The organism is Rhodococcus sp. NPDC059968, assembly GCF_042738615.1.
Taxonomy (GTDB): Bacteria; Actinomycetota; Actinomycetes; order Mycobacteriales; family Mycobacteriaceae; genus Rhodococcus_F.
This window is the reverse complement of sequence record NZ_JBHWUE010000050.1, coordinates 1-57,671: the sequence shown is the minus strand read 5'-3', so window position 1 is coordinate 57,671 and position 57,671 is coordinate 1. Positions and strand designations below refer to the sequence as shown.

40 protein-coding genes and 2 pseudogenes (1 of these 42 running past the window's edge) are annotated in these 57,671 nt (G+C 63.4%); 14 read left to right on the top strand and 28 right to left on the bottom strand.

From position 1 onward, the window contains the following. From ACFWAY_RS32245 to ACFWAY_RS32205, 9 genes and pseudogenes are all read left to right on the top strand, one after another. On the top strand, positions 1-3,404 hold the 3' portion of the coding sequence (locus ACFWAY_RS32245) for an indolepyruvate ferredoxin oxidoreductase family protein (RefSeq protein WP_378513416.1). The gene continues 91 nt to the left of window position 1, outside the view; only the last 3,404 of its 3,495 coding nucleotides appear in the window; its start codon lies off the left edge, out of view; the stop codon is at positions 3,402-3,404. After that, positions 3,394-3,981, top strand: a complete 588-nt coding sequence (locus ACFWAY_RS32240; RefSeq protein WP_378513405.1) for a hypothetical protein — start codon at positions 3,394-3,396, stop codon at positions 3,979-3,981. Before ACFWAY_RS32245 ends, ACFWAY_RS32240 begins: the two co-directional genes overlap by 11 nt. A 57-nt stretch (positions 3,982-4,038) precedes the next feature. After that, on the top strand, positions 4,039-4,617 hold the full coding sequence (locus ACFWAY_RS32235; RefSeq protein WP_378513404.1) for an adenylate kinase: 579 nt from the start codon (positions 4,039-4,041) through the stop codon (positions 4,615-4,617). 304 nt (positions 4,618-4,921) lie between these two features. Continuing rightward, complete coding sequence (locus ACFWAY_RS32230; protein WP_378513403.1) at positions 4,922-6,289, top strand: IS4 family transposase; 1,368 nt, start codon at positions 4,922-4,924, stop codon at positions 6,287-6,289. Positions 6,290-6,340: 51 nt separating this feature from the next. Further along, positions 6,341-7,843 (top strand): aldehyde dehydrogenase family protein, encoded by a 1,503-nt coding sequence (locus tag ACFWAY_RS32225; protein ID WP_378513402.1) that lies wholly within the window; start codon positions 6,341-6,343, stop codon positions 7,841-7,843. Positions 7,844-8,099: 256 nt separating this feature from the next. After that, positions 8,100-9,326 carry a CaiB/BaiF CoA transferase family protein gene (locus ACFWAY_RS32220; RefSeq protein ID WP_378513401.1) on the top strand — a complete coding sequence of 409 codons (1,227 nt, stop codon included), beginning with the start codon at positions 8,100-8,102 and terminating at the stop codon, positions 9,324-9,326. Between the two features lie 330 nt (positions 9,327-9,656). Continuing rightward, positions 9,657-10,004 (top strand): annotated as a pseudogene (locus tag ACFWAY_RS32215) (beta-eliminating lyase-related protein); the annotation flags it as partial. A 9-nt stretch (positions 10,005-10,013) separates the two neighbouring features. Then, positions 10,014-13,529, top strand: a complete 3,516-nt coding sequence (locus tag ACFWAY_RS32210) for a protein kinase (protein WP_378513400.1) — start codon at positions 10,014-10,016, stop codon at positions 13,527-13,529. 255 nt (positions 13,530-13,784) lie between these two features. Continuing rightward, positions 13,785-14,165, top strand: coding sequence for a YciI family protein (locus tag ACFWAY_RS32205; protein WP_378513399.1), 381 nt, complete (start codon positions 13,785-13,787; stop codon positions 14,163-14,165). 354 nt (positions 14,166-14,519) lie between these two features. On the opposite strand, the gene ACFWAY_RS32200 is transcribed toward ACFWAY_RS32205, so the two are convergent. Next, a complete protein-coding gene (locus tag ACFWAY_RS32200) occupies positions 14,520-15,611 on the bottom strand; it encodes a Gfo/Idh/MocA family protein (protein ID WP_378513398.1) in 1,092 nt (363 codons plus the stop codon). Positions 15,612-15,812: 201 nt separating this feature from the next. Between ACFWAY_RS32200 and ACFWAY_RS32195 the strand changes: the two genes are divergently transcribed. The 3 genes from ACFWAY_RS32195 (at position 15,813) to ACFWAY_RS32185 (ending at position 17,265) form a co-directional block, all read left to right on the top strand. Then, positions 15,813-15,995 carry a hypothetical protein gene (locus ACFWAY_RS32195; protein WP_378513397.1) on the top strand — a complete coding sequence of 61 codons (183 nt, stop codon included), beginning with the start codon at positions 15,813-15,815 and terminating at the stop codon, positions 15,993-15,995. Further along, on the top strand, positions 15,980-16,624 hold the full coding sequence (locus ACFWAY_RS32190; RefSeq protein ID WP_378513396.1) for a TetR/AcrR family transcriptional regulator: 645 nt from the start codon (positions 15,980-15,982) through the stop codon (positions 16,622-16,624). Before ACFWAY_RS32195 ends, ACFWAY_RS32190 begins: the two co-directional genes overlap by 16 nt. Positions 16,625-17,070: 446 nt before the next feature. Further along, positions 17,071-17,265, top strand: coding sequence for a hypothetical protein (locus ACFWAY_RS32185; RefSeq protein ID WP_378513395.1), 195 nt, complete (start codon positions 17,071-17,073; stop codon positions 17,263-17,265). A gap of 1,283 nt (positions 17,266-18,548) precedes the next feature. Here the strand turns inward: ACFWAY_RS32185 and ACFWAY_RS32180 are convergent. The 11 genes from ACFWAY_RS32180 to ACFWAY_RS32130 all read right to left on the bottom strand — a co-directional run bounded on the left by ACFWAY_RS32180 (position 18,549) and on the right by ACFWAY_RS32130 (position 30,038). Further along, positions 18,549-19,964 carry a CaiB/BaiF CoA transferase family protein gene (locus ACFWAY_RS32180; RefSeq protein WP_378513394.1) on the bottom strand — a complete coding sequence of 472 codons (1,416 nt, stop codon included), beginning with the start codon at positions 19,962-19,964 and terminating at the stop codon, positions 18,549-18,551. A 2-nt stretch (positions 19,965-19,966) separates the two neighbouring features. Further along, on the bottom strand, positions 19,967-21,610 hold the full coding sequence (locus tag ACFWAY_RS32175; protein ID WP_378513393.1) for a class I adenylate-forming enzyme family protein: 1,644 nt from the start codon (positions 21,608-21,610) through the stop codon (positions 19,967-19,969). Positions 21,611-22,082: 472 nt separating this feature from the next. Further along, a complete protein-coding gene (locus tag ACFWAY_RS32170) occupies positions 22,083-22,874 on the bottom strand; it encodes an enoyl-CoA hydratase/isomerase family protein (protein WP_378513392.1) in 792 nt (263 codons plus the stop codon). A gap of 211 nt (positions 22,875-23,085) precedes the next feature. Next, positions 23,086-23,904: an enoyl-CoA hydratase/isomerase family protein gene (locus ACFWAY_RS32165; RefSeq protein WP_378513391.1), complete on the bottom strand. Its 819-nt coding sequence runs from the start codon at positions 23,902-23,904 to the stop codon at positions 23,086-23,088. 15 nt (positions 23,905-23,919) lie between these two features. Then, positions 23,920-25,440 (bottom strand): 3-hydroxyacyl-CoA dehydrogenase NAD-binding domain-containing protein, encoded by a 1,521-nt coding sequence (locus ACFWAY_RS32160; RefSeq protein WP_378513390.1) that lies wholly within the window; start codon positions 25,438-25,440, stop codon positions 23,920-23,922. Continuing rightward, positions 25,437-26,621: a thiolase family protein gene (locus ACFWAY_RS32155; protein ID WP_378513389.1), complete on the bottom strand. Its 1,185-nt coding sequence runs from the start codon at positions 26,619-26,621 to the stop codon at positions 25,437-25,439. Before ACFWAY_RS32155 ends, ACFWAY_RS32160 begins: the two co-directional genes overlap by 4 nt. Beyond that, complete coding sequence (locus ACFWAY_RS32150; protein WP_378513388.1) at positions 26,614-26,790, bottom strand: hypothetical protein; 177 nt, start codon at positions 26,788-26,790, stop codon at positions 26,614-26,616. Before ACFWAY_RS32150 ends, ACFWAY_RS32155 begins: the two co-directional genes overlap by 8 nt. Positions 26,791-26,835: 45 nt before the next feature. After that, the gene (locus tag ACFWAY_RS32145) at positions 26,836-27,552 is read right to left on the bottom strand and encodes an enoyl-CoA hydratase/isomerase family protein (RefSeq protein WP_378513387.1); all 717 of its coding nucleotides are present in this window, start codon (positions 27,550-27,552) and stop codon (positions 26,836-26,838) included. After that, complete coding sequence (locus tag ACFWAY_RS32140) at positions 27,549-28,364, bottom strand: enoyl-CoA hydratase/isomerase family protein (protein WP_378513386.1); 816 nt, start codon at positions 28,362-28,364, stop codon at positions 27,549-27,551. Before ACFWAY_RS32140 ends, ACFWAY_RS32145 begins: the two co-directional genes overlap by 4 nt. 10 nt (positions 28,365-28,374) lie before the next feature. Then, positions 28,375-28,830, bottom strand: a complete 456-nt coding sequence (locus tag ACFWAY_RS32135; protein WP_378513385.1) for a hypothetical protein — start codon at positions 28,828-28,830, stop codon at positions 28,375-28,377. 77 nt (positions 28,831-28,907) lie between these two features. Next, entirely contained in the window at positions 28,908-30,038 is a 1,131-nt protein-coding gene (locus ACFWAY_RS32130; RefSeq protein WP_378513384.1) for a MaoC family dehydratase N-terminal domain-containing protein, read from the bottom strand. Positions 30,039-31,228: 1,190 nt separating this feature from the next. Between ACFWAY_RS32130 and ACFWAY_RS32125 the strand changes: the two genes are divergently transcribed. Beyond that, positions 31,229-31,510, top strand: a complete 282-nt coding sequence (locus ACFWAY_RS32125; RefSeq protein WP_378513383.1) for a hypothetical protein — start codon at positions 31,229-31,231, stop codon at positions 31,508-31,510. Positions 31,511-32,684: 1,174 nt separating this feature from the next. On the opposite strand, the gene ACFWAY_RS32120 is transcribed toward ACFWAY_RS32125, so the two are convergent. From ACFWAY_RS32120 to ACFWAY_RS32105, 4 genes are all read right to left on the bottom strand, one after another. Next, complete coding sequence (locus ACFWAY_RS32120) at positions 32,685-33,563, bottom strand: HpcH/HpaI aldolase/citrate lyase family protein (protein ID WP_378513382.1); 879 nt, start codon at positions 33,561-33,563, stop codon at positions 32,685-32,687. Between the two features lie 592 nt (positions 33,564-34,155). Then, positions 34,156-35,208 (bottom strand): mandelate racemase/muconate lactonizing enzyme family protein, encoded by a 1,053-nt coding sequence (locus tag ACFWAY_RS32115; protein WP_378513381.1) that lies wholly within the window; start codon positions 35,206-35,208, stop codon positions 34,156-34,158. A 219-nt stretch (positions 35,209-35,427) separates the two neighbouring features. Beyond that, positions 35,428-36,405, bottom strand: a complete 978-nt coding sequence (locus tag ACFWAY_RS32110; RefSeq protein ID WP_378513380.1) for a 2-hydroxyacid dehydrogenase — start codon at positions 36,403-36,405, stop codon at positions 35,428-35,430. A gap of 210 nt (positions 36,406-36,615) precedes the next feature. Further along, positions 36,616-37,752, bottom strand: coding sequence for a PucR family transcriptional regulator (locus ACFWAY_RS32105; RefSeq protein ID WP_378513379.1), 1,137 nt, complete (start codon positions 37,750-37,752; stop codon positions 36,616-36,618). A gap of 222 nt (positions 37,753-37,974) precedes the next feature. Here ACFWAY_RS32105 and ACFWAY_RS32100 point away from each other — a divergent pair, with 222 nt between their 5' ends. After that, entirely contained in the window at positions 37,975-41,454 is a 3,480-nt protein-coding gene (locus ACFWAY_RS32100) for an indolepyruvate ferredoxin oxidoreductase family protein (protein WP_378513378.1), read from the top strand. On the opposite strand, the pseudogene ACFWAY_RS32095 reads toward ACFWAY_RS32100, so the two are convergent. From ACFWAY_RS32095 to ACFWAY_RS32040, 12 genes and pseudogenes are all read right to left on the bottom strand, one after another. Beyond that, positions 41,443-41,723, bottom strand: a pseudogene (locus tag ACFWAY_RS32095) (IS630 family transposase); the annotation flags it as partial. The gene ACFWAY_RS32100 and the pseudogene ACFWAY_RS32095 sit on opposite strands and share 12 nt — an antisense overlap. A gap of 611 nt (positions 41,724-42,334) precedes the next feature. Continuing rightward, a complete protein-coding gene (locus ACFWAY_RS32090) occupies positions 42,335-43,060 on the bottom strand; it encodes an IclR family transcriptional regulator (protein WP_378513377.1) in 726 nt (241 codons plus the stop codon). A gap of 1,589 nt (positions 43,061-44,649) precedes the next feature. Continuing rightward, the gene (locus ACFWAY_RS32085) at positions 44,650-45,360 is read right to left on the bottom strand and encodes an ABC transporter ATP-binding protein (RefSeq protein ID WP_378513376.1); all 711 of its coding nucleotides are present in this window, start codon (positions 45,358-45,360) and stop codon (positions 44,650-44,652) included. Next, positions 45,357-46,091 (bottom strand): ABC transporter ATP-binding protein, encoded by a 735-nt coding sequence (locus tag ACFWAY_RS32080; protein WP_378513375.1) that lies wholly within the window; start codon positions 46,089-46,091, stop codon positions 45,357-45,359. The genes ACFWAY_RS32085 and ACFWAY_RS32080 overlap by 4 nt, the downstream gene beginning before the upstream one ends. 4 nt (positions 46,092-46,095) lie before the next feature. Then, positions 46,096-47,136, bottom strand: coding sequence for a branched-chain amino acid ABC transporter permease (locus ACFWAY_RS32075; RefSeq protein WP_378513374.1), 1,041 nt, complete (start codon positions 47,134-47,136; stop codon positions 46,096-46,098). Then, on the bottom strand, positions 47,133-48,005 hold the full coding sequence (locus ACFWAY_RS32070; protein ID WP_378513373.1) for a branched-chain amino acid ABC transporter permease: 873 nt from the start codon (positions 48,003-48,005) through the stop codon (positions 47,133-47,135). The genes ACFWAY_RS32075 and ACFWAY_RS32070 overlap by 4 nt, the downstream gene beginning before the upstream one ends. Positions 48,006-48,083: 78 nt before the next feature. Further along, the gene (locus tag ACFWAY_RS32065) at positions 48,084-49,301 is read right to left on the bottom strand and encodes an ABC transporter substrate-binding protein (protein WP_378513372.1); all 1,218 of its coding nucleotides are present in this window, start codon (positions 49,299-49,301) and stop codon (positions 48,084-48,086) included. Between the two features lie 845 nt (positions 49,302-50,146). Beyond that, a complete protein-coding gene (locus ACFWAY_RS32060) occupies positions 50,147-52,474 on the bottom strand; it encodes an ATP-binding protein (RefSeq protein ID WP_378513371.1) in 2,328 nt (775 codons plus the stop codon). Positions 52,475-52,914: 440 nt separating this feature from the next. Further along, positions 52,915-54,102 (bottom strand): epoxide hydrolase family protein, encoded by a 1,188-nt coding sequence (locus tag ACFWAY_RS32055; RefSeq protein ID WP_378513370.1) that lies wholly within the window; start codon positions 54,100-54,102, stop codon positions 52,915-52,917. A 220-nt stretch (positions 54,103-54,322) separates the two neighbouring features. Next, positions 54,323-54,973: a VOC family protein gene (locus tag ACFWAY_RS32050; RefSeq protein WP_378513369.1), complete on the bottom strand. Its 651-nt coding sequence runs from the start codon at positions 54,971-54,973 to the stop codon at positions 54,323-54,325. Positions 54,974-55,077: 104 nt separating this feature from the next. Continuing rightward, complete coding sequence (locus ACFWAY_RS32045; RefSeq protein ID WP_378513368.1) at positions 55,078-55,380, bottom strand: hypothetical protein; 303 nt, start codon at positions 55,378-55,380, stop codon at positions 55,078-55,080. Positions 55,381-55,694: 314 nt separating this feature from the next. Continuing rightward, positions 55,695-57,671: ATP-binding protein (locus tag ACFWAY_RS32040; protein ID WP_378513367.1), on the bottom strand; the 1,977-nt coding region annotated here is incomplete at its 5' end.

The following is a 57,671-nucleotide window of genomic DNA, read 5'->3' as shown; positions in this document are numbered from 1 at the left end:
TGCAGGCGATCGCGCGATTCCTGGTGGAGCAACATGTCCGCGACACCGCTCGTGGACAGGCGATCGGGACTTTTGTCTCCGGTTACCAGGGAAGTCCCCTAGGTGGTGTCGACCGCATGCTGGGCGGCATGCAGGATGTACTGGACGAGAACAGCATTCGATTCGTCCCTGGCTTGAACGAGGAGCTCGCTGCTACATCGGTATGGGGTAGTCAAGCAACCCTTGCGCCTGGTGCCGCCACCCACGACGGGGTAATCGGTGTTTGGTACGGCAAAGGCCCGGGAGTTGATCGCGCTACCGACACCATCCGTCACGCCAATATCTACGGTGCAAATCCGAAGGGGGGCATCGTTCTCATGGTGGGCGACGATCCCGCCTCGAAGTCGTCGACGGTACCTGCCGTCAGCGAGCGATCCCTTGCTGCCCTCGGAGTGCCGGTACTCTTTCCACGCAATGCCCGCGAAATCATCACCTTGGGTATGCACGCAGTAGCTCTGTCCCGCGCATCCGGGTGTGTGGTCGCCCTCAAGATCGTTGCCGACGTCGCCGACGGCGCCTGGAATGTATCGGCGGATGATTTCGCCGATCTGTCGATCACGGTTCCCACTGTTGAACACGGAGGACGTCCATTCGTATACACGCAACGACCGATGGCGGTCGCACCAACCAGTATCCTCGCCGCCGAGGCCGACCTCGTCGGTCCCCGGTGGAAGATCGTTCAAGCGTACGGTCCCGCCAACAAGCTCGATGTCATAGAGGTGAACCCGCCGGAGGCGAGGTTGGGCATCGCGGCCACAGGCACGACATTCGATTCGGTGCGGCAGGCGCTGATCGATCTCGGCGTCGAGGACCACCACCTCCATTCCGCAGGCATCCGCTTGCTGCGCGTCGGGATGACCTATCCACTCTCCGCTGACACGGTGAACCAGTTCGCTGCAGACCTCCACCACTTGCTCGTCGTGGAAGACAAAACCGCCTTCCTCGAATCCCAGTTCCGCGAGATCCTCTACGGAGCGACCAACGCTCCTCAGATCGCGGGCAAGAAGGACTTCGAAGGCCGAGACCTCGTGCCCGCGGGGGGCGAACTGACCTCCGGACGCCTCCTTGCCCCGCTCCGACGCATCCTGGACGGGCGCGTCGAAACAAGACGCCCTCTTCCTGCGCCGCTGAAGCTAGATGTTCTGCCGCACAACCGAACTGCCTATTTCTGTAGTGGCTGCCCACACAACCGATCGACAGCCATTCCGGACGGTTCCCTCGGCGGAGGTGGCATCGGCTGCCACATTCTGGTGACCATGTCCGGAAGAGAAGACAGCGCGGTCACTGGCCTGACGCAGATGGGTGGTGAAGGAAGCCAGTGGATTGGTCAGGCAGCGTTCACCCACGTCCCCCACATCTTCCAGAACATCGGAGACGGTACCTTCTTCCACTCAGGTCAACTGGCACTGCAGGCATGCGTTGCCGCCGGAGTGAACATCACCTACAAGCTGCTCTACAACGATGTGGTAGCCATGACCGGCGCCCAAGATGCCGAAGGCGCACTCTCGGTCGCGCAATTGACCCACAAGCTCATCACCGAGGGTGTCAAGCAGATCATCGTCTGTGCCGACGAACCTCACCGGCACAACAAGCGGAAGCTCGCCAAAGGCACAAAGCTATGGCACCGAGATCGCCTCGATGACGCGCAGAGGGAGTTGCGCGAAATCAAGGGAGTAACCGTCCTGATCTACGACCAGCACTGTGCCGCTGACGCCCGCCGACAGCGTAAGCGCGGAACACTACCCACCCGTAACACTCGGGTGATCATCAACGAGGCCGTGTGTGAAGGATGCGGCGACTGCGGCGTCAAGTCGAACTGCCTGTCGGTACAACCTGTCGACACCGAATTTGGACGCAAGACCCGCATCGACCAAACATCCTGCAACACCGACTACACCTGCCTCGACGGAGACTGCCCGTCGTTTGTCACAGTAGAGCTGAACCCAGGGAAGAAGCCACCAAGAATCGCTCGCCCGACACCCCCCGCGTGCGCCGAGCCAGACCAAACAGTCGGGTCCACGACGCAGAACATTTTCCTGGCTGGAATCGGGGGCACCGGCATCGTGACGGTCAACCAGGTGTTGGCCACCGCGGCGCTGCGTGCGGGTCTCGAGGTCGAAAGTCTCGATCAGATCGGCTTGAGCCAGAAGGCCGGCCCGGTCGTCTCCCATCTCCGCTTCAGCGCCAGCGCTCTCGAACCATCCAATCGACTCACCCCCGGCAACGCCGACTGCATCCTCGCATTCGATCTACTGACCGCTACCGAGAACAAGAATCTCGCGTACGGACATGCACGCTCAACTATTTCGATCGCGTCCACGAGCGCCACGCCGACCGGTGACATGGTGTACGACAAATCCGTGCAATACCCGGACACAGAATTGTTGCTGGATAGATTGGCTGGTGCCTCGCAAACCGTGCACTCGTTCGACGCCCTCGCGGCGGCTCAGGAGTTGTTCGGTAACACCGCAGCGGCGAACTTTCTACTGATCGGCGCCGCCTACCAGGCGGGCGGCTTGCGTCTGCCCGCCGCGGCGATCGAAGAGGCCATCGGAATCAACGGCGTCGCAGTAGAAGCGAATATTTCAGCCTTTCGCTGGGGCCGTACCGCCATCGACCATCCGGCAGCCTTCAAGGAGGCCACAGCACCCGCCAACGTCAAAGATGAACCACTGGTGGCGCCGGCGCACCTCTTCGAGGACACCACCTTCGGCGGAGAAGTGCGCCGAATGGTCGAGTTGCGCGCCGCCCAACTCATCGAGTTCCAATCCACGGCTGTGGCACACGAGTACATCGAGCAGATTGAACTGGTGTGGGCGGCTGAGCGAGAGGTGAGCGAGCGAACCGACTTCAGCGAGGCAGTTGCTCGCGGGTTGTTCAAGTTCACGGCGTACAAGGACGAATACGAGGTCGCGCGGATGTTGGTCGATCCGGCATTTCTCAACGACGTCAAGGCTCAAGTGCCGGCAGGCGAGAAACTGACTTATAAGCTCCATCCGCCGATTCTGCGAGCGATGGGGCGCAAGAAGAAGATCGGGCTGGGACCGAGATCACACTTCGCCCTCAAAGTGTTGGCGAAGGGCAAGAGACTGCGAGGAACGAAGTTCGACCCGTTCGGATACGCCCACGTTCGCAGAGTCGAACGGGAACTACTTACTCAGTATCGACGCATGGTTACCGACCTCGCCGGCACTCTCGATCGGGTCGGATACGACAAAGCCGTTGAGATCGCCCAACTACCCGACATCGTTCGTGGGTACGAAGACATCAAGCTCCACAACGTCGAGTTGTATACCACTCGGCTACTTGAACTCGGGATGCACCAATACCTTCCACACCGCGACGGGGAGCGAAGTGATACCTAGCCTCGCAGCCGCGGAGACGCCGCGGAAGTATGGGATGCAGACATTTGGAACAGACCCTCAACTCGAGACATACTCAATTGAGTGCAGTGATACCGCCGACGTAATCCCGCGCCTGACAACGCTCTTCTGGCGACACAGTGTCGAGTTGCAGAACCTGTCGACGTGGAAATCGATACGGCCCGACGGTAGCCAAGGCATAGTCGTTACTTCTCGAAGACCCGCCACCCTGACTGACGAAGCATTGGTCAAGCGGATCAATCATCTAGTCGGTGTCGTCAGGGTTCGACGGGAGACGTTCGAGGAGAGTCTCAAGTTCAAGGACCTCACGATCGAAGTGTCCGCGACTGGATACTACGTCGATAAACTCGCAACCCTGGGATACGAGTTCAACGCGACTCCGCTGCGGTACTCGATGAAGTGCATCGTGATGCAGTTGTTCGACAGCGGGAAGCGGATCGACGAGTTCCTAACCCGATTGTCGAAGCACATCGACCCACGCATGACGGGAGAGGTCAGGGTCTCGTCCTCGCAACGGCCAGCGCTCGTGCTCCTGAGCCGAAAGGCCCTCGGTGGGTAGGCCGACACCAGACACAACAGCGCACGATTCACCTACTACATCTCGAAAGGCACCTCCGTGCGCATTGTTCTGACGGGCCCACCCGGCGCGGGTAAGGGCACCCAGGCACAGTTGCTCTCGCAGACACTCGGCCTCCCACACATCTCCACCGACGACCTGTTTCGCCACCACATTTCCGAAGGCACCGAGCTGGGAATGAGGGCGAAGTCTTACATCGATGCCGGTGAACTGGTTCCGGGCGATGTCACCATCAAGATGGTGCACAACCGGCTGATCGAACAGGACACGCGGTCCGGGTTCATCCTCGACGGCTTCCCCCGAACCGTTCAGCAAGCGATCGCGCTCGATGAAATCCTCAACGAACAACTGAACCAACTCCGGGCCGTACTCGAATTCGAAATTGCCGAAGAAGAGGCTCTCATCCGCATGCTCTCCCGCGGCCGCGGCGATGACACGCCGGATGTCGTCCGCCACAGATCGCGCCTCTACAATCTTGAAAAGCAAGCGCTCCGTGACTATTACGCGCCCATCCTCGTCACCGTGCGTGCCGAAGGCAAGGTCGAAGAGGTACGGGCACGCACCGTGCATGCCCTCAGTGAACAGATCCCGCTACTGCAGTACTCAGAGCCGAGGTAGTACCGAGGCTGACCGCGCACACTTGCAACCACCTGAGTCGTGCGGATGTTTTCTCTGTACGACTAGTCGCCTTCGTAGGTCTCGCCCGAACCTGTTCCGCATAGTTCCCTTCGTGCGTGAATCCCGATATTCCTCTGAACCCGCACGACCGTCGGCGGGACCACTAACCGCAATGCCGCGCAGTTAAAGGATTGGCCTGGCAGGTCAAGTGAAGCCGAGGAACTGGGCGTGTCGTGAGATAGGGCAACGGAACTCCTGGTAGGGAAGCTTTGTCCGCCAAAGACAAGCCTCTCCGGGAGTTCCGTTGCCTGTTCAGTCTGTCATCAAACAAGAGTCGTTGGTTGCTGCCGGACGGTTCGCGCCGGGGCATATAGGTGAGTTGACGCGGATCGTGCCGTTCGAGATGGTCGATGCCGCGCTCGAGTCGGCGAGGGCCACGCAGGCTCGACTGCGGGAGTTGCCGTCGCGGGTCGTGGTGTACCTGCTGCTGTCCGCGTGTCTGTTCCCTGATATCGGCTATACCCGGGTGTGGGCGAAGCTGACCGCGGGTCTCGAGGGCGCGGTGGCTACACCGGGTTCCTCGGCGTTGTCGCAGGCCCGTCTGCGGGTCGGCGCCGCACCGCTGCGGGAGTTGTTCGATCTGATCAAAGGCCCCGTCCCCGGTACCGCTCGGTGGCGGGGACTGTTGGTGTGCGCGATCGACGGCACCTCGATGTTCGTGCCCGACAGTGTGGCCAACCTCGGTGCCTACCATCGTCAAACCGGCGGTCCCAACGGCGACTCGGGTTACCCGATGGTGCGTATGCTCGCCGTGGTGGCGTGCGGTACCCGCACCATCGTCGATGCCGTGTTCGGAACCTATGGTGTATCCGAGATTGCCTATGCACCAAGGTTGTTGGGGTGTCTGCGCGATGGCATGTTGTTGTTGGCCGACCGCAACTTCGCCGTCGCCGCGTTGATCGAGCAGATCGCGGACACCAAGGCCGACCTGCTCATCCGCTGCAAGAGCAACCGCAAGCTTGCCTCCATCGAACGGCTCCCCGACGGGTCCTGGCTCGCCCCGATCGGCTCGGTCATCGTCCGGGTCATCGACGCCGAGATCGTCGTCACCCCGAAGGGCGGCACACCCCGCACCGTCAGATACCGGCTGGTCACCACCCTCAACGACCATCGCCGCTACCCGGCATCGGAACTGGTCCGGCTCTATCATCAGCGATGGGAGATCGAGACGACCTATCTCGAGCTGAAGTCGACCATCCTCGGCGATGCGATGCTGCGGGCCCGCACCCCGTCCGGGGTCACCCAGGAGGTCTACGCGTTGTTGACCACCTACCAAGCTCTGCGAATCGCGATCGCCGACGCAACGACCGGCGCAGATGCCCCACCGCTGCGCGCGAGTTTTACGATCGCCCTCACCACCGCCCGCGACCTGGTGGTACTCGCGTCAGGCGTGATCGCCGGCACGACCATCGATCTGGCCGGAAAGATCGGGCGCGCAGTCCTGGCCGAACTCAATCCCGAACGCCGAGCGCGTGATTGCCCCCGCGTGGTCAAACGAGCGATCTCCAAACACCGCGCCAAAGGCGCCATCGACCGCACCAACTATGCCACGGTCAACATTGCCATCAACGTTCTCAAACCGCCCGATTGGACAGACAGCTCAAACCCTTAACTGCGCGGCATTGCCACTAACCGTCCGCAGTGACACAAGGAGTCGTAGGCCATGACGTCCACACAGACCTCCCTCCAGGATCTCCAGATCCCTGACGCTCGCGATTGCCCCATGTTCGTCGACGGTGCGTGGGTCGAGGCGCTCGGAGGCGAGTGGAGTGGCGTGACGACACCGATTCTGCGTGAGCACGTCATCGGCCGGGTGCCCAGCTCCGAGGCCGCCGACGTGGATCGGGCGGTCCAGGCCGCGCGCCGCGCGTTCCCGAAGTGGCGGTCCCAGCATTTCACCGCACGCCAACGTGTTCTCGGGAAGATCGCCGGCGCGATCGAGAGCCGATCCGAGGAGCTCGCCCGGCTGACCGCCCTCGACACCGGGAACGCGCTGCGTACGCAGGCTCGCCCGGAGGTGCTCACCCTGGCGAATCTGTTCCGGTTCTTCTCCGGCGTCGCGGGCGAGATCAAGGGCACCGTGCTGCCTGCCGGCGACGACCAACTTCAGTACACCCGCCAGGAGCCGCTCGGCGTCGTCGGCTGCATCCTGCCCTGGAACTCGCCGCTGATGATCGCCGGATTCAAGCTCCCCGCCGCCCTCGCGGCCGGTAACACCGTCGTCGTCAAGGCCGCCGAAGCCGCACCGCTCAGCGTTCTGTTGCTCGCCGAGATCTGCGCCGAATTTCTGCCGGCCGGTGTGCTCAACGTCATCACCGGCAGCGGCGCGGTCGCCGGCGAAGCGCTGGTACAGCACCCGGGCGTCGACAAGGTCTCGTTCACCGGCTCCACCGAGGTGGGGCGCCGGGTGGCCCGCGAGGCCGGCGGTCGGCTCGCGCACGTCTCGCTCGAGCTCGGCGGGAAGAACCCGTCGATCGTGTTCCCCGACGTCAACATCGATGACGAGTTCATCAACCAGCTGCTGCTCTCGACCCGCGTGCACCGGCAGGGGCAGAGCTGCACCGCCGGGTCACGGCTGTTCCTGCACCAGGACGTCTACGACGAGGTACTCGGGCGTTTGGTTGACTCCCTCGCTGCTCTCGAGGTCGGCAACCCGTTGTCGGAGTCCACGGACATGGGCGCCATCATCAACGACAAGCAGTTTGCGTCGGTATGCGGATTCCTCGACGACGGCCTCAGCTCGTCCCAGGTCTCGGTGGTCCTCGACGGTTCGCCCACGAAGGTCGGCAACTTCGACGGTTACTACATGGGCCCGACCGTGTTCTCCGGCGCCGACAACTCCTGGCGCCTGTCTCGCGAGGAGATCTTCGGGCCCGCGCTCGTCGCGATCCCGTGGACCGAGCACTCCGATGTCATCGAGATGGCCAACGACTCGCACTACGGGCTCGCCGCCTACGTCTGGACCCACAACCTCGACCTGGCCCTCAACACCGCACACGCCCTCGAAACCGGGTGGGTGCAGGTCAACCAGGGCGGCGGACAGATGGTCGGCCAGTCCTACGGCGGCTACAAGCAGAGCGGGATCGGACGTGAAGTATCGGTCGAAGGCATGATCGCCGGATTCACCCAAACCAAGCAGGTGAACGTGCGCCTGCGTTCGATCTGACACTCGCCGAGCGCGGTGCCGCAGGTACGCCCGGCCGGTGGGGAGGGGTTCCGAAGATCGTGCCCACCGGCGGGTCCCACCTGATCGTCGATCGCCACCCCCGCACCGCGGGGTGGGGTGGGGGTGGCGGTGGTGAGCCCTTTCTCTCTACCCCGCGGCGAGCACAGCAAACACCGATATCGGAGTCGTTAACCGGCGACACCGTTGACGTCTCCTCAATTCCCGCCGCGCTTCTTCAACTAGGACGGATCAAGACATGAATGTGGGACCTCTCAAAGACATGCTCGTCCTCGATCTCTCGGGGGCACTCGCGGGACCCATCGCAGCGATGATGCTGGGAGATCTCGGCGCCCGGGTCATCAAGGTCGCAGCCCCCGGAACCGGCGACGATTCGCGTACGTGGGGGCCGCCTTTCGTCGGACCCGAGCACGATCCCCATTCGTCGTACTTCATGTCGGCCAACCGGAACAAAGAGTCGATCGTGCTCGACCTCAAGAGCGAGCACGGACGCGACGCCCTGCGCCGGCTGATCGAACGCGCCGATGTGCTGATCGAGAACCTGCGGCCGGGCGCATTCGACCGTCTGGGATTCTCGGCACCGGTCCTCGAGGATCTCAATCCGCGGCTGATCACGTTGTCCATCAACGGGTTCGGCCACGACGGTCCCGAGGGCTCGCGCGCCGGGTATGACCAGATCGCCCAGGGTGAGGCGGGTCTGATGTCGATCACCGGAGATCCGAAGGGGGAACCCACCCGCATCGGCGTGCCCATCGCCGACGTGCTCGCCGGCGTGCACGGCGCCACCGGCGTGTCCGCCGCCCTGGCCGGCCGAGAAAAGACCGGGAAGGGGATGGTGGTGCGCACATCTCTGCTCGCGGCCGCCATCAGTGCCCACACCTTCCAGGGCACAAAATGGACGGTCGGCGACCAGGTCGCCCAGCGATCCGGCAACCACCATCCGCAGATCGCCCCCTACGGCAGTTTCCGGTGCGCCGACGGTTACGTGCAGATCGCGGTCGGGAGCGAGACGATCTGGAAGAAGTTCGCGCCGGTCGCGAACCTGAACTCCGCCGACCCACGCTTCGCCGTGAACCTCGATCGGGTCGGCAATCGCGACGAGCTCATCGCCTCGATCGAAGCCGACTTCGCCGACCGCACCCGCACCGACGTGCTCGCTGTCCTCGAGACGGCCGGCGTTCCCGCGGGATCGATCCGCACGATCGACGAGGTCTACGAGTGGGAGCAGACCCGCAGCCAGGGTCTGGTGGTCGAGGTGGACCACTCCGTCGTCGGCCCCGTGCAGCTCCCCGGACCGTCCCTGCGGATGGAAACCGCGCACGGCCAGTCGCTGGTGCGATCCGATCACGCGGCGCCGCCCACCCTCGGCCAGCACACCGACGAGATCCTCGCCTGGATCGATGCCGGTTGCGATGGCGATCTGGCCTCTCACGAGAACGGGCACCTGGTCACCAGCCGTTCGTGAGTGTGCAGCCGAAGAGCCGTGTCGATGCGGGTGGATCTCGTGTCGGCGCCGCGTGGATGGCGCAGTGGGGAGTTTGCGCCCGCGGCGCCGTCCACGCATCCATCCAAACCTGACTCTTACTGGTGGAGGAACTGAAATGGCCCCGGACGCGGTACGCGGACGGTGGCTGGGCTCGACTACAGCGGTTGCGTTGGCCTCTGTGAACCTGCTCAGCACACCCCACGCAGCTGTCCGCTCGCCAAGCTAACCGCTTGAAACCTTCACAAAACCTCATTAGGACGCAAATAGGGGGTCTGTGCCGTCGCCGCGGATTGCGCTACCGACGATGTCCTCGACCACGAGCCCACGATGGCCGAATTCGAATGCCGGGTGGCAGACATGCTGGGCATGCCTGCCGCACTGTGGGTTCCGAGTGGGACGATGGGGAACATAATTGCGCTGATGCTTCACCTCGGCCGAGGTGATCGATTTCTTGCCCAGAGGTGGACTCCGCAATTTGATGGATGTTGGGAGCCTCGTGTCGCACATCGGCGATATTCTGGTGTGAACGGTATCAAGAGGTGGTTGCATTGGATGTGCCTTCGAGAGGTTTGTGTTCGGCTCCGTCTGCACGTACTCGTGTGGACCGAGCATCGAGCTGGAGGCGGCGTCGCCGCTGATAGCGCAGCGAGGGATTGAGGGCCGTCGATGGCCGATTTGGATCCACTGGCGACGCAGCGTGAGCTGATACCGGCGATCACAACGGAACTAGCGGTGGCCGGTTTCGAGAATGCGCAGGAGATCGGTCGCGGCGGGTTCGGTATCGTCTACCGATGCGAACAGCCCTCCCTCGATCGCATTGTCGCCATCAAAGTCCTCACCTCCGACCTCGATGCTGAAAACCTCGAGCGATTCCTGCGCGAGCAACGAGCAATGGGCAGACTGTCCGGCCACCCGAACATTGTCAATATTCATCAGGTCGGCACTTCGGAAAGCGGTCGACCGTACATCGTGATGCAGTACCACGCGCGTGGTTCGCTGGATGCACGGATCCACGGCTCCGGACCGCTCGGCTGGAAGGAGGCGGTCCGAGTTGGAGTGAAGCTGGCGGGCGCCCTCGAGACCGCGCATCGCGTCGGCACCCAGCATCGCGATGTGAAACCCGGCAACATCCTGCTGACCGATTACGGCGAACCTCAGTTGACCGATTTCGGTATCGCCCGGATCGCCGGCGGCTTCCAGACCTCCGCGGGAGCTGTCGCCGGCTCGCCGGCCTTCACTGCCCCGGAGGTGCTCAGTGGTGAACCACCCACCTCGAGAGCAGACATCTACGGCCTCGGCGCGACGCTCTTCTGCGCTGTCACCGGCCACGCTGCTTTCGAACGCCGCAAGGGGGAGCAAGTAGTCGCCCAATTCCTTCGGATCACCACGCAACCCATACCTGATCTGCGCGGGGAGGGCTTTCCCGACGACGTGTGCGCGGCCATCGAACGGGCAATGGCTGGCAAGGCAACTGACCGTCCCGTCACCGCAGCCGAGTTTGGGGACGAGCTTCGCGAGCTTCAGCGTCGACATGGCTGCAGTGTGGATGAGCTTGCGCTGGCGGCCGATCCAGGCACCGAACAGCAAATCGGCGAAGGTGTCTTCGAAGACTCGACCGGACCTGAGTCGGCCAGTCCTCGTCCACTCACGATGGACGCCCGAAAGCAGCCTGCATCGGTCCACGCGCCGCCGACACCGGCGACCAAGTTTCGACCACCGACTCCCACCCGATCGTTGGTTGCGCGGGATCGACTGATCGAAACCCTGCGTGCCGGCCAGGAGCGACGATTGATAGTGATTCACGCGCCGGCCGGGTTCGGCAAGAGCACGCTCGCCACCCAGTGGCGTGACGTTCTGAGCGAGGAGGGGACGGCGGTTGCGTGGCTGAGCGTAGACGACGATGACAACAACGTCGTGTGGTTTCTGACGCACCTGATCGAGGCGATCCGACGGGTCCGGCCCGCGGTGGCGAATGAGCTCGGCCAGATGCTCGAGGAACATGGTGATGAGGCTGAGCGGTTCGTTCTGACCTCGTTGATCGACGAGATCCACGACAGTGGTGAACGTGTGGCCGTTGTCATCGACGACTGGCACCGGGTAACGAATGCTGCGACTGTCGGGGCAATGGACTTTCTGCTCGACCACGGTTGCCACCACCTCCAGGTCGTTGTGACGAGCAGAACGCAGGCCGGTCTGCCTTTGAGCAGGATGCGGGTTCGTGATGAACTCGTCGAGATCGATTCCACCGCATTGCGGTTCAACGACGCGGAGTCGAGATCCTTCCTGGTCGACCTAGTGGGGCTGGCGCTGGAGAATGACGAAGTGGTCCATCTGAGGGAATCGACCGACGGATGGGTGGCTGCGCTGCAGTTGGTATCCCTGTCGCTGCGTGGGTGTGAGGATCCAGCCGAGTTGATCGAGCACATGTCGGGACGACATCACGCCATCGGTGAATACCTCGCCGAGAATGTACTCAACACCCTGGAACCGGAGACTCTCGACTTCATGCTGGCTACTTCGGTCACCGAACGGATCAGTGGTGACCTCGCATCGGCGCTGTCAGGGGTGCCTCGCGGACAGGCAATACTCGAGGAAGTCGAGGGCCGGGACCTCTTCCTGCGCAGGATGGATGAGGAGGGGGAGTGGTTCCGTTACCACCATCTCTTCGCAGAGTATCTGCGGCGCCGACTTGGGCGGGATCACCCCGACCGGGTCAACGAGCTGCATCGTACGGCCTCGCTGTGGTTCGCTGATCATGAACTCCTCAGCGAGGCCGTCGATTATGCGCTGGCCGCGGGAGACCAGCAGCGAGCGGTCGAGCTGGTCGAATTGGACGGAACGCGCCTGCTCGAGCACTCTCAGATGTCCACCCTGCTCGCGTTGGTCGCGAAACTGCCACCGCGACATGTGCTGTCGAGCCCACGACTGCAGCTCGCAGTGGCGTGGGCTCACGAGGTGCAGCATAGTGCGGCGGCGCAGGCGGCACTCGACCTTGTCTATTCGTTGCTCGAGAAAAGCGCGCTTCCCGCGTCCGAAGTTGCGGATCTACGGGTGGAGGCCGATGTGGTCCAAGGAGCTATCGCGATCTCCGCGGACCGGATCGACGGCGTGGACGAGTTGGTGTCGGAATGCCTTGCCAGACCGGAGACTCTGCGCCCGTGGGTCGTTTCCGCGGCAGCGGACGTCATTAGCTGGTTTGAGATCTACCGGTTCGACTTCGTAGCGGCGCGACGATGGCAGGACTGGGCAGCCCCCTATCATCAGCGGACGAGCGGGCCGTTCAGCGTGATGTACGGATACTGCTGTGCCGGGATCGCAGCGAGAGAACAACTCGATATCGCGGCAGCCGAGGAAAACTTTCAGAAAGCACTGCACCTCGCCAGGGAATACGGCGGCAGCCATTCGTACGCGGTGAGGTTGGCGGGTGCATTCCTCGGCGAGTTGTTGTACGAGCAAAACGACGTTACCGCCGCCGAGCGGCTGCTGGACGAAAGCTACCAACTCGGATCCGAGGGCGGCGTAGTCGATTTCATGCTCGCCACGTATGCAATTGGGGCGCGAATCAAGGCGCTACGCGGCGATCTCGAATCCGCGGTGCGACGTTTGCACGACGGAGCAAGGACGGCTGAAGTTCTCGCGCTCCCGCGGTTGGCCGCCAGAATCAGGAACGAGGAGATCAGGTGGGGACTGTCCGCAACATCCGAAACCGATGCGAACCCTCGAACCTCACAGGATGTGCGTGGTGCTGACGCTGAACTGCGCCGACAACGAGACGGCATTCTGGCGGTAACCGCCGAACTCCGCGAAGACTCGGCGATAAGGATACTTGTGGCGACAGACGAGCCCAACCGACTCGATCAGGCATGCGCACGAGCAGGGGCGCTGGTGAACTACCTCAAGGGCCAGGGCCGGCCGCGGGCGTTGCTACAGGCGCATCTTCTGCTTACAGAATGTCTTGCGGCGGCAAAGAGGATCGTTCAAGCCAAGAGAACGTTGGCCCCGATCGCGGCCCAGTGCGCCGATCTCGGCCTCGTCCGTCTCCTGTCCGATGAAGGTCCTCACATACTCTCCATCATCGCAGCCCTCCAAGACGATCAACGCGGCGGTAACTGGCCACCGGAGTGGTCACCAATCCCAGTCTCGTTTCTGGCAGAGGTTTTGAGCGCCGAGCACGGATCTTGAAACTAGTATTCTAGTAGCGCATCCCGTCGTGGGCATGGATGGTGCAGCAGGTGCCTGTAGGAGCGGCGAGCAGCGTAACCGTGGCAGCGAGTGACTATTGGGCAGACGCGCTGTATCCGGCATCGTCAACGACCCTATTGATTGGTGCGACGAGCGCGACCCGTCGTGCTCGTCGACCGCATCAAGAAAGTCACCACAGTGAGCATTGAGACGATGAAGGCGATCGATGCTCTCCGAACGGCATCGTCAACTTGAGTGATAGTCGCAGTGGTGCAGCCGGTGTGGCTTAATCGCGGACCGAAAAGTGTTAGCTGGGTGCGTTGTTCAGGCCGCGGTGGAGGTCGCGGTGATGTCGTTCCACACCGCGAAGCGTGCGGTCACGACAGTCAGGCACTTTCTTCGGAGGGCACGTTCGTCCGGTACGACGGTGAGGGGCGGCCGCCGGTGACCGATGGCCCGTTCGCGGAGACCAAGGACGTGATCGCCGGTTGGATGGTGATCGACGTCGACAGCTACGAGCGGGCCCTCGAGTTGGCCGGCGAGTTGTCGGCGGCTCCGGGTGCGGGTGGGAAGCCGATCCACGAGTGGCTCGAGTTGCGCCCGTTCCTGGGCGTATGTGCGACCGTGACGGAGTGACGCACGGTGGGTGCGGCCCTGCTGCGGACCCTCCCCCCATCGTGATCGGTGTCCTCGTCCGGCGCGGCGCTGGACGAGGACACCCTGATCGAGGCCGTGCGCGGGGTGCTGCGGATGATGGATGGTGTGGACGAGGTGACACCCGCGGAGCCGGGAAAGGGCTGCGGATTTCTTTGGGCGTCATCGCGGGTCTGTTGCTGGGGTTCGTCTGCTATGTGCCGGCGGTGACCTTGTGGCAGCACTACGGCGATGTCGTGCAGCCGCGGGTGTATCCGCAGGGGTCGTTCACCTCGTTCGGGTCGGATGCCGCTTGTCGAGTACTGGGTGAGTGCGGCGGCACCGGCGGCGGTGGTGCTACTCCACGCACGGGTGACTTGACGCGAACTCGCTTGGCTGGGACAGCCAGGAGCCGTCCCGACGGGAGCTTTCGTAGGCGGCAAATACCAAGCTCTGCGTCCTGAGACTGTCCCGCATCGATGATTGAGGAGACCTTCGTTCTTTCAGACTGCTCACGAAGTCTTGGTGGCTGTTCCTGAAGGCCTCGACGCGGGGCTCTTGGGGAAAACTGATACGCACGCTCTCGCCGTCTGCCGGGTGCCACTCCAGCCACTTGCCGGCCATGACGGTCAGCAGGCCCTTGCTTCCGCGGACCGCCACGGCCTCGGCGTCCAGGTTGTCGCGGACCTGGGGTCCGGGTCGGGAGACGTCGATGGCCATCTCCGCATCGAAACCCGGATAGCGCAGGGTGACGTTCACTGCGTCGTCGCCCGCAACCCCTGGGTGGGTTCGAGCCACGCTGGCCCGCAGGGCCGTGGGCTCACCGAACCAGAACCGCAACACGTCGAGAATGTGCGGCCCATAGTCGAGAAGAATCATCCTCGGCATGGGCTGGTAACGCCGGAAGAGTTCTTCGTAGACGTCGGGGTCCTCGTCCGCCACCCCTGGGAACGCGAACTCACCACGTCGAGGCAAGAGGAGGTTGCATTCGGCAGTGAACCTGACCCGCTCGATGTGCCCGAGCTCGCCGGCCGCGATCATCGCCCCCGCGCGAGCGTAGGCCGGGAGCCACTTCCACATTTCGTTGACCGCCCCTGTGACAGAGGCGAGTTCAGTGACCCGTGTGATTGCCAGCGAGTCCTCGAGCGTGTGTGCCATGGGCTTCTGGCACAGGACGTTGATGCCATGCGAGACCGCTTTCTCGACCACGATGCGGTGAGCCTCCGGTGGGACGGCCACATCGACGAAGTCGAGTTCGCCCGCCTTCTTCTCGAGGAGTTCGTCGATCGAGGCGAAAGTGTGGGCGATGCCATGCCGGGAGGCCAGCCGCTGTGCCTTCTTCAGGTCGAGGTCGCAGAGGGCGACCAGTTCTGCATCCGGCACCTCCGCCCAGGCCCGAACGTGCCTTGGGAAGATGTACCCGCAGCCAATCAGTGCGCCTTTCAGCATGACTCAACTCCCTACTCGTCTGGCCGGGTCTCGAGGTCGGATGAGCTCACAGCCGAGGATCCAAGCGGACCCTCCGGTCGGTGACGCCCGCGCTGCCAGCTTCTCCGTGTGCGTATATAAGTACAACTGGGTAATATACCGCATCCTTTGCTAGTGTGCGCTCAGTCAGGTTGAGGAAACGGTTACGTGAACGGATTCATCATGTTGGGTGTAGCGATTGGCCTCGGCGCTGTTGCCGCCCTGTCCATCCCGGCGATCACACCGGGCACGACCGCGAATCGGGATCGGGATCGGGATCGGGAGAGCATGCTGCGCCATCCGGAACTCGCGCTGGTCGCCGGCGTTGCGCTGGCGGGCTACAAATCCGAATGGGGTCCGACGTGAGCGATCAGGTAGGCGGCAAGGTATTGCGTCGCGACGCCGCGGAGAACCGGCAGCGGCTACTCGATGCGGCAGCGACCGTGTTCAGTGCGCGTGGCCTGGACGTGGGTGTCGACGAGATCGCCCGGGTCGCCGGCGTGGGCATCGGCACCCTCTACCGCCGGTTCCCCACCAAGGATGCACTGGTCAGTGAGCTCGTTCGGCAGGTGCTCGAGGACTTCGTGGCCCTGGCCGAGGAGGCCCTTTCCGTCCCGGATGGCGAGGGCCTGGAGCAGGTGCTCTACGGCACCGGTGCCATCCTGGCGTCGAACCGTGGATGTTTGTCTCGCATGTGGAACGACGACGAGACAACGATCTTGAGGGACGAGTATCGACGGATCCTGTTCGAGCTCTTGGCACGGGCCAAGCAGCATGGCCGCATCCGCGAGGATGCCACCGACGCCGACCTGGATCTCATCTTCTGGTCGGTGCGCGGCGTCGTCGGAACGACGCGCGGCGTTACCGATACCGGCTGGTGGAGAATCCTGGCCGTGATGATCGCGGGATTGCGGCCCGGCGCGGAGAGGCTCGATGCGCCACCGATGAGCACCGAGCAGGTCGCGCACATCATGGAACTATTGGAGGCTCGATGAGTGTGCGGCACGAGCCGCGCACTGCGGTACCACCGTGCCGCGTGGGCCGATGCCGGCGTCGTCACCGCGAGTCTCGACCACGCGATGTGATGGCACGACGACGGACGGATCGACGATTGGATCGCCCTGGTACAGGAATCCTCGGTCGCAGAAGCCGGATGGGCGTTGACGCGGACCTCGATCTTCGTCCGTGACGGTGCTTATTGGCGACCGTCGCTCAGGACGGACGGCAGTCCAAGGGGCCTCGCGATGTGGATCGAGACGAGGTCGCGATCGTCGCTGACGCCCAGTTCAATCTGATGGCGACGGCGAGTCTCGCCCACAGGCGATCTGGCAGTTCTGCGGGGCGGTGGTGTTCGCGGCCCACGATGGCAATGGGGCGACGGCGGGCCTGTCTGACGCTCAGCAGGATGCCCTGCTGACCGGTGCGGTGATTGCCCCGATGGTTGACCACTCACCGAGGCGCGAAACGCACGGTAGCGACGGACTTCCCCGGCCCCGAGGTCGACACGACGCCGGGCCAGCGCGCGCTCGAATTCGGCACCCATTACATCGAGGAATTGATCTGGGTCTACCTGATGCGCGATTGGGACAGCACCGATCGGCGGATGCTCGATCTGGTGAGGCTGGGTGGGTGTTGATGCGGTAAAACGTGTTTGGGCATCGCTGTGGGGCACGAGAACCTCCGGCTGGTTGTGGTTCTAGACAAGCCACATCGCAGCGGGCGGTTCTCGTCGCATCAAGCCAACCCGCCCGCAACGAACGCCCCGGCCGGGTGCATCTACTGCTCAGGTCTCGGCGCACGTTTTCCCATTTTGTGTTGGTGGGTTTGCCATGCGCGGAGGAGGTCGTTGTGGAGGCTTGCTTTGATGGCGCGCAGTCGGTGGAGGTCTGTTGGTCGTGGGGTCATCGCGGCGTGGAGCAGGTGCAGGAACTTCGTCCGTGGTACGCCGAATGTGATGAATAGTTCCTCGGGGTCGGCGCCGCCGTATGGGGCCCATCGGATGGCGAAGGCGAGCAGCGCACGGTCCGAGGGGCTCAGGGAATGCACGCTGGCGAGAAGGTCGCAGACACGCAGTGCGTGCCGTACCCAGTCGAGGTCCTGCGAGCGTGTTGGTGCGTCCGGGCGGTGATGGTATTGACGTGCGTCCCAGTTGCCGTTGCGAATGCGCCGGGGACGAGTTCGACAGGTAATGCTTGATGGTGCACCGGGTTCGGTGGGGACTGTCGAGAACGTGCCACGTAGTGCGAGGGTTTCGAGCATGGGGTGCCTCTGGTGTGTGAAGAATCGATCGGGTTCTTCAATGATCGGGGGTACGCACGGCTCGTGTACCGACCATTCGACGGGGTGGGGTGCCTGTTTCGCTATCCCACGAAACTTGCCTGACCGGTGAGCTCGCTGTCGACGGCACGGGCTGGCCGACGCCTGCGCGAAAGCCGAGAGTTGAACCCCTTTTCGGGTCGGATCGGTGTGTGGTCGGGTACAGGGCGGTGGTGGCATCGCATCAGGGCGCTGTGGTCATGCAGCGAGAGGGTGACGTGTCAGCGACCGCCGCGGCATGCTGTGGGTGAGATGTGCCGCACTGACCGCGTCGCCGCACGCGAGAGGGCGCTTCGCCGCATTGAGGCTGGCGACGGGCACGCGGCCGCCTTGCGCACCCTGTTCAACAAGTCCCTCGCCGCGTCACCACTGTTCGGTCCACTTGCCGACGCTACGACCTCGACGCCTTCCCTCTCATGGGGATTTCGGCCGCCGGCGCAGAGCGGACAACGAATTCCCCACTGAGACCGAGGATGTACGGGCATGTCCGTGCATGGCATCGATTTGCTGTGCAAAGCGTGCTGCGTCTGAACGACCGGTCCCGCCAGAACCTGGACTGGTGTACCGGCGCAGGGTTGCTTGACCCACTTACCGACGGTGTGGTCAGTGTGTATCGGCACGGTGATTGCTGAGTGGGCGCGATGCGCGGGTGGGCGATTCCGGGCAATTCTGCGGGGATGATGAGCCCGGTGATCGTGTGAGGGGCTGCTGTCGTGTCTGGCTGTGTGTGGTGTGCGTTCCCGGATCGGTGGATGCGTCGTGTACAGCGGGGCTGCGCTGTCCGCGGCGGAGGTCAGTTGTCCTCGGTGAGCCAGGAGCGCTCGCCGGCGGCGATGGCGCGTATCTCTGTGCGGTGCCGTCGAGCCGGGGTGGGGGCCGGCGCACTGTGACGGGGGTTGCGGAGAAGGTCAGGGGTGTGTTGATGACCGGGAGTGCGCCGATCCTCGGGTGTGCGATGTCGGTGATGTAGTCGTTGGCGCGCATCTGTTCGTGATTGGCGAGGTCGTCGATGGTGTTGATCGGGCCGGCGGGGACACCGATATCTGCGAGTGTGGCAAGCCAGTGGCCGGCGGTCTGTTTGGCGAACTCGGTGTGGAGGATCTGCGCGAGGGCTTGCCGGTGTTGGGTGCGGGCAGGGTTGGTGGCGTAGCGAGGATCCTGTGTAAGCGTTGTGAGGCCCAGGATCTCGGTGGTTTTCGCGAAGAAGGTGTCGTTTCCCGCGGCGAGGATGAAGTACGTGCCGTCGGAGCCGGTGAACGCCTGGTACGGGGCGAGTGTGTTGTGGGCACTGCCGAGCGGGTGAAACGGTGTTCCCATCGCGTGACTGGTGAGGTAAGAGGCCAGAAGGGCTGCCGAGGCGCCCAGTAGGGAGGTGCCGACGTGTTGACCCGATCCGGTCTGATCCCGATGGCGCAGGGCAGCGAGGATGCCGATCGTCGCGAACATACCCGAAGTCAGGTCGGCGATCGGGGCCCCGCACTTGACCGGCGGACGATCAGGGTCACCAGTGATGGACATGATCCCGCTGAACGCCTGTCCGACGATGTCATAGGCAACCGTATCTCGGAGTGGGCCACTCGCCCCGAATCCGGTGATGGAGCAGTACACGATGTCTGGGCGGATCGCGCGAACGTCGTCGTAGCCGAGCCTCATGCGCGCGGCGGCGCCGGGGCGGAAGTTCTCGACGAACACGTCGGCGTTCGGGGCGAGGGCGCGGACCGTGTTGCGACCTTCGGTTGTCCGGAGGTCCAGTGCGATCGACCGCTTGTTCTTGTTGAGTCCGAGGTAATAACCGCTGTCACCATCCTGGAGAGACCGGTCCATCTGGCGTGCTCCATCACCGGCCCCTGCCCGTTCGACCTTGATGACATCGGCGCCGAGGTCGGCGAGGAGCATGGTGGCGAACGGGCCGGAAGCGATGTGTGAGAGATCCAGTACCCGTGTTCCGGTGAGGGGACCGTGTCTGGGGGTGGGGGGTTCCTCGAACTCCGCGGCGTGCGGTTCATCGAGTGCGGTCATGACTACCGTTTGGGGACGTGCCCGGACTCGGCAACGGCGGGGGAGAGGGTGACCTCGTCGGCCTCTTCGACCAGCCATTCGGCAAGGAGTTGGCGCTTGAGAATCTTCCCCGAATCGTTGACAGGCAGGGGCTCGTGTCGGATCCACCACCGTGACGGGACGGAGAAGTGGGCGAGGCGGTGGGCGGCGAACTGCTCGAGCTCGGCGACCATCGGCTGGTCGGAGGGTGTGCATTGAATGACTGCCGCCACGATCTCCCCGAGGTCGGAATCGGGGAGTCCGATGACGGCGACCTCGCTGACCGCGTGATGCTCGCGCAGTACCGATTCGACGCGGGCGGCGGCGACGTTCTCGCCGCCCCGGATGATGACATCCTTCGCCCGTCCGGACACGTACAGGAATCGTTCGCTGTCGACGTGACCGAGATCTCCGGTTCGGATCCAGCCCTCGTGGTCGACGGTGTCGTCGCCGGCCAGTCCCCAGTAGCCGTCCATCCCGGATGGGGATCGAACCAGCAGTTCGCCGTTTCCGGAGGCGTCGGGGTGCTCGACTTTGATCTCGACGACCGGGGCGAGGCGTCCGGAGGAACCCGGGTGTTGTGCGATGTCGGATCCCACGCCGGTGCTGACGACTCCGCCGGCTTCGGTGAGTCCGTAGGTTTGCCCGACTCCTCGGCTGGTGGCCGGGAAGGCGCCACGAATTCGTGCGAGCAGGGCATCGTCGACGGGTGAGCCACCGAGAACCACGGTGCGGAGCGATGTCAGATCGTGGTGAGCGATGTTCTCGTGTGCCAGTAGTCGTTCCATCATGGTGGGCACGCCCGAGAACATGGTGACTGCGTGTGACTCGATCAGGGGCAACACAGTGCCGGCATCGAATCGGCCGTCGAGAAAGACGATCTCGCTTCCCGTCATCAGGGGGAACAGGATCAGTTGGATGGCGCCGATGTGGAACAGCGGCAGGCCCACCAGTGCGACGCTCGGGGGGTTGTCGTCGGGAATCTGGTGGGGCAGCTTGCGGGAAACGACGAGGAGGTTCTGGAGGTTGGCGACCAGGGCTCGGTGGGAGAGAAGTGCTCCCTTGGGGAAATCGGTCGTTCCTGCGGTGAAGAGGATGACGGCGGGCGCATTCTCGTCGGCCTGCTCCACTGCCTGACTCCGCAACGTCAGGTGCTCCAACGGCAGGTCGTCGTTGGCGTGGGGGAGTTGCAGGTGCCGGACGCCGGCGGGCACGCGGTCGGCGCGCTTCTCGTCGGTGATGACCAGGACGGGAGAGACTGTGCGGCATCCGTTTGCCATCTCTTCCGCGGACCACCAGCCATTGCAGGGTACGACAATGCCGCCGACTTCCAGGATCGCGAAGAACATCGCGACCCACTCGGGGCTGTTCGCGGCGAAGATTCCGACGCGATCGCCCGAGGTGACACCGGTGGCTCGCAGGAAGTGTGCGAACTGACGCACCATCCGCTCGTGTTCGGCGAAGCTCACTACTTTCGATCCGTGCCTGATGAAAGGTCGGTCGGCCCATCGCCGCGACTCGGTGAGCGCCGCGATGATGGATCTGGGTCGATCTTTGTAGACGAGACTTGGGTGGCCGCGCACAATGCCGCGCAGCACGGTCTCGCCCCAACGGACTGAGCTCGCCATCAATGCTCCTTAGGAGGGGTTCGGCGCGCGGAACGGCGACGACAGAAGCTGCGGTGAGCAGCGGTCACCGCCCGCGGGAACCGAACAGGTCGTGCGCATATAAGTATGCGTGTTCTTTATTATGGACAATAGGAGCGTTGCGGCGACTGTGTCAACCAGTGGTAGGTGCCGTACCGCCCCGGTGGGTGCGGACCGAAATCGGCGGGCACCAGCTCGATCTGGCCACGCCGTCCGGACTCCATGGATCGGGACCCAGTGGACGAGTGTGTACCGCGCCCAGAACCGACGGTCCGCGTTTCGCGGTTGTGTGCCCGGCGGCGGCGAGGCTCGACGTCTCGATCCCGTTGTGACAGTGGGAGCCCCGAGGTGGCCCCGGTGAGGGACACGTCTCGTCGGGGCCACCACGGGGCTCCCACCGCCCGGCCGTAACATCCGGCCAGTGACCGGGGGTGTCCCGGCGCGGCCGAAACGGTCATGTGCCTTGCCAGCGAGGAGCTCTCTTGTCGAGGAAGGCAGCCATGCCTTCTCGGCGATCGTCGGTGGCGAAAAGCTCTGCATTGAGCCGTGTTTCATGTTTGAGCGCTTCGTCGAACGGGTACCAGGCGGCGTCTTGTGTTTTCTTGATCATCCCGAGCGCGAGTGGCGCAAGTTCGGCGAGCGCGCCCGCCATTCGCGTCGCCGCGGCCAATGCCTGCCCCCGGGGGACCACTTCGGCTGCCAGGCCCAGATCGAACGCCCGTCGGCCGGTGATCGGCCGCCCCAGGAGCATCAGTTCCAGCGCCACGGAACGGCCGGCCAACCGGGGCAGCAACTGCGAGCCGCCGGCACCCGGGAAGAGTCCGATCCTCACCTCGGGCATCCCCAACCGGGCGTCCTCGGCTGCGACGCGAATGTCACACCACAGGGCAAGTTCCATGCCTCCCCCGAACGCGTATCCCTCGACAGCAGCGACGACGGGTTTGGGAATCCGGGCGAAAGCGCGGAGCCCTTCGAGGACTGTCGTGATACCCCTGCGCGCGGTGGCTTCATCGTTCCACTGGCTGACAGATCCGATGTCGGCTCCGGCGCAGAAGTTGTCGCCGGCTCCGGTAACAACGAGTGCTCGAACCTCCGGGTCGGCGGCCGCGATGTCCGCTGCGGTCGATAACCCCTGAACGACTTGGTCATTGAGCGCGTTCAAGTGTATTTGTCGATCGATCGTGATGGTGGCGACGGGGCCTACCCTGGCCATCCGCACGGAACCGTTGTCGAACGGAACGGTCACAACAGCTCTCCTTTGCATCTCATCCGCGTACGGCGCGGTCCGGTCATGTTCGGGTACGTGCACAACCACGGGGCACGGAGGAACAAAAATTTCCTCGCCCGGTTGTCGCCGGCGCGTGTGCTACGTCGTTCGGTGCCCGGATCGCGGCGTGAGACGGGCCCGGGCCAGCCAGGGATCAGCCTTGCGGGCACGGCCGAGAGCGCATCGCAGGTCAGGGCTTGTGAGCGGTTTCCTGCCGCCGGATTCGGTGGAGTGTGGATCGGACGCTGTCGAGGTGCTCAGGCGATCCGATCGTCGCGCGCTCGGACATCACCCCGACGTCCAGGGACGCTCCCATGGCGTTGATCGCATAGGCATTGAGTGTGCGTTTGGTGCCTTGAAGTGCGGTCTTGGACAGGCGCGCTATCCGCACGGCAAGATCGGTCGCCTCCGCTCGTAGCCGCTCGTGGGCGACAACCTTGTTGGCGATTCCTATCTCGACTGCCTGGGTCGCCGCGATTCGATCACCGGTGAAGAGGAATTCCTTGGCACGCAGCAAGCTGGTGTGCAGTGGCATCAAGGCGCCGGCACCGTCCCCGGGTACCAGTCCTATCGCGATATGCGGATCGGAGAAGTACGCCCGGTCGGAGGCAAGGATGATGTCGCAGCCCAGTGCCAGACTCATCCCGACCCCGACCGCAGGACCGTTGACCGCGGCGATGACCGGTAGCGGAAACGCCAGCATTTCGAGAACGGTGCGCCGGGCAACCTCGAGCTGGCGCCACGCCCACTCGTCTACCTCGCCGCGTGTCATGTCCTCCAGGGCAAGTTGGCCTTCCAGATCACCACCTGCGCTGAATCCGCGCCCTTCCCCGGTGAGCACGACGACCCGGGCACCGGGGTCGGCCGCGAGCTGCGCCCAGATTCGCTCGAGGGCGACGAGCATTTCGTCGTTGGTTGCGTTCAGCTGATCAGGTCGATTGAGGAGCACCGTCCGAATCGGCCCGTCCTCCACAACCTTCACGCTGTCGGGCAGGTCGTAGTTGTACATCGTGATGTCCTCTCCTCAGCGGATCGATGTCGGTGACAGCTTGGCCTGCGCCGGCCTCGACTCACCGGCACCCAGGCGCAGTAACCGCGCGACCGGACGGTAACGGGTATCGCCGAAGCCCTCTTGCATCGAGACGAGACTGGCCACGACCGCGGCTGCGCCGGTATCGGCCAGGTACTCGAACGCGCCGCGGGAATGATTCATCCCCAGCCTGAGTGCCAGGTCCACGTCGGATTCCTCGGCGACGCCCTCTTCCACCAGGGTGAGGGCCTCGTTGACCAGAATGTGCTGGAGTCGCTCGGCGATCAGGCCGGGCAGGGCCGGAACCCGAACCCAGTCGGCACCGACTGCCTCGAGCAGTGCGTGTGTCCCCATGGTGATCGGTACCGCGGCGAGCTCATCGTCCACGACCTCCACGAACACGGAGCTGTCGTCGACCTGCGCGTGGACCCAGCCGACGCCGGCGGGAAGATCGTGGAGCCATCGGCCGTCGGCGGAGTCGACCACGAGGTCGATGGGTGACGCGCTCAGCGAGCGCACGGCACGGACGTCGTCGTCCGTCGCCCGGCCGCCGCAGACGTAGACGACGAGATCGGCGATGTCCGGGTCTACCTGTACACCTCCGGTGCCGGCGTACCGGGCGCTCGCCGGACCCACCACTGCCAACGGACGCCGCGCCCCGACCGCGTGCTGCAGCAGTCGTTCCCGTGCGGCACGCGGTTGTTCCACGGCATAGTCGTAGAAGCCGCGGCCCGCCTGCTTGCCGGTGAATCCCGCGCGCACGAGCCGGCGAACGACCGGGATGGGCCGATAACGATCGCCCAGCTCCCGCTCGGCTGTCTCCGACGATCGCAGGTGCGTGTGCAATCCGCTGTGGTCGAGTGTTTCGAGCGGGCCGACCCGGTGGCCGAGGCAGCGCCTGGCGACGAGGTCGATGGCGCCCGGTTCGACGCCCTGGGTCAGCAGGAGCTGGGCCTCGTAGTAGAAGGGACGGCAGATCCGGTTCACGATGAAGTTCGTGGAGTCGGTGCACTGCACGGCTTGTTTGCCGGCCTGCTGTATCCAGGTGGTGACCGCGTCCAGTGTCTTCGCGGAGGTGTGGGGACCTCGAACCACCTCCACCAGAGGCATTCTGACCGGGGGGTTGAAGAAGTGCAGGCCGACAACCTGGCTCGGGTGCCCGTACGCCCGTCCCAGCTCGGCGATCGACAACGACGAGGTGTTGCTGGCCACCACCAGCGACGGCGTGCCGTGCGCACTGATCTGGGTCAGCAGCGCTTGTTTGGATTCCATGTTCTCGTCGATTGCCTCGATCACCAGATCCGCGTCGATCAACGCCTCCGCGAGACTTGCCCGAACGACGCGGGTTCGAAGACCGGACGCGTGCAGTTCGTGGAGTAACAAGTCCATGTTCGCGTCCATGTGTTCGACCACCGCGACATCGGCGTCGGCTTCGGCGAAGACTTGAGCGATTCCCCGCCCCATCGTGCCCAGCCCGACCACGACCACCTTGAGGTCACTCTTTCCGGCGGTCACGACGCGATACTCTCGACCACGGCAGCCACTCCCTGGCCGCCGCCGACACACAGGCTCGCGACACCGAGTCCACCACCACGCCGGCGCAGCGAGTGGAGCAGCGTCCCGGTGAGCCGGCAACCGCTCTGTCCCGTGGGATGTCCCAGCGCGATGCCGCCGCCGTTGATGTTGACGCGGTCTCCGTCCAGCTCGAGCGCGCGGAGGTTCTGGACTACCTGGCTGGCGAATGCTTCGTTGATCTCCAGGAGTTCAATGTCGTCGAGGCAGGCCCCGGCCTCCTTCATGGCACGGGGAATGGCCACGGTGGGGCCGATTCCCATCAGCGCCGGATCGACGCCCACTGCCGCGAAGGAGAGCAGGCGGCCCATCGGCTCGAGCCCGTACTGCTCGACTGCAGCGGCGGAGGCGATGATCAGTGCCGCGGCGCCATCGGCCATCTGACTGGCGTTGCCCGCGGTCACCGTGCCACCTGCTCCGGTAGCCGGGCGGATGGACGCGAGGGAATCGCCGCTGGCATCGAAGCGGATCGTCTCGTCGCGGCGCACGACACCGTGGGGCATTGTCACCGGACACACTTCCGCGTCGAAGACACCAGACTCCCATGCCGTTTTCGCGCGCCGATGGCTGGTGAGAGCCCACGCGTCCTGCTCCTGGCGGCTGATGGCGAACTCGGCTGCCACCCGTTCGGCGGTTTCGAGCATGCTGAGCCCGCACACCGGGTCGGTGGCGCTGTCCTTCCAGCTGTCCACCAACACGATGTCGCCGCGCCGCTGCCCCTGCCAGCGCAGCGAACTTGAGGCGAGGTAGGGCATCGAACTCATGTGCTCGGTTCCCACTACGAGGGCAACGTCCGTGCCACCCGCCTCGACGCTCAGTGCGGCTAGCTCAATCGCCTTCAGACCCGAGCCGCAGGCCATGTTGATGGTCTGCGCGGGAACCGCTTCCGGCAGCCCCGCCAGCAGGGTCACCTGCCGGGCCGGGTTGGGTCCGTTGCCCGCCTGCCTACAGTGCGACACGACTGCTTCGTCGACGAGGCCGGGCGCGAGGTGGGCACGCGTGAGTGCCTCTCGCGCGACCAGCACACCGAGGTCGACCGCCGACGACTCGCTCAGCGCGCCCCCGTAGCGGCCGTGCGGCGTGCGTACCGGTGCGCACAGGTACACGTTCTGAAAACTAGACATATTCGACCTCCGCCGATTCGAACTGGTCCTCGTCAGCCCGGGCGAGAGCTTCCCCGGGTTCGCCCGCCAGATGACCTGACAGCGCATCTCTGTGGTGGGGCAAATCGTGGGTAATCGTCGCGAGGTGTTCCCGCGGATTCCCGTCGTGGTCAGTGAGGAGTGTGTTCATGGACATTCCTTGCTCGCGTGTGTGTTTCAGGCATTTCGCGGGACGTCACGACACCACAGCACTTTCCGCCAGGTAGCTGCCGTAGCGGAAGGAGTCCTTGCGGGTGAGGTTGTGGGCGTCACGCACGGCGCGGAGCAGAACACCTGTCGCTGCAGGTGTGCGGCTCGCGATCTCGAGCGCCACCCCCCTGACCACGGCGTCGAGATGTCCGGCAGGGGCCAGGTCGCAGATCAATCCCAGCTCCCGGGCTCGCGCGGCCGTCATCTTCCGGTCCAGTATCAACATGGCCGCGCGCTCGGCGGGGGGAATGCTTCCGAGTAGGAAGGGGATCCCGTGGCCGACGACACCGGATGGCCACTGACCGGTCCCGAGGACCGCTTGGGGGTCGGCGATCGTGACTGTGGACGCGAGGGTGAGGGCAAGCCCGATTCCCAGGACGGGGCCTTTGACGGCGGTCACGGTCGGAACGTCGATCGTGTGCATCAGATCGACGAGGGGGTCTGTGACCGTGCGCAGCCAGGCGCCCAGCTCGCGTGCGGCTGCTTCACTACCGGCGCTCACGTCCAGGCCGTGGCTGTCCCCCTCGCACAGTGAGTCCCCTTCGCCGGCGAGGATGATGCAGCGAACTCCCCGTCTCGGTGCGCTGCGCAGGGCACCGCCGAGGTCGGAAGCCAGCTCCGGGGTGATTCGGTTCCCGTCCAGCGGCCGGTTCAGGGTGAGAGTCATGATGTCGTCATCGCACTGCACTACGAGTTCGCTCATGATGCTCCAGACTTGGTGGTAGGGAAGTGTGCCGGCCGCTTCTCCAGGACTGCGGCGATGCCTTCGTGAAGATCGGGCGTGTCGATCAGGCTTGCGAACGCCTGCCGTTCCGACGCCAGCCCGTCGGAGAGCGCCGCCTGTTCGGATAACCGCAGAAGTTGCTTGGCTTTGCGCTGCGCATTCAGGGAGACGCCGTCGAGTAGTTCGTTCGCGAGATCGACCGCGGCAGCGACCACTCGCCGCTCCGGAACAACGCGGTCGATCACTCCCATGCGGTGTGCTTCCCGGGCGTCGATTCTCACGCCGCCCAGAACCAACGGCGCCGCGTGGAAGCGCCCGGCGGCCCGGGGCCAGCGTTGACTGCCACCGGCGCCGGGGACTAATCCGATCCGCACCTCGGGCTGACCGAAGATGGTGCGGTCGCCGGCGACGATGGCATCGCACGTCAGGGCCAACTCGCACCCTCCTCCAAGGGCATAGCCCTGCACCGCGGCGACGATCAGATTCGGAAACTCGGCGATCTGATCCCACAGCTCCGCTCGACGCTGGGCCAGGTACGAGCCGGGGGTGGCGCCATCGAGCTCCCGCAGGTCCGCCCCGGAAGCGAAGGTCCCACGGGCTCCGCTGAGCACGACCGCAGGGACACCCTCGCGGGCGGCGGTGCCGAGCGCATCGACCACACTCTGGAGCATTCCGCGACTGAGCGCATTGCGGGATGCGGCATCATCGAGAGTGACGAGACGGATCCGGCCCTGGTCACGAACGGTCACCAGGTCGACAGATGCCCGTGACGGCGGCACCTCGATAGTCACCGGGGTGTCCTCACCGCGAGGTGACGCCATTGTCGGCTGCCTTTCTGAGCCTCGTGCGGTCGACCGTGCCGTTGGGGGTCTTCGGCAGGGAGGTCACCATTTCGAGAAGTCGTGGATACTCATGGGGACTCAGGGTGCTCCGTACTTGCTCCTGGAGCTGTACTTGCAAGCCTTCGGCGGCCTCCGACTGCAGAACGGCGACGTCGTTCCCCGCTGTGGAGGGCGTGAAGGTCGGGGAGCAGGACTGCAGGCCCGGCGAGAACACCCCGTCGTAGGGGGCCGACGTCGCTTCGGTCACTGCCGCTGCATCCCAAACGAACTCGTCGGCTGCAAGGAGGGTTGCCCCGCAATGGTCCATGCGTTCGCGCCGAGCGTCTGGCCCGAACAGGGGGTACAGCGGCTCCGCAACGGCACCGCGCTTGATCACGCCGAACATTGCCGTGTAGAACTGCCGTGACGGTTTCATCGCACGGATCCCAGAGTCAGGTCCATGAGAACCCCATGCCGGGGTCTTCCCCTGGATCAGGTCAGACGCTCCGTCGCTCACTGCTCGGTCACGCGATTCGGTAGCACCACCGTCGCTGTGCCGCGAGCCGACTCGAAACCGTCCTGGTTGATCGCATTCAGGACGATATCGATTTCGCCGGTAGCCGGATCGACACGTGAGACGGCGCCGTCGCACGTGACGAGCTCGCCGAGGACGTTGTGCCGGCGGACCTGGACGTCCAATGTCTTGAGGAAACCGTCATCGCCCATCCAGTCGGTGACCACCTGGCCCATCCACGAGACACGTTCCGGACCATAGTCATAGGCGCCGGGCACGCCAACTCGACGAGCGAGGTCGGCGTCCCAGTGAACACGCTCCGGCGGCTCGGGGACGCCCAACTCGTTCGGGATACCCAGGGCGGGGTGGCGTTCGAAGAGATCGAAAGCGTCTCCGTGCCCTCGTACGTACAGCCCGCCCCAGCCCAGGAGATACGCGATGGCGGTCGTTGCGGTGTAGGGCCCCTTGGTGATGGGCGGAAGCGACTCGCCGGCTTCCACATCCTCGACGTAGCGCGTCACTGCGCCTCGTCGGCGCGCCTCTTCGTCGCGATACCGCTGGGCGATCTCGGCGATCTGATCCTTGGTCCATTCGACCCGAATGTCCTCGTACTTCTTTCCCTCGCGGGCGTTGTCGCGTTCGATCCGGAAGCAGTAGGACTGGCCCGTGCACACCAGCTCGCCCTTCTCGTCGTGGAAGGGCACCTCGTAGATCTGCTGCCACGACCGGCCGGCGAACTTGCTGGGGCGCTCGATGAGCTCCTTGAGTACGGCCGAACCGGTGAGCCGGTCGCCGATAGCCGGCTTGCGCTCGAAGGAGAAGGACGTACCCGCGTACATGGCATGAATGCCGGGCAGACCCGTCACATAGCCGCTGAAAACCTTGTCCATGGCCAGCAGAGCGGTGGGAGGAACCCCGATGCGCCCCTCGGCTGCACGCTCCGGATCACTCCAGAGCGGGTTGCGGTCACCAATGCCGAACGCGTAGTGCCGTACCGCATCGACGGTCAACTCGGTGACATGTGGACGGTCGCTTCGGATCGGCTTGCCGATCATGGAGCGAAGCTCCGCCAGCTGATTGTCGGTCACGGAGGCGAACTCTCGCTCGCCCTGCATAACTACCTCGGTCATATGTCGCCCCTTGACTGCGATCGGCCATCGTATGGAATGTGCGTATATAAGTTCGCGCGTGCTTATACTGGCACTGTTGCAGAGTGTGCATCCAGTGTCAAGAGACGCGATGTGGCAGACCCTGCATCGGAGCGAACGCGACAGTGGGGGCCGCGGAAGCACGCGCTCCGCGCCACGCCGCTACCCCTGGGTGCGCGGAGACCGATACACCAAAGGTCGATGGAACCGACTGTCCGAGAGCCGAAACGAGTGCTACGGGGAGGTGTACCAGTGGCACGCGATCCCAGTGTCGGGGAGGTCGCACGGTTCGCTGGCGACGTACGAATCCGGGCCAACTAGACCGCTGGAATGTCGCATTCGAGGCGGAGTAAGTTGCAAGAGAGCGGACGACGCCCTGTGTGGTGTCAACAGTCGATCCGAGGGGATGTGCGCCGCCCGGCAGCCGCACGATCGCGTGCGGTCGGCGGGTGGTTCGGTATGAGCTCTGTGTGGCCGCAGCAGTGCCTTCCCGGTGGCAACCGTGCGAATGGGAGGCGTTGGGTGCGCGGTCTCGGTGCCGTCCTATCTGCATCTCGGCCCACCGCACGCGGCGAGTGCGTCGGATTTCAGGCGAGCGACACCCAAATATCTAGTGTGATCTGGCTCACATTCGCGGGTTTGGAGGCTGTGCCGATCTACCGTCTTCCTTGCCCCGGTTTCACACGCCAGTGCATGTGTCAGCGCACGACTTCTCCATTCAAATTCCCAGTGAATAGCGAGTTTTCGGCACATACGGCGCTGCCGCAGAAAGTGTTTCGCCGATGTGCAGGCGCCCGGTCGGGTGCATGCTCCTCTGCGCGCCGCAAACCGGGCGAGGCCTATCGATTGCATCGAGAAGAGTTGTCATGGCACGAATCCGCAAGAACCTGAAAGCCCCTCTCCTTCGTGCGCGGTCCGAAGGACTCACTGTCACAGTGGCGTACGCGGGAGCGGTAATAGGCGTGGTCGTCGTCGCCGTCGTGAGGTTCCCCGTTCCCGGGGCTGTGAGATGGGCAGGTATGACCGCGGTGGGCACTTGGGCATCACGAAGTGATTCGGTACGTCGATAACGGTTGTGAGGGATCGTTTCCACGATCGTGGGTCAGGTCCCCGGTGTTCATGTTCATGGTGGCGACGTGTGCGGTGGCCGTACTGGTGTGGGAGGAATCGATATGCCCCAGGCAGCTCTGCCTGTGATCGTGGCCATGCTGCTGGTGGCGTTGCTGGTGGTGATGACGTCGCTCGGTGTGGCGGTCCGGGCAGACGCGTTAGCCCGGCGCAGCCCGCAGGCGCGGGCCCGTGCCTCGGGGGAGGCGGGATCGGAGGCTCTTCCCCGAGATCTTGGGGGCCCGGAGTGGTCATGGCGCCGGGTCGCGACCTGGGCCTGGTTCATCTGTGCGGGTGCATCGGTGCTCGCGCTGGGCGTGGTCTGCGGGCTGGTCTGCTTCGGCTAACGGTTCACGAACACACTGACCGGGGTTGCTGATTTAGTGCGGCAGCCTCGTCGTCCTAGTTGATGATCGCCGCCGTCCGGGGCCGGCATGCTTTGGAAAACCTCGTGTGGAGCGGCAAGTAGGCCGCTGTCCTTTGAAGCCTGGGGCGGGTGCCGATCCGGCCGCGGATACATCGACGCCGTCAGGCATTACCGCAGGCAGTTCGAGGAAGCGCGATTGGTCGCTCACCGCCGCCAAGGTCCGCCCCGGCGTGGGACACCCGGGGAGCTGAGCGTGACCTGGCTACTGCCCACCGGATAATGGTTCTTGCCACGCGCGGAGAAGATCGCCGCAGAGGGTTGCTTTGATGACGCGCAGTCTCCCCGGTTCGATGGCCTCAGGGCATCGCGGCGTAGCGCAGATGCAGACCCACTGCGGCCGTATGCCGAATATGATGAGCAGTTCCTCGGGGTCGGTGCCGCCGTAGGGAGCCCATCGAATGGCGAAGGCAACTTGCGCCCGGTTCGAGTCACACGGTGACTGCACGCTGGGGAGAACGTCAGAGACAAGCAGTGCATGCCGTTCCCAGTCGAGGTCACACGACTGTGCCGGGACGGCTGGACAGGGGACACTACATGCGGGCGGCCCCGGTTCGGCTGCGAGAGGGGCGGGCTCAACAGGGGACGCCGGATGGTGCACCGGGTAGGTCGATGGGACAGACAGCGACGACGATGCGGAGAAGGTTCACGCGTGTGTGCCTGTGATGCGTGATGAACAATCGGGTGCTGCGCTGGGGTGGTGGCCGTGCCACACGGGCTGGGCCTGCCGGTCGATCCAGGCGATGGCATCGGCGTTCTGACCTGAGCCGGGCGACGGTGACATCTCCGAATCTCCAGAACCCTGCTCGGGCCCACTGCCTGCGCCCCAGCGTTAACGGCCGTGGTTCCATGGTGATCGCCGAGATGATGGCTGTGTCGTCGGCCACTGTGATTGGCCCGCAAAGAAACTCAACCCCGCGAGCGGGTCAATCCGTCCGGCAGCGGTCACCCCTGATCGCCGCCGGACGCATCGCCCTCCCTCCCCAAGTGACCCCGGGAATGCCGGAGCCACTGGCAGATCCATCCGCCCAGGTGGCATAGGGCAGGGCAGTGGACCCGGTGAGCAATTCACTCGGAGGAAGAAGCCTCAGTCAGGATTAATCGGCATCCGCATTGAGGGCTTCCCACCGCGCGAGAATAGTCTTGGCGCGACGGATGGACGCGAGGTCCACGAAGGTTCCGCCGGATACGCCGACCGCAGCCCCGCGAGAGAGTGAATCCTCGAGCGTCGCCAACAGCGCCCGCGACTTCTCGACCTCGAACTCTGTCGGCGCATAGAAGTTGTTGGCGACCTCTGCCTGATTCTCGTTTACCACAAATCGGCCGTCGAACCCCATGATTCGCCCGGTCATGCCATCCGCGAGGAAACCTTCGTCGTCGTCGACGGAGAGCCAGGCCCGGTCGATGGAGACGAGTCCGTACGCCTTGGCCGCGCAGGCAATGGCGCCACGGGCGTAGGCGACCTCCGCGCCGCCGACGGTGGCATTGACCCCAAGCTCACCGATGTAGTCTTCGGCCCCGAACAGCAGCGCGTGCAGGCGTTCCGAGGCGGCGCAGATCGAATCGACCCGGAGAACGGCCGCGGCTGTCTCGATCAGGATGACCAGCTTCGTTGTACCTACCGGAATTCCGGCAGCGGACTCCGCCTGGGCAATGTCCGCCTCGGCATCGACGAGGTCTTGTGCACACACGATCTTAGGAATCACAACATAGGCGGGCTTCGCCGGAATGATCTTCTCCAGATCATGCTTCCAGTGCTCGGTTGCTCGGGCGTTCAGGCGGATCATGTAAGCGCCCGTGAATTCTCCGGCAGCGAGCATCTCGACCACCAAATCCCTGGCACCCGCCTTTGCCTGCTCCGAAACGGTGTCCTCGAGGTCGCAAAAGACCGAGCCGGCATGACCTGCGAAACCTTCCAGCAGAGCAGCACGGTCGCTTGCCGCGACAACCATTAGCGACCCAATGGAACTGTCCATCGTGTTTATTCCTTTCTATGGGCCTCGCCGCAGCGACATCGCACCTCGGATGGTGCGGAGCAGGAGACCGGATGATCGTGCATATTACCGCACGAGTGATCGTATTGTAGCACGCGTTCTGGATGGAAGGACATGCTCACAGCTAGTTTCTAGCGCGTTCCAACAAAGCATTTCAGTCGAATCAGCGCCCGGGCGGCGACCCATCCTGATGTCGAGCAGGCTCCCGTCTGATGCGCGAGAGATCGACCCGGTAGCCCCAGCTCGGGCGGCTCACGCGGGTGGCAACAGGACTACCTGTCGTTGACGTCGGCTGAACGGTGACGGCGGCCGGGCCGCCCGGTTTTTCGGTGGAAGGCGTTGCAGCGGTCGAGGAAATGGGAGTTGGGTAACCGCCGACTCACGGGCGGCGTCGGAGACGCGCCCGGTCTGGGCAGTGATCGTCAATAGTGCGCTCCGCGGCCGGACTCGCGGCCTGGCGCGCTCGCAAAACTACAGCCGGTGCATAAGCTGCGAAACTCACAGTGACACGAATACAGCTGCACGCCAGGCGTGCACACGGGATATCCGTTCCTCCTGGGTGCTGCGGGGAGAATTACTGGGGAGCGGAACTGATGCGGGTAGGGAATTGTGAAAGAAAGGACTCGTCGAAGGTCAGACCGATGCCCGGCGTGCTGGAGGGGATGGTCCTGCCTTTCGTGATCGCCATCGGATTGGCAAGCATCGGCTGCCACCATGCCAGCCACTCACATACCAAGCCTGCTGGCTTTCCCGCTACCAAGTGCGATGCGAGTTCTGGGTACGTGTGAGGCGCAATTGGGACCCCTATTCCCTCGCAGATCGCCGCCAGTTTCTGACTGCCCGTGACACCGCCGATTCGCATCGGTTCGAAGATCAAGACGTCGACGGCACCCGAGTGTGCGAGCGAGCGGAGCTCGTTGATGTCGAAGCTATTTTCGCCCGTCGCGATGGGCGTGCGCAGCAATCTCCGCACTCGAAGGAGTAGTTCCGGCTCGTTCAACGGAACGGGGTCTTCGATCCAGCGCAGGCCCACCTCATCGATCCGTGACGCAAAGCGCGCGAATTGATCAAAATTCCAGCGATTGCCCACGTCGAGCATGAGATCGACGCTCGATCCGACCTCGGTGCGGACCGCTTCCAGTCGTCGAATGTCCCAGTCGGCAGACTCCATCGGATGCAGTCCGCCCGGCAACTTCAACGAGGTGAACCCCTCCGTGACCAATTCCTTTGCCTTACCGACCAGATCCTCTGTCGGAGAGTTCCAATAGTCCAGGAGGTCGTTGGAGTAGACGTCGACCTCCTCCTTGTGCGCTCCGAGTAGGCGAAATAGTGGCAGTCCCAGTGACTTGCACGCAGCGTCCCACAGGGCCATATCCAGAGCGGAGTGCGCAAAGGACACGATCCCGTTGCCCGGCAGTACCGTGCGGGCAGTTTTGATCGCCCACAGACGCTCATAGTCGAAGACGGACGCGCCGACTAGGGCGTCCGCGAAGCCGTGCACTGCCTCGGCCACGATGGCAGCTTCGTGGGGGAGTTCGATGGGGGCGTTGTCGGTTCCTGGCAGCCAGACGTACGAAGATCCCCGGATGCCGTCTGTCGTGTCCACGTGGACGACGACGTTGTACACGGTCCGAAATTTCAGATTTCCGCCCAGGGGAGTCAGGGGAGATTCGAGTGGTATGGGGACCAATTGAGTGGAAATCGCCGCTACCTTAGACACGTGCAGTCCTTTCATAAGTTACTGCCCCGCCGGACTTCCGGTCGTTCGCCTGGAGCGCGTGGACACGACCATCCGCTGCGAAACAAGGGATGCGAACTCGACGGCCATGACGCGGGTGAGGGTGCATCAAGACATCACAAGGTTGATGGGGCGAAAGCCCATACGGGACCGCTCGATGTTGATGGCAATGTCCTCGAGCCGCGCACTGTACGTCTCGTCAGTCAACGCCGCCGAATGTGGCGTCATCAGAATATTTGTCAGATCTTTGAAGGGATATGAGCTCGGCCGCCCAGATCCATCCTCAGGATATGAATACCAAACATCGACCGCGGCGCCCGCAATGGTGCCACTCTGCAATGCGTTGAATAGTGGTTCTTCCTGAATGAGTCCGGCTCGGCCCACATTGATGATGATGCCGTCTTCTCCGAGGAGGTCGAGCTGTTCGGCACCGATCAATCCATTCGTCTCTGCACTGAGGGGCGCCGAGACGACCACGAGGTCGGACTCATCGAAGAGCCGATCAATGTCTGACTGGGTTCCGAGCCATGTCAATGAGCTCACTCGGCCTTCGGCCGATTTTCCCGATCGCGAGACTGCACGGCCACCGCGGACGCCGATAGCCTCGAGAAGAGTCCACGTTGCGGCCCCGATATGTCCGTACCCGACGAAACCGACCTCTGCGGAGAGCAGTGTCCTGCCGTAGGCAACAGAGGGGTCGTAGGTCGCCGTGTCCCAAATGTCCTGGCGTAAATTACGATCCTGATCCTGGAATCTTCGCCGGAGCGCGATCGCCGCACCCAGCACATATTCGGCGACGGAGGATTCGTGTCGATACACGTTTGCGCACAGTGCGGAGGGCGGCAGCGCATCGATGGCGATGCCATCGGTACCGGCCCCGGGCACTTGAACCAGACGCAGACGGCGTGCGCGGTGAGCCATCTCGGGTGTGAATACCGGGCCGACGAATACGTCGAGATCTTCGAGTGCATCCCGCACGATGTCGTCCTCGCCGGTGTGCGCCCAGATGACTTCATCCGTGGGGAAGAGCGTTTGGATGCGCTCTCGATATCTACTCAGGTAGTCGCCGACAATACAAATTTTCACTGCACAGCCTTTGTGTGTGAGGAAGGGCGCGACGTCCGGCGCACTGCTGGGGGACCGCCGCAGAACTGCCGCTGTGCATATAACCGCACACGTGGTCACATTACAGAACGCTTTGACCTCCGTCAACGGTGTCTGGCGGCACCGGAAATGCTTCCGCGGCGCGCAGTGGAGCAGTGTTCGTGGGATCGTTCCGAAGTTGCCGGATCCGGCTCAGCCCAACGACTCTGACAAGAGCCTGTAGACGGAAACCGAGCGGGCTAACCCGCCGAACGTGCGTGGATTCCAGCCGGTCAGCTCAGCCCACCGCTCGAGTCGATAGGTCACCGTGTTGGCATGCAGATGCATGCTGCGTGCCGTTGCCGCAATCGACATCCCCATCTCGGAGTAGATCCACACCGTTTGTACAAGCTGCGGGTTCCCTCGGGCAATCGCGAGCGCATCCCTGACGATAGGCTCAATCAGGTCGATCCTGGAAAGCACGCACGCTTCGAACCAGACGTCCGAGAAAGCCGCCACGTCGTCTGGAGTTGCGACCGAAAGTGCCAATCGCGCCTCTGCGAGACTCGACGCCGCCCCGGAGAGCGAGGCCCGCGAAAGACCGACTCCGATCCGGCCATCGGGAAGATGCCGTCTGATGGCGGAAGTCAATCTCGGCAGATCGACAACCTGACCCACGAAGTGGACATCAACGTCCTGGTAGGCGAGAGCAAGAACCCTCGCATGTTGCTCCATCTCTCGTTGAGCCGCACCCGAGAGAAACTGCCGCTGCTCGTTCGAGCGCCAGACGACGGCGACGTACTCCTCCCCTGGGTCGAAGCCGATCGTCTCGGCGATTCGCCGAGCCTCGTCTGCGCCACCGGTGGTGTCGAGCAGTTCAAGTAGCCGCTGCGACAGGGTGATGCGGTGACTCTGCAATCCGCGGAGCTCGTCCGTATGGGCCTCGGCGATCACACTCGTGAGATCGTGCAGGGACTCGAGCATGAGCCCAGCCACCTCCGGCAGCAACGGAGCAGCGTCCTGGGCCTGGTCGCACAGAGAACGCCACAATTCCCGCTCCCCGATGTGGAACCCGGCCACCAGGATGTCGAGAGTCACGCCCTGGCGCGCTCGAAGTTTGGCCAGCTCCTCGACCAGCGACAGGTCTTCCGCGTCGAGCCGGCGATGCTGGGAGATGGCAACCACTCGCCGCCGCAATTGCTCGTTGACCACCGCCAGGTGATCACCGGGAGGCACTACTGCGTAGCCGGGGAGTTCCAGTCGAATCCGATCGAGGGAGCGTCGGCACAGCGCCTGGAATCGTGCATGCACGCGGTCGCAGAGCCTGACTACCGGAGTCCAGTCGTCCATAGGGCCTCCTTGGGGATTTTCACCAAATCAGTGACTCGATTGCCCTTAAAACTCCGGGAACATGCCGGAGACCTGGGGGAGTGCTCGGGATTATGGTGACTTCACCACGATGCTACGCACGGCTGAGGTTTGCCGAAAGCAGGTCCCCCGCGAATACGTGGCCAAGCGACCCGGGAGCGAGAACACTTTATGTCGTCCAGCACCACCTCCAGACCAGCGCCGGTGGACCTTGTCCTCGAACGGCGTCCGCCCCTTTCCGGAATCGGGGCTTTGATACGACTGCTCGTCGAGCAGCGACGCCTCGATAACGAGCAAGGCCGGAACACAGCGATGCTCATCTCCGGGTACGAGGGATCACCGCTGGCGGGCCTCGACCTCGAGCTGAGCAGGCAGAAGGAGTTCCTCGCCGAAACTGCGGTGGTGTTTCGTCCGGGCGTGAACGAGGAACTCGCGGTGAACGCCGTCCAGGGCTCACAGTTGGTATCGCTGATGGACGATGCGCTCTACGACGGTGTGGTGGGCATCTGGTACGGAAAGGCTCCTGGGCTGGACCGGGCAACGGACGCCTTTCGCCACGCCAACCTGGGTGGTTCATCCCCGTCCGGTGGAGTGCTGGCGCTCATCGGCGACGACTCGACAGCAAAATCGTCGTCGACCCCGAGCAGCTCCGAAATGGCACTCGCCGAAATGTGCATGCCGGTGCTCGCACCGTGTGATGCCGCAGAGATCCTCAAGTTCGGCCTGCACGGCATCGCGATGTCGAGATTCTGCGGGCTGTGGACGGGCATGAAGCTCGCTACCAACGTCGTGGACGGAGCCACGACGGATCGATCCGTCACACCTGTAGTGCCGATCATTCCCAGCAACATCGTTGCCGGCGTCCCATACGAGCACCGACCTTCCGCGACCTTCATGCAGCCGGCCATCACAGCGATGGAGGAGAGCATGGTGACGACAAGGCTCGAGCTTGCTCGGCGCTACGCAAAAGCGAATGCCCTCAACGTGGTCGAAGGCGGTTCTGATGCCAGAATCGGGATCATCACGGCCGGAAGCACATACCTCGATGTCCAGCAAGCGCTCAGAGAACTCGGGATCACCCCCCAGACGCTGTCGGACCACGGCATCCGGTTGCTGAAGTTGGGGATGGTCTTCCCTCTGGAGCCGACCGTGATCTCAGAGTTCACCGAAGGTCTCGACGAGGTCCTCGTCATCGAGGAGAAGCGCCCCTTCATCGAGACCGAGCTCAAAGCCATGCTCTACGGCACCGTCGACGCACCCGCGGTGTTCGGCAAGAAGAAGCCGGACGGCACACCCTTCCTGCGCCCGTTTTCCGATCTTCCGCCCGGTACCATCGCGCAGGCAGTTGCATCCCGGATTGCGCCGCGAGGGAAGAGTGCCGGACCCTCTCCGGCGGCGGGTGAAGCGAACGATGCCCTACCCATCAGGTTGTCACTGACTCCCGTGATGGATCGGACCCCCTATTTCTGTTCGGGGTGTCCTCACAATCGATCCACCGTGGTCCCCGAAGGTTCGCTCGTGGGCGGCGGAATCGGTTGCTCGGCTTTGGCGATGCTGATGCCGGAAAGTCGAGTCGGAGACATCACCGGTCTGAGTCAGATGGGCGGCGAGGGGGCGCCGTGGATCGGGATGGCGCCCTTCGTCCGCCGGCAGCACCTGATTCAGAACCTGGGAGACGGCACCTTTCATCACTCCGGCAGTCTTGCCATTCGTGCCTCGGTGGCAGCGGGCTCACACATCACGTACAAAATCTTGTACAACAACGCGGTGGCCATGACCGGGGGACAACAGCCGATCGGGAAGATGTCCGTGGTGGACGTGGTCTCATCGCTTCGTGCCGAGGGTGTCGCGAAGATCGTGGTCACGACCGACGACGTCAAGAAGTACCGGCGCGCGCGCCTACCGCGTGAGGTCCAAGTACGCCATCGCGACCGGCTGATCGAGACGCAAGAAGAACTCGCTCGGATAGAGGGAGTCACCGTCCTGATCCACGACCAGGAGTGCGCCACCGAACTCCGGCGTAAACGCAAGCGCGGCCTGGTGACCGAACCCACGGAACGGGTTCACATCAACGAGCGCGTCTGCGAGGGGTGTGGAGACTGTGGTGCGAAGTCCAACTGTCTTTCGGTCCAGCCGGTGGAGACGGAGTTCGGGAGAAAGACCCAGATCCACCAAGCGTCCTGCAACAAGGATCTCTCGTGCCTGGACGGGGACTGCCCGTCGTTCCTTACCGTGACTCCCGGGAAGGTCCCTGCGCCGCTCCGATCCACCGGAGGTCCGGTTACGGATCTCGGAGTGCCCGAGACCGCAACCATTGAAGGCGTGTTCAACATCCGCATGCTCGGGATCGGAGGCACGGGCATCTTGACCACGGCCAAGATCGTTGCAACCGCAGCTGACCTGTCGGGTATGCATGTCCGCGGCCTCGACCAGTTCGGCATGGCGCAGAAGGGCGGGGCTGTCATCTCGGACATCCGGATTTCGGCCACGCCGTTCCTCGAGGCAAACAAGATCGGCCCGGACGAATGCGATGTGTACTTGGGATGCGATCTGCTCGTGGCCGCGAACGCGACGAACCTCTCCGTTGCCAGCCGCGGTCGCACGCGTGCGATCGTCTCCACGTCCAAAGTGCCGACCGGATCCATGGTGACGGATCCGAACGTCAACTTTCCAGAGCTGGATACGCTGACCGCCGCGATCGAGAACACAACGAGATCTGAAGGATCCTGGTTTGTCGATGCTCGGGAGCTCTCTCAGGCCTTGCTCGGGAGCGACGACGGCTCAAACATTTTCATGCTGGGCGTCGCAGCGCAGTCCGGCGCGTTGCCCATCGCCGTCGAGCGCATCGAAGAGGCTATCGAACGGAACGGAGTCGCAGTCTCGGCGAACCTCCTGGCCTTCCGGGCCGGACGCCAACATGTGGCCGGCGGTCAGCAACCGGCTGCTGACCTGAAACCGCAGTCGCAGCCCACTCCGGAAACCTCTGCGGCCGCACAGGACATTGCAGCACTCGTCAAGTGTGAACCCAATTCGGAGCTCGCACAGCTCGTCCTGAGACGTGTGGATGAACTGATCAAATACCAGCGACCGGCATACGCTCGCAAATACGCGGGGCACGTCGAGGAGGTACGTGACTGGGAAATGACTCACGCAGCGTCCGAGGATGTTACAGAGTCATTCGCGCGTCACCTGCACAAGCTGATGGCGTACAAGGACGAGTACGAGGTCGCTCGCCTCAGTCTCGATCCGGCTCTCATCCGCGAGCTGAAACAGGCCTACGGCGACGACGTCACATACCGCTTCCGGTTGCACCCACCGCTACTGAGGGCTCTCGGGCTCAAACGAAAGCTGAGTCTCGGCCCGTCCTTCCGTATCGTGCTGACGCTGCTCTACATGATGCGGGGAATCCGGGGCACCGCCCTCGACCCGTTTGGCTATGCCAAGGTCAGAGTCATCGAACGGCGGCTCATCGATGAGTACGTCAGAGCGATGGAGGCCGCGATGGATGCGGTCACCGACACGAGTGGCATGGCGCTGGTGAACGAGATGGCTGCCCTGCCAGATCTGGTGAGGGGGTACGAGGACATCAAGCTCGCCAACGCGGAAATCTATCGCGATCGCCTCGCCGCACTCGTCGAGAAGCTGCCTCCGGTGATCGTGAACACTGAAGACTTAGTTTCCTGAGCCGTCAATTCGGTCGCAGTAATTCCCGATCGCGTCGAGGATCTTGCCGGCGGCCTTGACCCAGACGAATGGTCGGGGGTTGTCGTTTCACGTGTCGATCTATTCGCGGATGTCCTTCTTCAGGCCGCGAGCAGATCGACACGTGGAGCGCTGCAACTTCTTCGCCGTCCGTTCGGCAACACTGCTCGACGAGGTTCAGCCAGGACGCACTCGTTGGTGTGAAGTGGACCGTGAAGCGGGGGCGCCACTAGCCACCGCTCGACCGCCGGCACCTACTTGTGGAGGCCGTTGTCCATCTTCGGGTTGGCGACACAGTCACCAACCCCGACCGGGAGGAAGGGGACATGCCCACCCTCACGCCGTAGCCGTGGAACTCCTCGGCGGATACCGAGGAATCGATCTTTGCGCAGGCACTTCAGAAACTCGGTGGCGGCGAATTGCTCAGTGCGACCACTGAAGTCGCCAGGCAATGCTCATCTTCTCGAGGTGCTCGCCCATCGACCGTGTCGACCAGCGCGTGGTATCAGACCGGGGGCCACTTTCAAGGTTGCCGGGATCATCTCCTCGATCGAGAATCATCCACCGTCTGCGGGCGACCCGGACGCGGCTCGTCGAGCCGACCAAATCAGCGCAGTCCTAGAAAACGGGGTCCGATACCGCGTACCATCCGGCCAGTCCCAGCCGCACGCCGATTTTCGCGTTGGGTCCACCTCGGCGGCGGCCCACGATCCCCGATCGCTTCGCCAGGCTTGCCGCGCTCGTTCGGCGACGCGCCCACGAATCCAACTCGGCACGCCCGTCATTGGTTAGCACGAGCGCCACTACCTGCGTACCCCTCGAAGCCATGCCCGGCATTACCAACAAACTAGTGGGCAAGACACTAGCGGCGAGCGCCGTAGCGGCTGCCGATCTCCTGGGCCGTCTGACGAACCAATGCGGCAAATTCCTCGAGGCGAGGCAGCACCCGAGCCTCAGGCCCGGTAACACTGATTGCCGCGACCAGCTTGCCGTTCCTGTCTCGGATGCCATGGGCAACCCCGTACACCCCGACAACCGACTCACCTCGATTTTGTCCGATCCCAGTCCTTCTTACTTCCTCCAGTTCGGCTCGCAACGTGTCGGGATCGCCCGCGGATGCTTCGACCTCAACCGTGCGCCCGTTACGCGACGCGGACTCTGCAAGGAATACCTTGCCCATGCTCGTGTTAACCATCGGCCGGCGTTCGAAGAGCGTCGGCACGTACCGGATGGGCTCGTCGGAAGGGACTTGGTCGACGTACGTGACGCTGGTGCCGACTGCGGTCCCGAGGACGACAGTTTCACCGGTCTGAGCTGACAGCGATTCAAGGTGGCTTCGGGCCAGTTTGGTCAGCACGGAGAGATCCGGAGACCGAACGATTCCCTCCAGACCGGGGCCAATTATGTAACCGTTGGGTACCTCAGTGAGATACCCAACGGCCACCAAACCGTGGAGGAGGCCGTTGATCGAGCTCTTGGGGCTATCGAGCGCCCGCGCTAAGTCGGCCAGTTGCATTCCGTTTTTGCTTCTCGAGACGGTCTCCAGAATCGCGGCTATGCGATCCACTGTGCGGTGGTGCCGGATCATTCACTGCCTCCATGCTTGGATTCGCCCGCTAAAGGGTGTCAGTTCGAAGTGCACGGCAACTGTACAGCCGCTGGGTCAAGCGTGCGTATTTAGGAACACAAAGTCGCTGTATGTAGGCGTGTCGCACACGAGTCAAAACCGTCTACCGCAGGGCTCGTTTGTCGAGAAACCCGCTGCGCAGAGGCTTGTTCGGAGAGCTTTGAGGCCCAGTGCGGTGGCGTTGACACGTCTTGCTCGCGGCGCGGTGGCGGCGTGTAGTCTTCGGAAGACTCTTGTGTCTGGGGCACGGGAATCCCCCATCTGGGCACCTGGTGTCAACGACGGGATTTCGCCTGCCTCGTGGGGATGGGGTGCGGCAGCGCAGCTGCGGAGCCGCCCGGTCCACGCCGACCCGTCGCCACCCCAGGGCCGGGAACGGGTAGTCGTCGTCCGATCATGCCAATTCGCGCGCGGGGGCGGGGGCCTGGCACTGGCCATGAACCACGCGCATCTGGTGCACGGCCCCGTCCGCGTCGGCTGCAGGACCGGGGGTTACCTGAACCTGGCGGCTCGATCGGACGGCTACCGTCTGCCACCGCGACACTGGCCGGTGACCGCCAGCGTCGTCAAACACGACGGGCGTTTCGATGGCGCTTTGCCCACGCGATCCGGATAGACCGCAAAGGGGGTGGAGAAGCCATTCCACTGATGCTGGTGGCGCACCTTGTCCGCCGATCTCACCGTCGAACAAGCGAGCAACGACTGCATGAGTTCTGCTGGGTGCGGGGTGACATGGGCGCCTCCGTCCCACGCGCGGACCGGAAGGCGTCGGTGGAAACCGTAGCCACGAAAGAACAGTTGACGAAGCCGCCGGAGTTGGCATCCGCACAGTTCAAACGTCACCCGGGTGGTGCTCGGGTCGAAGGTGATCGAAACGTCACCGTTTCCAGATCACCGTCGCCCACCCGCTCGCAGACGACGGCCACCGCCACGGTGTGATGGTCTGCGATCAGGGCCATCTTTGTGCGCTCGAGTAGGCGGCTATCGGCCGCCAGGCCTACTAATTTCCCGCACCCACGAGAGGAACGAATTCGACCCGGGCCTGATGGGCCCGCAGCGGCGGACGCGTTGCGCCGCAGCACCTCTGCTATCGCCACATCATCACCAGGTCAGGCCGAACCGTCCTCGACTGCCGCCGGATCATCAGTGCTCGACCTCAGCGCGCCTACGAGCGGGTCGCCAGAGGAAGGAACACCCTCGCATGAGTATTACACCGGCAACCGATGCAATCCCGGGCGCCGACCACTGCCGGGGCGGCAAGCCTTGCCAACGCCTGCGCGAACACCCGACAATGCTCAAACTGCACGAGATGCCGGCGAAGCCCTATCGAGAATCTCAGGCTGCGCCCAGCAAGACAACCAGTCGAGGCGACCGAAGCCCGCCGGTTGGAGGGACGGTTCCGGTTCGCTTGTCTGCCGCCACCCCGGCTTGCAGCTCATCGGCTACACGGTCGCCGTCGACCTCAATCGTGACAAAATGTGGCCCAAGCTCTCAACGACGAACTGGACCTCCAGGATTCTCGGATGCCGCTTTCCCACGAACATGTGACATCAGAGCCCCAAGTATGCCTGGCGTACACTCGGATCCGAGGCGAGCTCAGCCGCCGTCCCCGCACTTACTATCTCTCCGTGGACCGCGACGTAGCCTCGGTCGGCGACACCAAGCGCCAGTCCCGCATTCTGCTCGACGATCAGCACGGTGACGCCGTCCTGTTTGAGCCTGCGAATGATTCCCGCGACATCTTCAACGATGTTCGGGGCGAGTCCGAGTGAAGGTTCGTCGAGCAGTAGGAGTCGGGGTTCAGCCATCAGTCCGCGGGCGATCGCGAGCATCTGCTGCTGGCCGCCGCTGAGTGAGCCCGCGGGCTTCCGGAGATGGTGACGCAACATGGGGAACTGGTCAAGGATGGAATCGAGATTTGTCGTGACGCTCTGGGAATTCCGCAAGTAGCCACCCATGCGCAGGTTCTCCAACACACTGAGCCCGGGGAAGACCATTCGGCCTTCCGGGACGTGCACGAGTCCCGACCTGACAATACTCGCGGACGAGGCGCCCGTGATGGACTCGCCGTTGAACTCGATTGTTCCGCTTTGGGGCCGATGTAGGCCGGACAAGGTGCGTAGTGTCGTCGATTTCCCTACGCCGTTCGAGCCGAGGATCGTGACGACCTCTCCCGCTTCGACTTCAAAGGACATGTTCCGCAAGACTGATGCGTTGCCACGTCGTACACACAGGGCAACGACCTTCAGCAGCACACTCATTTGTTTCCCCCCAGGTATGCACGGATGACGGCGTCGTTCTGCGAAATCTCCGCCGGCGTTCCCTCGGCCAGGAGTTCGCCGGCGTCGAGGACGACCAATCGGTCCGAGACAGACATGACCAAGCCCATGTTGTGCTCGACCAGGCAAACCGAGATCCCCAGCGCCCCACGTAAGTGCTCCAGGTCGCTGCGCAGCTGGCGGACCTCCGCGCCGTTCAGACCAGCTGCAGGCTCGTCGAGGAGCAGGACTGTCGGTCGCGTACAGGCTGCGGTGACAACGCCAAGCCGTTTGAGTTGTCCATAGGAGAGGTCGCCCGCACGGACGTCGCGGAAAGCGAGGAGGCCGAATTGGTCAAGATGCTCGTCGATGCGACTGGCCTCGTCTTCTCCACCTGGTTGTTCACGTCTCGAATGCGTCGACAACGCGTCGACCGCGATACGGATGTTGTCTCGGACCGAGAGCGCCGCAAAGCATCGTGCCTGCTGAAACGTCCGCACGAGACCACGCCGAGCTCTCCGTGAGGCGGACCACTTTGTAATGTCGTTTCCCTCGAATGTCACTGTCCCCAGCTGGGGAACTGCAAAGCCCGAGAGTAAGTTGAAGGTGGTCGTCTTGCCGGCCCCGTTGGGGCCGATCAGGCCGAGGATCTCGCCCTTTCGGAGATTGAACGAGACGCCGTTTACCGCACGGACACCGCCGTATTGACGTACGAGCGACTCTGCGGTGAGCACTGCCTCAGTCATGCGCCATAACTCCTGTCTGCGTTTTGACGTCGTCGGTTGGCTTCTCGTCAGGCTGATGCGCGGACTGCTTTCCCGTCAGCCTGTCGATGCCCTGCTTGAGCAATCCGAGAATCCCCATCTGCGCGAACAGAACGATGACGATAAGCAGTGCACCCGAGAGTGCGTCGCTGTAGTCGCCGCCCACATGAAGCCACTGGGTCAGCCCGATGTAGACCGCCGCGCCGACGAGGGGACCGAACCGAAAGCCCAGACCTCCCAGGACAACGCAGGCGATGAGGGTGACCGATGCGTGGAAGCTGAAGAGGGATGGTGTGATGAACTTGAGCGTGAGGGCGTACAGCGAGCCCGCAAGCGAAGCGACCGCGGCGCTCAACATGAATGCCAGCACCCGGTATTTCAGCGGATGAACACCGAGAGACGCCGCCAGAGGCTCGTCCTCACGCAGAGCTACGACAAATCGGCCGGCTCTCGTGCGCTCGAGCCAGCCGCACAAGACAAGCGTTACTGCGTTCGCGACAGCCAGCAGTATGACCAGCCCCTTGTCGGAGCCGAGATCGAGGCTCCAGGAACCGATGGTGATTTCCCCGGGCGAGGCCGCGACGACCACTCCTGTCGTGCGCCCAGCCGGTTCCCAACTCGTCAGAAGTACGACGATCAGGAGCGAGGTGATCAAGGTCATTACCGCGAACGCAAATCCTCGAAGATTGAGTGTCACGTATCCCACGACCACGCTGAGGGCAAGAGCCAACACCATCCCAACGAGTACGGCCAGCCAGAAGTTGATCTGTTCATCCTTGCAAAGGACCGCAACGCTGAATGCTCCTATTGCAGCGAATCCCATCTGCGCCAGGGATAGTGCCCCGGCGTAGCCCCAGATGATGTTCAGGCTGGTACCCCACAGTGCCCAAGCCAGGATTAACGCGGCCACATACACGGCCAGTGAATCACCGAAGGTGCAGAAGGCAGCAACCGCCAGGGCAAAGGTCAGCCACGCAACGATCGGTGAGGAGAAGTGCACCGCGAGCCTTTTCACAGTCTGCTCCCTTGAGCGGTCGAAACAATTCCCGTGGGTCTGAAATAGAACACGACGATCAACAGGCCGAAGGTGAGCACCTGCGCGGCCGTTCCCGACCACAAAGAGATGCCGATCGACTCGATCAGTCCGATGAGTAGACCTCCCACAACAGCGCCTAGTGGACTGCCTGCCCCACCGACAATCAGTGCGATGAATCCGACGACCAGCAGTGAGTCGCCCAAGACGGGTTCGACCGGCAAGATCATTGCGATCAGGGCCCCAGCCAGGGCAGCGAGCAAGGTGCCCACCGCGAACGCGAGGTGCCTGATCCGTTCCACGGACACACCCATGAGTGACGCGGCCTCAGGACTCTCCCCGGCAGCTCTCAGGGCGACCCCTGCCTTCGTACGCTTGAGGAAAAGTGCGATCGCGACCAAGATTACGATGGTCGCCACGATGACGAACAGCCGTGTGGCCGGCAGTCGCACGAAGCCGAACTCGATCACCCCTGATACCGGAGGCGGAATGTCCCGGGGAGTGGGTCCCCACACCTCGTGAAGTACGTTCTCGACGATTGCGATGAGGCCGACCGAGATGAGTAGGCCGGTAATCGGCGCAGCCCGCGCTCGCGCAAAGAGGACGACGTCGAGACCGGCACCGATAGCGGTCGCTGCCACTGCCACACATGCCACTGCCAGCCAATACGAGCCAGTAGCGTTGTACAGCGCGAACGTGGAGTACGTGGCCAAGAGCAACAGCTGCCCATGGGCAAAGTTGACGATGTCGAGAAGGCCGAATATGAGCGTTAATCCGAGACCGATGAGGGCGTAGATCGATCCCGTGGTGAGACCGTTCACGATGACGGTCAGCACTTGATCCAGAGACATAGGGTCTCAGGTCCTTCCTATCGTGGGGAGGTGTGTCAAGGCCGCCGCAGGGCGCGCGGCCTTGACACACGGGATCCTCTACTCGCTGCTACGCGTCTTGGGTTCGATCAGCACATACTCGGAGATCTGACCTGCGTTGACGAAGCCAACCTGGCTGCTGTGGAAGGCGTGGTGCTTTGCATCGAATGTCATGTCGATGGTGCGGCCCTCGTAGTCGCCCGCCTCGTCGGTGGTCATTGCCTTCGAGATCGCCGTGAGGTCGTCCGTGGTTCCGGCAATCTCCATGGCCTTGGCGAGCATGCGAATCGACTCGTAGTACAGGACGCCCCACGAGGACCCAGATTCGGTTGGCGGCGATCCGTACTTCTCGGCGAACGCGTCACGGTATGCCTGCACGTCGGGATCGTCGGTCACATCGACGGCTCGACCGCTCAGTGCCACCACGCCGTTCGGAATGCCTGGGTTGTCGGCGAAGGCCTTGCTGGACACCCCCGACGTTCCGACGAACACCGGCTGCGTGAAGCCTGCTTCGACGGCTGCCTTGAGGATCGGCGAAACCATGGAGTCGACGTAACCCGCGAAGACCATATCCGGATCAGTGCGCTTGATCTTGTCGATGTATGGAGCGAAATCCCTTGTCGTGGGATCGAAGAAGTCGTCGTACACGACCTTGATTCCGCGGTCCTCGAGAGCCTTCACGATGGCTGTCTGCTGTGCCTCGCCAGATGCGTCCTGCGCCATGACCACCGCGGCCGTCTTAGGGGCGTACCTATCTGCGGCAGCCTCGACGACCGTCGGAAGTGCATAGGGGAAGTCCAACTTTGGCATGAAGAGGTTCGCACCCTTGTCTGTGCCCAAGTGCGGAACCGCAGAACTTGCGATCGTCAACATGAGGGCGTCGTCTGTATCGCGCGTGCTCTGCAGAATGGGGCCGGTGAGCGTGGCCAGAGCGGGCGCAAAGATGAACTTGCACCCTGACTGCTCGAACCGCTTCTGCACCGCGAGGCCTGTTTCGGGATTCGACTCATTATCGGCGACGACCAACTCGAACGGGACCTTCTTACCGTCGACGATCAACCCATCGCCAGAGTTGATCTCCTGAGTTGCGATCTCCAAGCCCTGCTCAAACCAACCGCCGAGGCTCGCGGCACCGCCGGTCTGTTCAACACTGGCGCACAGCTTGACGCCGCCCTCTCCGGAAGCACCGGCGGGGTCGGCATCCCCACACCCGCCCAACAGCGCCGAGCACAGTGCTGCTGCGACCACCGTTGGTACCACAGGGCCAGTTCGTTTCATCGGGGTTCCTCTCGTCGGCGGCAGCTAGCAAAAAACATGCGCTGCAAACGCCGCGTGTGTGCAAATAGTCGCATGGGTGGACAATATATCGCTCGCCACATCGGGCCGTCAACGCTGGTACCAGGGCGGTCAACGTGGTAATAGAGCGGAAGGTAGATGCATGGGGGCCGGACAGGGATGCGTACGGATCCCTGTCCGCAGCACGCAAGCGCAATGGCTGATCGGCCCAGTGGCATACCTGTCGAGCCCGCCTGGCATCCCGGGGCGAACGCGGTGGGCGGCGAACGACGATCTCGAGCACAGTGGTGTGGGTTGTAGGCAGTCCCGTGCACTCAGGGTCCGAGGGGGGGGGTGACTTCCCGGCAAGCACGCCGTGACATAGCCGTCGACAGCCTGCCGGGATGTCGGTCCCGAGAGCGAATCAATAGAACCGGATTGGTATCAAAATCGACGTCTGCGCAACATGTTCGGAGACTAGGAAAGGGATGTATGAACGACGGGCATGAACTTCTGACATGGAATATGCTGGGAACCAGGTGATTCGAAACCACTCCTCTTCTGTGAACGGAACGGCCCGGCGCGCTAGCTGATGAATGGTCTCGCCCTACCGCGCGAGGCAGTCCCGGCCTCGTCGACGAAGACGATCCATTAGCACGGCCCAGTTTCTTGCCACTCCATGCCATGACAACACTTCCATCAACAGCAGGGATTTCTTTGCTGCCCCACCCTTGCCTGCCCACGTCGTCGGGTAGGACAACCACCGTCGAGTAGCGGTGACTGGTCGTCCCCAGCGTGCATTGCGTCGCCCAGTCTCAGGCGAGTTGGCGTCTCGGGTGCTGGCCGCCTCATCGATCAGGATTTTGCCGGTGTCTCTGTTCGATGAGCCAGGCGGCGATCTGTGCTCGGGAGGTGTAGCCAAGTTTGGACAGGATACGTTCGACGTGGCCCTGCGCTGTGCGCGGCGAGATGAACAGTTTTGCGGCGATATCCCTGTTGGTCAGTCCCTCGGCAACGAGCTCGGCAACTTGTCGTTCACGTCGGCTCAGAGTGCATACTTCTGGAGTTCTCCCCGCAGACGCGGGTTGTTCATTGAAGACGTATCCGACTGCGTCGTCGACCCTCAATGCGCTGCCGTGCTTGAACTTCTCCTCGAACTGTCGGTTACCGAGTGCGCGGCGAGCCCGTTGCTCGCAGTCTCCGTGGTAGCTCAACTCGGTGAGGTAGCTGGCCATCGTTCCACCAACCTCCCGCCAAATTCCCGCGGCGGCACCGAGGAGGACTGCGGCGCACTCGGGGTGCTGGCCAGCTTCGATCCACGCCAGGGCTTCGAGGCTGCATCCGATTCCGAACGCGTCGTCGGCACGAGCCGACTGTCGGATTCCCTCCTCGATGACCGTTCGCGCCCGGGTGAAATCGCCGTCGCGCCACAACGCCCAGCCGCCGACCATCGCGGACCGCCCGGAGTGCACAATCTCGCCGAGTGTCCCGGAAAGAACCAGCATCCTCTGGTGGCAGACGTGTGCCCTCGGCCCATCGCCAAGCGACATGTAGGAGAGTCCTTCGCCCAACAGGCTCCCGATGTGAAAGAAGACGGCGCCCTCAGTCTCTTGTGCGGCGCTGATCGACTCCTCGAAGTGCGTGATGGCGGAGTCGGGGTCGCTGTTGTAGAGAGCGAGAAATCCTCGAACGTACCCCCGGAGCGCGCGTATCGAGCGGTCATCGGATTGGTCCTCGGCGGAGTCGGCGCGGGCCAGCAGGACCAAGGCTTCAGCCTGGTCTCCCTGCACTCCCGCGACGAGACTGGCCAGGTACAGGGCTTTGGTCCGATCCGCGCTGGATTCGTCGTCCGCAGCGGCGAGGAGCCGGTCGAGCCAGAGCCGGCCCTCCCGGAGGTATCCGCGGGACAGCCAGAATGGAAACAACCCGCTTGCCATGCGTAGGCCGGCGACGACTTCTCCTGTTTTGGATAGGCAGAATTGCAGGGCAGCAAGCAGATTCGGCTTCTCCCTATCGAGGCGATCGAGCCATTCCAACTGGCGCGGGCTGATGGTGTCGGTCGCAGCCCGCAGAATCAGCTGCTGGTACCAGTCCTGAAAGCGACTGCGCAAATTGGGGTATTCGCCCGTGGGTTGGAGTTTTTCCTGGGCGTATTCTTTCAAGATGTCCAGAAGCCGGTACCCGACCGTGCCGCCGATTTCTTCCCGGATCAGGATCGATTTGTCGACCAATGACGTCACGACGTCGAGGACATCGCCGCCGAGCGCGCCTTCCCCACATACGAATTCTGCGGCGTCGAGTTCGAACCTGCCGGCGAACACGGCTAATCGCGACCACAAGCGCTGCTCCTCTGGGGTGCACAGCTCGTAGCTCCAGTCGATGGACCACCGCAACGTCTGCTGCCGGGCGGGTGCAGTACGGCTACCGCCGGTGAGCAGCCGGTACCGATTGGTCAAGCGGTCGAGGATCTGGTGCACGGACATGACTCGCAGCCGGGCAGCGGCCAATTCGATCGGCAACGGCAAACCTTCCAGACGAGCGCAGATGTGCGCCACCGTTACCTGGTTGTCCTCGGTGAGTTCGAACGTGGGAACGGCGGCGGCGGCCCGTTGCAGAAACAACGCCACCGATTCATAGCTGGGCAACCCGCGAAGCGACGATGCACGGCTCATGTCTGGAGCCTGCATCGGCGGAACTCGTGTCACCGCTTCCCCGCTGAGCCTGAGTGGCTCCCGGCTTGTCGCCAGAATGCGTATTTCGGGGCAGGTCCGCAATACGGTGTCCGCCAGCACGGCCACCGACTCGAGCAGGTGCTCACAGTTATCGAGCACCAGCAACAGCCGTTTATCGGAGAGGTACTCGGTCAGCAGGATTAACGGTGCTTCCGCCGATTGGTTCCGCAGCCCAAGGACGTCCAAGACTGCGCCAGTCACCCGTTCCGGATCGGAGAGCTCACTGAGCTCGATCAGCCAGACCCCGTCGGTGAACGCCTGCTGCGAGTCGGTGGCGATCCGCAGTGCGAGCCGGGTCTTCCCGACGCCCCCGATTCCGGTGAGTGTCACCAGCCGAGCCGCGGACAGCATCTTCTTCGTCTCACCCACCTCGTGGCGGCGGCCGACGAAACTGGTCAGCTCGACCGGCAGGTTTCCGCCCTTGGCTCGGATCCGGACTGGCATCGGATTGCCCGAGCCGCCGCCTGAACGCGTCTTTGCTCTGATGGGCGGTGCGGGCACCGGGGTGAGTTCATTTGGGCGGCCCGCGGGGCCGGCTCGATTGGATTGGTCGGTCATGGACATTCTACTGATCACCCGGTCTTCTCTTCGGCTGTGGATGACGTCCAGTTCGAGCATGTCTGTTTCCCCTTTTGGCTTGGGCTGGTGGGGTCTCCACGTTTTCTGGCGGTCACGATCGAAGTTCTCTTAGCGGCTCCGTCCCGGCCTGTTCCGGGGCCAGGTACTCGGCGTACTGTCCGTCTAATTCGGATCTGCTCCGCCGAAGTCCACAGGGGGTGACGTACGGCAGGCCGCATGGCCCAGGGCAACCGGGTGGCCCGCAGTGAGCCTCCCGGTCGCCCTCGGCAGAACGTGGGCAGGTGCACACGTCCTGCTACGGTCCGTTATCGAAGCGACCGCATGCCCGCACGAATCTCTTCTACGAGGTGCCGCGGCTGTTCCCAGGCCGCGAAGTGCCCACCCTTGTCGAGCTTGTTGTAGTGGACGAGGTTGGGATAGGCCTGTTCTGCCCAGCTGCGCGGTGCCTGATAGAGCTCGTCAGGAAAGACGCTCACGGCCACCGGGATGGAGATGCCCCTGGCGGAGAAGAACGCGGACTTGTTCTCCCAGTAGAGGCGGGCCGCAGACACTCCCGTGTTCGTCAACCAGAACAGGGTGATGTTGTCGAGGATATCGTCTCGCGTCAGGCCTTCGGGCTCTCCGGCGAAGACGCGGGAGATCAGCTCCAAACTTTTCACGTCGTGGTCGAGCATGAAGGCTGCCAGACCGACGGGCGAATCCGCCAATGCTGTCAGCGACTGCGGGCGCGACCCCATCTCCACGGCATAGCCGATGTGCTGGTAAAAGAAGGCCAGCTGCTCGCACGCGGCCTTTTCGTCGTCGGAAAGATCGGACGGCAGTGGGTTGCCGGTGAGGAGTGCCTGGTCGACCTCGGGTGGAACCACGCACGCCATGTTGGTGTGAATGCCGAGCAGCTCCGGCGGCGCCTGCACCGCCATCATTTCTGTAACAACCGCACCCCAGTCGCCGCCCTGAGCCACGTACTGCGTGTACCCGAGGCGCTTCATCAGCTCTACCCAGGCACCTGCGATGCGGTCAGGACCCCACCCGGTCGTCGTCGGCTTACCCGAGAACCCGTAGCCGGGCATCGACGGAATCACCAGATGGAAAGCATCCGACGCGTCACCACCATGAGCGGTGGGATCGGTCAGCGGCTCGATGATCTTCAGCTGCTCGACGATCGACCCGGGCCAACCGTGCGTGACGATGAGAGGCAACGCATCCGCATGCTTCGAGCGAACGTGAATGAAATGAATGTCGAGCCCATCGATCTCGGTGATGAACTGCGGCAGAGCGTTCAGCTTCGCCTCAACCTTGCGCCAGTTATATTCTGACCCCCAGTACTGCGCGAGTGCCTGACTCGTCGCGAGTTGCACGCCCTGCGACTGATCTGCGACGGTTTCCATTTCGGGCCAGCGCGTGGCCGCAATGCGCTGGCGCAGCGCTTCGAGTTCGGTCTCAGGGATTTCGACCGTGAACGGACGGATCGCGACTTCGGTTGTAACAGACATGTGAGTTTCCTTGCTGTGCTATTTGGTGATCGAGAATGGTTTGGATGGGTTGGTGCCTCCGACTCATCGAGTCTGTTCTCCGTACGTGGTGAACAGATCAGAGGAAGGCGGTAACGATGGGCAAGAAGAAGATGTTTGGCGGGACGCCCAAGTGGTCGTGGCGACACTCAACGTGTGCAGCAATCGCCCCACGCATCGGGAACGTTTGTAACCCTCGGGCTTAGAACAAGATTGAGTTCGGTAGCTCGGCTCCCCTCTGCTCCGCGGCAATGTACTGGGCGTACCAATCGGGCCAGTTAGGGTCTGGCCGGCCGGTGCGCTGCTCATGCCCGCCGTAGGCGGCCTCGGCGCGTCGAAGGGCGGTGGCATGGTCGGCGGTGGTGCCGAATGACGTTGCGCCGGAATCGATGCGTGCCGCAATGCGAGTTGTCACTTCCTGCAGCTTCCAGGTGTTGCCGTCGGGATCGTGAAAGGTGGCGAACGAGTTGTAGCTGGAATGGTCGGGGTCGGGTCCGGGGACCGGGCCGTTCGCCGTGTAATGGACGATGTCGCTGACATCGGTTCCGGCGGCGGCCAGCTGTCGGTGGGCGGCGCCGATATCGGAGACGATCAGGAAGGCTGCGGCGGAGCCGGGTGCGGCGGTGGTCAGGTCGGTGCCGAAGTGGATCGAGGTGGCGGAGCGGGGCGGGGTGAACTGGACGACGCCGGAGTCGGGCGGTGTGGCGTCTTGTCGCCAGCCGAGGTGGGCGTAGAAGTCGGTGGCGCGGTCGACGTCGGAGACGGGAAGGACGAGCACCTCGAGTTTCATGTCGACGGTCGTGACCGTCGCGGTGGTGGTCGCCTTGGTGGTGCGGGTTTCGGTCGTGCTCATGACTGCCTTCTGGGGATTCTCTGGGAGGGTGACTGTGACGAGGGGACTGGGGGGAGCGCTGACGCTGGTTCGGCCTCAGCAGAGTGATCGACGGTGCAACCGCCTTACATCTCGGTGCTGCTATACCCGCCGGCGAGGATTCGGTTGGCGATGGTGGTTTCGGCGCGACGGTCCCGCCTCTGGTCGCGATGGCGGTCGTGCTGACGCTGCTGCTGCATGGTGTCGTCGTGGTCGCGGGGAATGTCGTGGGCGGCGACCGGGGTGACGGCTGGTGTGGTGGCGGCAGTGGCTACGGCGCCGGCGGGGATGATGCCGAGTGCGGCGGTCGCTACTGCGGCGGCGGCGAATCGCTTCCAGGAGGAGATGCTGGTGTGTGAGTTGTTTCGGTGGAGGTGTGTGCTGTTCATGCCGATAAGACTCGCAACTGCGCGGCGCGTGTGACGGAGATGATCTACTGGCCTCACTACCCGCATTTCATACGCAGGTAGCCCGTGGACCCAACGGAGCGGTCGGCCCAGCCAACACCAGACGGCGAACTCGTAGGCGTGAGCGTACGGACGGCACGGTCGGTATTGGGTGCGACTACCCCATTCCGAAGTGAGACGTCTCCCCGGTCTGGTCGGTCCGGCACTGCGGCAGGCTGCGTCAACCGATCAGAGACCGGACCGCCCCATGGGAATCAGGGCAGGGTGTCACTACACAGTGGGGAGCACTGTCCGAACTACGGCTTTCGGGAATCGATGCTCTCCTCGCGGGCGATCCAGGCGGCAAGCTGCGCGCGGGTTCGGTGTCCGGTTTTCGTGAGGATGCGGTCTACATGTCCTTCTGCGGTACGGGGCGAGATGACCAATCTTTCCGCGATCTCCTTGCTGGTGAGTCCCTCGGCCACCAGCTTTCCCACTTCCTTCTCGCGAGGGGTGAGTTTCACGTTCGCTGAAGGAGTGGCCGGCGCCGCCGGCTTGGACGTGCGCTTTTGCAGCGCGAATTCGATCGACGCGAGGTGTTCGAGGCGTTCCCCGGCCCGGGATTCTTTCTCGAACGCGGAGTCCCCGAGCAGCTGGCGGGTGCGTTGTTCGTAACGAGTCCGTGTGCGGACCAACGTTTCGTTTCCGAAGAGTGGAGAGCTCCCCATCTCGCCGCACAGTGTGCGCCCGATACCCAGCAGACGTGCGGATCGAACGGGATTGCCTTCCTCGATCGCGATCCACGCCAGAATCTCGGTACATGTACTCACGCCCAACCAGTCACTCAGTGACTGCTTCAGTTCGATCGCTTCTTTCAACGAGTCCGAAGCTTGCGGGTACTTGCGCTGGGTCCACAGTGCAAGTCCGCGGGCCCACAGCGCCCATGACGTCGAGAAGTGCTCCCTCAGCGACTTACCTGAGGCGATGGTTTCGTCTGCCCAGGCAAGGGATTGTTCCAGGTTTCCGGACAGGCAGTGCACCAAAGCGAGCTGAGCGCCGCCCAGCAGTGTCAGGGAATTGACCTCCCCTGACTCGGCGTGATGTGACATGCCCGCAGTGAGGAACTCCAACGCGACGTCGAGATTTCCGTTTCCGAGCATCTCCGCCGCGCCCCGGAACTGAACTGCAAACGCCTGGGCGGTTCGATCACCGATCGATTCCGCGACGGCGCTGCATTCCAGCAAATACTGCTTGGAGGTCGGGTTGTCGCCCTGAACCATGGCGTTCCAAGCGATCACCCAGAGCGCTTTCGCCCTCTCGCGGCTCGGCTGCCGGTCGGCCTCCAAGGCTCGGGTCAGCCAGTACCGTCCGTCGCGTAGCAGGCCACTGGCGTTCCAGAAGAACCACAGCGCACCCGCCATCCGGAGACCGGTTCGGGCCTCCCCAGGGGTGGACAGGCAGTACTCGAGCGCCGCCCGCAGATTCGCCCGCTCGTGCCGGAGACGACGGTTCCATTCCAGCTGCCCTGATCCCAGGGACTGGCCCTCGCTGCGTTCGGCCAAACGCAGGAAATAGTCTCGATGATTCCGGCGCCACGTATCCTCGTCGCCTTGCTCGGTCAGCTTCTCGGCCGCGTAGTCCTTGATGCTTTCCAATAGTTTGTATCGAACCGTCGATCCGGATTGAACGGTCGAAATAACCGATTTTTCAACGAGACTGGAGATCAAGTCAAACGCGTCCGGAACAATGTCCGGATCAGTGCAGACGCTCTCGACCGCATCGAAATCGAAGCCGCCCGCGAAGACGGACAGCCGCGCCCACAGGACCTGTTCCTCCGGCGAGCACAGATTGAAGCTCCAATCGATGGCGCCACGCAGCGTTTGATGCCGCACCGGTCCGCCGCGGTTTCCTCGCGTCAGAATTTCGAAAAGTGCGCCCTCGCGGGACAGGACGCGGTCGAGGGGAAGTGATCTGATCCGGACCGCGGCGAGTTCGATCGCCAGAGGGATGCCGTCCAGCCGCCGGCACAGGCGGGCAACCTCCAGGCGGCTCTCGTCGTCGAGGGTGTATCCGGGGACCACAGATGCCGCGCGTTGCTCGAAAAGATCGACCGCCTCGGAATGAAAGCTCTTGGCGTTCTGTCCGTCGGCGAGTTGAGCTTCGTCGGGGACCGGCATGGGAGGAACCTCGAACACGGCTTCCCCCAGCACACCGAGCGGTTCCCGACTGGTTGCCAGGATCTGCACGCGGTCCGTCCGCCGAACAATGTCGGCGGTGATTGTTCCGCACGCCTC

Bases quoted from the DNA above. Each gene is read 5' to 3' on its own strand.
- ACFWAY_RS32225 (WP_378513402.1), top strand. From the start codon at position 6,341: ATGACGTCCACACAGACCTCCCTCCAGGATCTCCAGATCCCTGACGCT.
- ACFWAY_RS32220 (WP_378513401.1), top strand. From the start codon at position 8,100: ATGAATGTGGGACCTCTCAAAGACATGCTCGTCCTCGATCTCTCGGGG.
- ACFWAY_RS32210 (WP_378513400.1), top strand. From the start codon at position 10,014: ATGGCCGATTTGGATCCACTGGCGACGCAGCGTGAGCTGATACCGGCG.
- ACFWAY_RS32200 (WP_378513398.1), bottom strand. From the start codon at position 15,611: ATGCTGAAAGGCGCACTGATTGGCTGCGGGTACATCTTCCCAAGGCAC.
- ACFWAY_RS32195 (WP_378513397.1), top strand. From the start codon at position 15,813: ATGTTGGGTGTAGCGATTGGCCTCGGCGCTGTTGCCGCCCTGTCCATC.
- ACFWAY_RS32190 (WP_378513396.1), top strand. From the start codon at position 15,980: ATGGGGTCCGACGTGAGCGATCAGGTAGGCGGCAAGGTATTGCGTCGC.
- ACFWAY_RS32180 (WP_378513394.1), bottom strand. From the start codon at position 19,964: ATGACCGCACTCGATGAACCGCACGCCGCGGAGTTCGAGGAACCCCCC.
- ACFWAY_RS32175 (WP_378513393.1), bottom strand. From the start codon at position 21,610: ATGGCGAGCTCAGTCCGTTGGGGCGAGACCGTGCTGCGCGGCATTGTG.
- ACFWAY_RS32165 (WP_378513391.1), bottom strand. From the start codon at position 23,904: ATGTACAACTACGACCTGCCCGACAGCGTGAAGGTTGTGGAGGACGGG.
- ACFWAY_RS32155 (WP_378513389.1), bottom strand. From the start codon at position 26,621: ATGTCTAGTTTTCAGAACGTGTACCTGTGCGCACCGGTACGCACGCCG.
- ACFWAY_RS32150 (WP_378513388.1), bottom strand. From the start codon at position 26,790: ATGAACACACTCCTCACTGACCACGACGGGAATCCGCGGGAACACCTC.
- ACFWAY_RS32145 (WP_378513387.1), bottom strand. From the start codon at position 27,552: ATGAGCGAACTCGTAGTGCAGTGCGATGACGACATCATGACTCTCACC.
- ACFWAY_RS32135 (WP_378513385.1), bottom strand. From the start codon at position 28,830: ATGAAACCGTCACGGCAGTTCTACACGGCAATGTTCGGCGTGATCAAG.
- ACFWAY_RS32130 (WP_378513384.1), bottom strand. From the start codon at position 30,038: ATGACCGAGGTAGTTATGCAGGGCGAGCGAGAGTTCGCCTCCGTGACC.
- ACFWAY_RS32125 (WP_378513383.1), top strand. From the start codon at position 31,229: ATGCCCCAGGCAGCTCTGCCTGTGATCGTGGCCATGCTGCTGGTGGCG.
- ACFWAY_RS32120 (WP_378513382.1), bottom strand. From the start codon at position 33,563: ATGGACAGTTCCATTGGGTCGCTAATGGTTGTCGCGGCAAGCGACCGT.
- ACFWAY_RS32105 (WP_378513379.1), bottom strand. From the start codon at position 37,752: ATGGACGACTGGACTCCGGTAGTCAGGCTCTGCGACCGCGTGCATGCA.
- ACFWAY_RS32090 (WP_378513377.1), bottom strand. From the start codon at position 43,060: ATGATCCGGCACCACCGCACAGTGGATCGCATAGCCGCGATTCTGGAG.
- ACFWAY_RS32085 (WP_378513376.1), bottom strand. From the start codon at position 45,360: ATGAGTGTGCTGCTGAAGGTCGTTGCCCTGTGTGTACGACGTGGCAAC.
- ACFWAY_RS32070 (WP_378513373.1), bottom strand. From the start codon at position 48,005: ATGTCTCTGGATCAAGTGCTGACCGTCATCGTGAACGGTCTCACCACG.
- ACFWAY_RS32065 (WP_378513372.1), bottom strand. From the start codon at position 49,301: ATGAAACGAACTGGCCCTGTGGTACCAACGGTGGTCGCAGCAGCACTG.
- ACFWAY_RS32060 (WP_378513371.1), bottom strand. From the start codon at position 52,474: ATGCCAGTCCGGATCCGAGCCAAGGGCGGAAACCTGCCGGTCGAGCTG.
- ACFWAY_RS32055 (WP_378513370.1), bottom strand. From the start codon at position 54,102: ATGTCTGTTACAACCGAAGTCGCGATCCGTCCGTTCACGGTCGAAATC.
- ACFWAY_RS32050 (WP_378513369.1), bottom strand. From the start codon at position 54,973: ATGAGCACGACCGAAACCCGCACCACCAAGGCGACCACCACCGCGACG.
- ACFWAY_RS32045 (WP_378513368.1), bottom strand. From the start codon at position 55,380: ATGAACAGCACACACCTCCACCGAAACAACTCACACACCAGCATCTCC.